Raw genomic sequence first — 55,790 nt, 5'->3', positions numbered from 1 at the left:
CGGGGCTCGCCGCCCCGGGCATGCTCCCGCGACTGCGGACGCTCCCGCTGCCGGAAGCCGAGGGGCCGTCGGTAAGGGAGGTGTCCGGATCGCTCTGAGGGAGGGAAGGGCGCGGCGCCCGCGCCGCCGGCGGCGCACTGACCCAGGTGCCGCCGAACGCCGCGTCGGCCCAAGGGCGTCGGGTCGGCGCGCGTCGCCGTCAGGGCGGTGCGACCGGGCGTCGGCGGCACGGGACCTCTGTCGTCCGGGCCATGCGGAGGTGGTTCAGGCCGTGCGCGGCCCGGGCCGCACGTCACGAGGTGGGCAGTCGCACGTCAGGAGGCGAGGAGCTGAGCCACGTGGACATCCCCGACGCTTCGCCCGAGTTCCTCGACGAGCCAGGTGATGCGTTCTTCGTCGCGCCGGTAGTGGGTCCACTTGCCGACACGCGTGGAGCGGACGAGACCCGCGCGTTCGAGTACGGCCATGTAGGCGGAGACCGTGGACTGGGCGAGTCCGGTCTTGGCCTGGATGTGGCTGACGCAGACGCCGACCGCGCGCGGGTCGGTGACGGCCGGGTTGACCGGGAAGTGGTCTTCCGGTTCGCGCAGCCACTGGAGCACTTGGAGTCGCACAGGGTTGGCGAGTGCCTTGAGCGGTTCGAGCAGGGGCGCGAGCTCCCCTGCCGCGGGCGTGTCGTGTGTCGTCATGAGCCTTCCGGGGCGGACGCGGGGCCGACTGTGATGCATCGATGATAGGCGATACGTTACGGATTCGTAAGCTGCCGGCCGCCCGGTGAGGTGTCGCCCGGACCACCTTGACACAACGCATCGACTTTCTGCGATACTTCGATGCGTCAGCGTTCCGCAACGGCACGCCCCGTACCGCATGCCACTGCAACGGAGGGTTTTTCTCATGCCTATCGGGCTCATCGCCCTGGCGCTGGGGGGCTTCGGCATCGGCCTCACAGAGTTCGGGATCGTAGGCCTGCTGCCGGAGGTAGCAGGCGACTTCGATGTCTCGGAATCGGTCGCCGGGTACCTGGTCTCCGGTTACGCGCTCAGTGTCGCGATCGGCGCCCTCGCGCTGACCGCGGCCATTTCCCGCTTCGACCGCAAGAAGGTCCTGGTCGGCCTGATGGTGCTGTTCATCGCGGGCAACCTGATCTCCGCGATCGCTCCCACCTACGCGCTGCTGATGGTCGGCCGGGTCGTGGCGGCCCTGTGTCATGGAGCGTTCTTCAGTGTCGGCGCGGTCGTCGCCTCGGACATGGTCGCCGAGAACAAGAAGGCCAGCGCGATCGCGCTCATGTTCGGCGGACTGACCGCCGCGAACGTGCTCGGTGTGCCGCTGGGCACCTTCCTCGGCCAGCAGCTCGGCTGGCGCTCCACCTTCTGGGCCATCACGGTCATCGGCGTGGTCACACTGGTCGGCATCCAGGTCCTGGTCCCGCAGACGACGGCGGCGACGCAGGCCAACCTGCGCAGCGAACTCGCCGTCTTCCGCCGCGGTCAGGTGTGGGTGTCCATCGCGCTCAGCATCCTCGCCTTCGGCGGTGTCATCGGCGGCTACACCTACATCGCCTTCACGCTCACCAAGGTCAGCGGGTTCTCCAACAGCACCGTTCCCTGGCTGCTGGTTCTGTTCGGTGTGGGCACCTTCATCGGCAACTTCATCGGCGGCAAGGCCGCCGACAAGTCCCTCAACGCCGCTCTGATCGGCAACATGGCCGTCCTCGCGGTGGTCATGGCCGTCTTCGCCCTCACGGCGGAGAACAAGGTGGCCACGGTTGTCTCACTGCTGCTGATGGGCACCATCGGCCTCGCGACGGCGCCCGGCCTTCAGGTGCGGACCATGAAGTACGCCGCCGACGCGCCCACCATGGCCTCCGGCGCCAACATCGCGGCCTTCAACGTCGGCAACGCGATCGGCGCCTGGCTCGGCGGGCTGGCCCTCGCCGCCGGGTACGGGTACGTCTCCCCGCTGTGGGTCGGAGCCGGGCTCGCCCTCGCCGGACTCGTCGTGGTGGCGGGAGGATCCCTGGGTGGCACCCCCGCGGCCTCCAGGACCGCGCCGGCGGCCGCCGCCCGCCGGACGGACCAAGTCGAAGCCGGCGTGCAATAGGAGCGCCGCCGAGCGCCGCCCGCTACGAGGGTGAAACGTCTCGAACAAAGGTCTCGAAAAACGGATCCGAGGAACCTTCAGTTCCTCGGATCCGTTTTTCGTTTTTCTCATTCCGTGGGTATGGAGAGTTGTCGTCGTCGGATGGCGGGAATCCGTCCGGCGAGCGTTCCGATGCGGCTGTGATGCGGCTGTGATGCGGCTCTGACAAGCACTTTTGAGATTCCTCTGACGTTTGCGTGAGGATTCTTGATATCTGTCTTGCATGGCGTGAAGAGGTCTGACAAACCCTGTATCGGTGTCTGTTGAAACGGGTCGGGCGGGTCGAAAGAATTTCCATGGGAGCCCGATGCGATGCGTCGGTCGAAATTCCCGAAGCGCGTTCCTCGGGAACGCGAACCCGCCGCGCCCGAAGACGAGCGCGTGACGCACCTCGACGGAGCGAAGGTGCCTTCCGTTTCCGCCCCGAACACCCGAGAGGGGATGCCTGTGTCCCGCTCTCTTTCCCAAGCCGATCCGACGCCGGACACCCTTGGACGGCCCGCGCTCGTGGAGGACGTCCTCAGTACCAGGGACCGCATCCGCGTGGCCGGGTTCTTCCCCGGTCTCGGCAGCCGGGCCTTCTACCAGAGTCTCGGCCGGTCCCTCTTCGACTCCGGGATCCCGGAGATCACCGACATCTACCGGGAGGCCGCCCGCGCCCTCGGTTTCGCCGCCCGGCCCGACCTCCTCCTCATGGCCCCCGAGAACCTTCCCGAGTGCACGATGGAGCGGCAGGGCTTCATCGGGGCAGCCCTGCTGGTGCACAGCCTGGCCCTGGACGCCTTTCTGCGGCACCGGATCGCCGAAGCCGGAACCCCCGCCGGTTTCATCGCCTACACCGGCGAGAGTTTCGGCATCCTGACGGCCGCGGTGGCGAGCGGCTCCCTCTCGGTCTCCGACGGTGCGAGGATCGCCCAGGCCTTCACGCCGCTGATGCTCCTGGCCGCCGGCGCCCGGAGCACCGACGAGGCGTTCGCCCGGAACATCGCCTCCTACCTGGACGACTCCGTCCGGCAGTCACCCCTGGTTCCCGAGCCCTTCCACGTGGTCGCCGTGAAGGCGCGGACCCCGGAGGGCCTCGCGGACGTTCTCCGGCGGCATCCTGATGGACGCCTTCGCCAAGCTGGGCCTGGACCGGGCCCTGCTGGTCAACGCGGAGACGGATTTCCCGGCGGAGATCCTCGCCGTCGCCGACACCATCGAGCCGGACCGGATCAAGGACGAGAACGCCGGTCGGCACGGCCACTACGAGAAGCTGTCCGCCTACTCCGCCGTCTTCCTCGCGTTCGGCCAACTGGGTCTGAGGGACAGGCTGGTGGTCGGGCGGCGCAACCACGTCCGCGAGGCGCTGGGCCTGCTGGAGAGGATCCCCGCACCGTTCTTCCGCGGTCGCGGCGGCTCCATGCTCCTGTCGGTGATCTCGCTGCTCGGCTACGAGCGGTTCATCTCCGGCGAGGGCCGGGACTACAGGAAGGAAGTCCTCTCCTACCTCGACCGCGCGGACGAGCTGAGCCTGTCCCCCGCTTTCCCGCAGCCCATGTCGGAGAGCTTTCCGAAGATCTATCCGCTCCTGACCATGCTGAACGCCATCGCCATGAGTGACCGGCCCGAGGAGTACCTGACCCACGGCCGGGACCGGCTGGCCGAGGCCGGGGAACTGATGGGCCGCATCACCCCGGTCGAACGCACCCACATGGGCCTCTACTACATCATCGCCCTGCACAACCTCGGCCGGCTGCACGAACAGGTGCCGGACCTGGACGCCCTCGTCGAGGACATCGTCGGCCAGTGGGTGCACATCGATCCCGGAGCGAACTACTTCCTCCACGGCATCTCCTACCCCTACATCGTCCAGACCGCCCTGCTCACCGGTCGGCTGGACCTGATCAACGGCAAGACGCTGGACCGGATGGTGGACGGGTTCCCGGACTTGGACCGCACCGACGACGACCGGATCAACCGCCCCTATCCGTTCGCGTACGCGCTGAACGTCCTCGGTGAGGTGGGCTGCTCGCACCTCCTGTTCGAACCCAGGGACGCCTACGGCGGCGCCACGCCCATCGCCTGGGTCATCGACCGGCTCTCCGAGGGGGGCCGCGAGGAGCACCGCCTCTACATGCTGAACCACGCCCTCGTCAGCTACGCCCTGCGTCTGCGGGGGCCGAGGTGGGCGGAGACCCCCCTGTTCAAGAACTTCCGCTTTCCCCGCCCGGGCGACAGGGGAGTGGACCGGCACACCCGGTGAACCCGCGGCGGCGGTTCACAGCGCCTTCGCGAAGCACAGGCTCTCTTCGTGGAAGCGGTAGTAGCCGAACTTCGCGCACGGCTCGTAGCCGCTGGAGGTGTACAGGGCCACCGCCTCCGGCTGCTTGGTGCCCGTCTCCAGGACCATGCGGGTGCGGCCGGCCGCGCGGGCGTCCTCCTCCAGGGCGGCGAGGATGCGGCGCGCCAGGCCCCGGCCGCGCATCTCCTCTATGACGAACATCCGCTTGAGTTCGGCGTCCCCGTCCTCGTACCCCTCGTGGTTCTTCTCCTGTGAGCGCCAGCCGCCCGTGGCCACGGGACGGTCCTGCTCGTCGTACGCGATCAGGTAGAGACCGGCCGGCGGTACGAACATCGCCGGGTCCAGGTACGTGGCGTCGCCACCGTCGCCGTAGCGAACGTGGTACTCGGCCTGGACGAGGTCGTTGAGCTTGACGGCGTCGGGGTGGTCGAAGGAGGCACGGCGAATATTCACGCCGGAAAGCGTACATCTATGCGAATACCGCCTGTGAGACTGTGTCCGCCTGCCGGTATCGTTCCCGGGTGCTCACTGTGACCAGCGTGAACGTCAACGGGATCCGTGCCGCCGCGAAGAAGGGCTTCGTGGAGTGGCTCGACGGTACCTCCGCCGATGTGCTGTGCCTGCAGGAGGTGCGCGCCGAACCCGGGCAGATCCCCGAGGGCGTCCGGGCGCCCGACGGCTGGCACGTCGTGCACGCCCCGGCCGCCGCCAAGGGCCGCGCGGGGGTGGCGCTCTACACGCGGCGCGAGCCCGACCGGGTGCGGATCGGGTTCGGGTCGGCCGAGTTCGACGGCAGCGGGCGGTACGTCGAGGCCGATCTGCCCGGTGTGACCGTCGCCAGCCTGTACCTGCCCTCGGGTGAGGTCGGGACCGAACGGCAGGACGAGAAGGTCCGGTTCATGGCCGAGTTCCTCGGCTACCTCAAGGAGTTGCGGGAGCGGTCCGCCGCCGAGGGGCGGGAGGTCGTCGTCTGCGGCGACTGGAACATCGCCCACCGCGAGGCCGACCTGAAGAACTGGCGCGGCAACCGGAAGAACTCCGGGTTCCTGCCGGAGGAACGCGAGTGGCTGGGGCGGGTCTTCGAACCCGAGGACGGCGGGTACGTCGACGTGGTCCGGGCGCTGCACCCGGACACCGAGGGGCCGTACACCTGGTGGTCCTACCGCGGGCGTGCTTTCGACAATGACACGGGATGGCGCATCGACTACCAGGTCACCACGCCGGGTCTCGCCGCCAAGGCGGTCAAGGCGTACGTGGAGCGCGCGGCGACGCACACCGCGCGCTGGTCGGACCACGCCCCGGTGACGGTGGTCTACGACCTCTGATCCCTCAGCAGGCGCCGGTCCAGGGCCAGTGACAGTTCCGCCTCCACCACGCTCTTCGCCAGTGGGCGCAGGCGTTTGATGTCCTCCGGGGAGCGGTCCCCCGTGGCCACCAGGTCGTTGAACACCTCCGCCAGGGCCTCCGCGTGTTCGCGGACGCGGCGGGCGGCGGCCAGGACGTCCGCCAGTGGGATGCCCTCACGGACGAGGGCCGCCGAGACGTCCAGCAGCCGGCGGCTGACGTGCACGATCTCGCCGCCGTCCGTGCCGAGGTAGCCCAGTTCGAGTGCGGCGGAGAGGTTCTCCGGTGTGGCCTGGTCGCCGAAGACGTCGGCCAGCGCCTCGGGGGTGAGCCGGACCGGGGTCTCCTCGCTGGGTGCGCCGAGGCCGAGCAACTCGCCGACGTTGCGGCCGTGGTCGAAGGCCTCGGCGAGTTCCGCGATGCCGCTGAGGGTGTGGCCGCGTTCCAGGAGCGCGGAGATCGTACGCAGCCGGGCCAGGTGCGTGTCGTCGTACCAGGCGATACGGCCCTCGCGGCGCGGCGGGTGGATCAGCTTGCGCTCGCGGTAGAAGCGCAGGGTGCGCACCGTGATGCCGGCCTTCCTCGCCAGTTCCTCCATGCGGTACTCGCGCTGCTCCCCGTTGCCTGCCACGCCCGAACCCTACGTCGTACCGCCGGTAACTTTCCTTGTCCCACCCCTACCCATCGGTACGGCCGCTGCCCTACCCTCCCGATTGCGCCAGTGTTCACTGGCAGAGTCTGGCGGACCGGGAGGCTGCGGGATGGCCGAGCACGAGCATGTACGGGTGGCGGTGATCGGGACGGGGTTCGGCGGGCTCGGTGCCGCCGTGCGACTGCGCCGGGAGGGGATCACCGACTTCGTGGTCCTGGAACGGGCGGACGCAGTCGGCGGCACCTGGCGCGACAACACCTACCCGGGCTGCGCCTGCGACGTCCCCTCCCACCTCTACTCCTTCTCGTTCGCGCCCCACCCCGACTGGCCGCGCACCTTCTCCGGTCAGGAGCACATCCGCGCGTACCTGGAGCATGTGGCGGACGTCTTCGGGCTGCGGCCGCACATCCGCTTCCGCAGCGAGGTGAAGCTGATGACCTGGGATGCCGCGAGGCTGCGCTGGGAGATCGAGACCAGCAGCGGATCGCTCACCGCGGACGTCGTCGTCTCCGCAACCGGCCCGCTCTCCGACCCGAAGATCCCGGACATCCCCGGCCTCGACTCCTTCCCGGGCGCGGTCTTCCACTCCGCCCGCTGGGACCACGACCAGGACCTGCGCGGCAAGCGGGTCGCCATGGTCGGCACCGGGGCCTCCGCGATCCAGATCGTGCCGGCCATCCAGCCCGACGTCGCGAAACTGGTCCTCTTCCAGCGCACCCCGCCGTGGGTGCTGCCCCGCGTCGACCGCGCGATCAGCGGCCCGGAGCGGGCACTGCACCGCGCGCTGCCCGCCACCGCGCGGCTGCGACGCGGACTGCTGTGGGGGATACGGGAGTTGCAGATCCAGGCGTTCACCAGGCACCCGAACGAGCTGGGCCTCGTCGAGCGGCTGGCCAAGGCCAACATGGCCCGCGCCGTCAAGGACCCGGCCCTGCGCGCCAGGCTGACCCCCGACTACCGCATCGGCTGCAAGCGGATCCTGCTCTCCAGCGACTACTACCCGGCCCTCGCGCAGCCGAATGTGGACGTCGTCGCGAGCGGGCTCGCCGAGGTCCGCGGCCGGACGGTCGTCGCCGCGGACGGCACCGAGGCCGAGGTCGACGCGATCGTCTTCGGCACCGGGTTCCATGTGACGGACATGCCGATCGCCGAGCGGGTCGTCGGCGTCGACGGCAGGACGCTCGCGGAGACCTGGAAGGGCGGGATGCAGGCCCTGCGTGGGGCATCGGCCGCCGGGTTCCCCAACTGGATGACGATCATCGGGCCCAACACCGGGCTCGGGAACTCCTCGATGATCCTGGTGATCGAGGCCCAGCTGAACTACATGACCGACTTCCTGCGGCAGTTGGGGGTTCTGGGCGGCCGGGTCGCGCTCGACGCCCGCCCGAGCGCCGTCGCGGCCTGGAACCACAAGGTGCAGGAACGTATGAAACGCACCGTGTGGAACACCGGCGGCTGCACCAGTTGGTACCTCGACGCGGACGGCCGCAACACCACCATCTGGCCCGGTACGACGACGGAGTTCCGTGCGGCGACGCGGCGCGTGAACCTCGCGGAGTACGACGTGCTGAGGGCCCCCGCCCAGCGGAGCGCGCAGGCCGGGGAGCGCGTGGAGGCCGGCGCATGAGGCGCCCGACGCCGGTGGCCACGGGCCCCTACGCGCCCCCGGCCGCGGACCGTGAGCTGACGGTCCTCTCCGCCGACGGCGCCCGGTTGCATGTCGAGGTGCACGGACCCGAGGGCGCGCCCCCGGTGGTCCTCGTCCACGGCTGGACCTGCTCGACCGCCTTCTGGGCGGCCCAGATCCGGGACCTCGCCGCCGACCACCGGGTGATCGCCTACGACCAGCGGGGGCACGGGCGCAGCCCCACGAGCCCCATCTGCTCCACCGAGGCGCTCGCCGACGATCTGGAAGCGGTGCTCGCCGCCACACTCGCGCCGGGCGAGAGGGCCGTGGTGGTGGGGCACTCCATGGGCGGGATGACGGTGCTGGCCGCCGCCGCGCGCCCCCGCTTCCGGGCGCACGCGGCGGCCGTCCTGTTGTGCAGTACGGGCAGCGGGCGCCTGGTGGCCGAGTCGCTGGTGCTGCCGATGCGCGCCGGGCGCCTGCGCACGTGGCTCACCGCACGCGTCCTCGGCTCGCGCGCCCCGCTCGGGCCGGTCACACCGGTGGCGCGGCGCATCCTCAAGTACGCCACCATGGGCGCGGCTTCGACGCCGGCCATGGTGGAGGCGTGCGCGCGGGTGGTGCACGCCTGTCCGCGCGAGGTGCGCCACGCCTGGTCTCGCGTGCTCGAACGGCTCGATCTCGAGGACGCCGTACGGGAGTTGACCGCACCGACGGCCGTCGTGGTCGGCACCGCCGACCGGCTGACCCCGCCGGCGCACGCGCGGGCGCTGGTCGCCGCGCTGCCGCATTGCGTGGGCGGCACGGAGCTGCCGGGGCTCGGCCATATGACACCCGTGGAGGCACCGGAGCTGGTCACCGGGAAGATCCGCGAACTCGTCACCGCGTACGCGGCGGACACACCGAACGAGCCGGTCAAGGAGGGCGCATGAGCAGGGTGAGCCTCGAGGGGCAGGTCGCGGTCGTCACCGGCGCCGCGCGGGGCGTCGGCGAACTGCTGGCCCGCAAGCTGTCGGCGCGCGGGGCCACGGTCGCGCTGGTCGGCCTGGAGGCGGACGCCCTCAAGCGGGTCGCGGAGCAGCTGTACGGGGACGGCGGGCACTGGTACGCCGACGTCACCGACCAGGAGGCGATGACGCGCGTCGCGCGGGAGGTCGAGCAGCGGTTCGGGAAGGTCGACATCGTGGTCGCCAACGCCGGTGTGGCCAACGGTGGGCCGTTCACCGAGTCCGACGCCGAGGCGTGGCGGCGGGTGATCGAGGTCAATCTGATCGGCTCGGCGGTGACGGCCCGCGCCTTCCTGCCGGCGCTGATCGCGAGCCGGGGCTATCTCCTCCAGATCGCCTCGCTCGCGGCGATCACGCCGGCGCCGATGATGACGGCGTACTGCGCGTCCAAGTCGGGCGTGGAGGCGTACGCGCACAGTCTGCGCGCCGAGGTCGCGCACCGGGGCGTACGTGTCGGGGTCGGGTATCTGTCCTGGACCGACACGGACATGGTGCGGGGCGCCGACCAGGACGAGGTGATGCGGGAGCTGCGGCAGCGGCTGCCGTGGCCGTCCAGCAAGACGTATCCGCTCGGGCCCGCGGTGGACCGGCTGGTGGCCGGGATCGAGCGGCGGTCGAGCCATGTGTACGGGCAGGGGTGGCTGCGCGGGATGCAGGCGGTGCGGGGGTATCTGCCGGGGATCATCGCGACCGTGGGGCAGCGGGAGATGCGGCGGTTCGAGCCGCGGCTCAAGGAGGTGCGCACGGGGCTCGTCGGGGCCGGTGGCCAGGCCGATGAGCAGCGGCGGAGTACGCTGAGTAACTGATCGAAATGCGTGCTTTGTTCCTGCGTGTCAGTCTGGTCGAGCCCGATCCCCTCACGTACTTCGGGAGTGAACCCACATGGGCATGAAGGACAAGTCCGAGCAGATCAAGCAGCAGGCCAAGCAGAAGATGGAGCAGGCCAAGCAGCAGGCGCAGCAGCGCGGCCAGCAGGCTCAGCAGCGGGGTCAGCAGCGGGGCCAGCAGACGCGGGAAGACGAGCAGCGGATGCAGGAGGAAGCGGAGGACCGCTTCGACCAGGACCGCGAGCGGTAACCTGCGGCCGGTTTCAGCAGCGATGAGTGGGGCGCCCTTTGCTTTGAGGGCGCCCCACTTTTGCGTGCCGTCGGGGCTCCCCCATCGCCTTGCGGAACGACTGCCCGCAGCGGTGGCGGAACGGCTGCCCGCAGCGGTAGCGGCAATGCGGCAGCGGGATCAGCCCGTTGGCCTCGGGGGGAGTTTCGGGCGGGTTCTGTTCGGGACCTGGCTGTAGTCCGGTGGGGTCGCCGCCGGCTGGGTGTCCAGGAGGTTCAGGGCCACTTCGACCGCGTCCGCCAGTTGCCTGTGGCGGCCCTCCGCCCAGTCCACGGGGGTGCGTTCGATCTCCAAGTCCGGGGTGACACCGCGGTTCTCCACCGACCACCCGTACGCGTCGAACCACGCCGCGTTCATCGGCACCGTGATCACCGTGCCGTCGCCCAGGCGATGACGGCCCGTCATGCCGACCACGCCGCCCCAGGTGCGCAGGCCCACCACCGGGCCGAGCTTCAGCAGTTTGAACGCGGCCGTGATCATGTCACCGTCGGAGGACGTCGCCTCGTCGGCGAGGGCCACGACCGGTCCGCGCGGGGCGTTCGAGGTGTACGACACCGGCTGGGCGTTGCGTGTCAGGTCCCAGCCCAGGATGGTGCGCGTCAGCTTCTCGATGACGAGTTCGCTGATGTGACCGCCCGCGTTGCCCCGTACGTCCACGATGAGCGCCGGCCGCGAGACCTCCTTCCTGAGGTCCCGGTTGAACTGCGCCCAGCCGGAGCCGCCCATGTCCGGGATGTGCAGGTACCCGCAGCGGCCGCCGCTCAGCTCCCGTACGACCGCGCGGCGCTTGGCGACCCAGTCCTGGTAGCGCAGCGGCCGCTCGTCGATCAGCGGCACCACGGCCACACGACGGGGTCCGCCCTCCCCGTCGGCGGGCAGGAACGTCAGCTCCACCGTCGTACCGCCCGCCCCGGCCAGCAGCGGATACGGTCCCGCCACCGGGTCCACCGGCCGCCCGTCCACATGGGTCAGCACGGTGCCCTCGCGGATGCCGGTGCCCGCGAGGGGAGAGCGCGCCTTGGAGTCCGAGGACTCGCCCGGCAGGATCCGCCTCACCACCCAGCGCCCGTCGCGGCGCACGAAGTTGGCGCCCAGCAGGCCCTGGTAGCGCTGGTAGTGCGGCGGGCCCTCGTTGCGCCGGGCCGCCGCCACGTACGCGTGCGAGGTGCCCAGCTCGCCCAGCACCTCACGCAGCAGATCCGCGAACTCGTCCGGGGAGGCGACCCGTTCGACCAGCGGGCGGTACTGCTCCAGGATCGCGTCCCAGTCGATCCCGCACATGTCCGGTTCCCAGAAGTAGGCCCGGATGAGCCGGCCCGCCTCGGCGTACGCCTGCCGCCACTCCGCGCCCGGGTCCACCTCGTGCATGATCCGGCGTGCGTCGATCCACACCGTCGTGTCGGAGTCGCCTGCCTCGGTCGACGGCACTGCCCGCAGGTCGCCCTCGTCGACGACCACCAGCCGCGTTCCGTCCCCGCTCACCGCGAACCAGTCCAGATGGCCGACCAGTTCGGACTTCTTCGCCTTGCTGAGGTTGAAGTGCTCCAGGGTGGGGCGGCCGGAGACGTCGTCCGGGTTGACGAAGGTCTCGCCGAGTGCGCCCGAGATCGGCCAGCGCAGCCACACCAGGCCGCCGCCCGCGACGGGACGCAGCTCCGAGTACTTCGAGGCCGTGACCGGGAACGGCGTCACCCGGTTCTCCAGCCCCTCGACCTCGACGGTCACCACGCCGCCGCCCTCCTCCTCGTCCTCCGCCGGGTCGAGACCGCCGGCCGCGGGCCGTCCCTCCGGGTTCAGGGCGAAGGGGGAGGGGGTCGCGGAGGACAGCGGGACCAGGTACGGGCGGCAGCCGAGGGGGAAGGACAGGTCGCCGGTGTGCACGTCGTACACGGGGTCGAAGCCGCGCCAGGACAGGAACGCCAGGTAGCGGCCGTCCCGAGTGAACACCGGGTTCTCGTCCTCGAAGCGGCCGTTGGTGACGTCGACGATCAGCCGGTCCTTTGTGCGGGCCATCCTGATCTGCCTCAGCGACCGGCCGATCCCCGGATGCGACCACGTCAGCCACGCGCCGTCCGGGGAGAACGCCAGGTCCCGTACCGGCCCGTTGTCCGAGCGGACCAACTCCGTGACCGCGCCCTCCGGCTCTTCGCCGCCGGGCTTCTCGCCGCCGGACTCCGCGCCTTGCGGCTTCTCGCCGCCGGGCTCCTGGCTGCCGGACTCCGCGCCCTGCGGCTCCTCGCCGCCGGACTCCTCGTCGGCCACGGTGACGAGCAGCAGCCGTCCGTCGTTCGAGGCGATCGCGAGCCGTTCGCCCTGGGGATCCGCCACCATCTCCAGGACGCGTCCCAGTCGACCGGAGGCCAGCCGGCGCGGCCCGCGGTCGCCGGAGGCCCGCGGCAGGTACGCGATCTCGATGGCGTCCTCGCCCTCGGCGTCCGTGACGTACGCGATCTGCCCGCCGGCGCCCAGCATCTCCGGCAGCCGGATGCGCACCCCGGGAGTGTCCGTGATCGTGCGCGCGGGGCCGTCCCGGTGCGTGAGCCAGTACAGGCTGCCGCGGACGACCACGGCGCTCGCCCGCCCGGTCTCGTCCACCGAGATCCCGTCCACATGCTGCGCCGCCGGCACCTGGTACTTGCGGCGCCCGGCCCGCGGCCCGCCCAGGCGCACGTCCAGGCGGCGCGGGATCGAGTCGGGGGACAGGTCGTCGACGATCCACAGGTCGCCCGCGCACTGGTACACCACCCGCGTGCCGTCGCTCGCGGCGTGGCGGGCGTAGAAGCTGTCGTGGTCGGTGTGACGGCGCAGGTCGGAGCCGTCGTACGCGCACGAGTACAGGTTGCCGATGCCCTCGTGGTCGGAGAGGAACGCGATCCGCCCGCCGACGAACATCGGCGAGTCGAGGTGGCCCTCGAGGTCGGCGAGCAGCCGCTGCCCGTGCAGCCACAGCCGGCCCATGGCGCCGCCGCGGTAGCGCTTCCAGGAGGCCGGTTCGTGCGGGGGTGTGCCGGTGAGCAGCAGCGTTCTGCGTTCGCCGTCGATGTCGGCCACCGCTATGTCGGAGACCGGGCCCCAGGGCAGTTTGCCGCCGGGGTCGCCGTCGGTCGGGACCTTGTAGGCGAAGGTGTAGTGGGAGAAGGGCTCGCCGTGCGAGGCGACGGCGAGGAGGTCGCCCTCCGGAGTCCAGCCGCACACCCGGGTGTCGACGCTGCCCCAGTAGGTCAGCCGCCGGCCGGGGCCGCCGTCCACCGGTGTCAGATGGATCTCCGGGAACAGGCTGCGCCAGCTCGTGTACGCGATGAACCGGCCGTCCGGCGAGAAGCGGGGATGCCCGATCTTCGTACGGTCCACGGTGAGCCGCCAGGCACGGCCGGACCCGTCCAGCGGAGCCGTCCACAGGTCGTCCTCTGCGGCGAAGCACAGGCGGTCGCCGTGCAGGTGAGGGAAGCGGAGGTAGCCGGGTGCCTTCTCGTTCTCGTACTCGTCGCGCGCTTCATTCACCTACCCATGCTTTGTCCGGCGACGGGGCGCGGCAACTCGTAGGGAGGGCGTGTCGGCGAGGGCGTCGACAGCCGCGTGACCCAGAACACGTACGAAACCGTTTCGTTTCGCTTGGCTGCCGGGGTATCGTCATGGCGTACGAAACAGTCTCGTTCGGAGCCCTGCCGCTCCGGGCGGGAGGCGGGAAGCACCGAGCAGGAGAGGTGAGTCGCATGACCGATGTCGCGACAGGACGTCGTAGTCGGATCACCCCCGAGCGCGAGGCCGAGTTGTACGAGGCCGTGCTCGACCTGCTCCGTGAAGTCGGCTACGACGCCCTGACGATGGACGCCGTGGCAGCCCGCACCCGGTCCAGCAAGGCGACCCTCTACCGCCAGTGGGGCAGCAAGGCCGAGCTGGTGGCGCGAGCGATCCGGCACGGCAAGCCGAGCCGCTTCGACGACGTCGACACCGGGTCCCTGCGGGGCGACTTCCACGCCCTCACGGCACACCAGGACGACTGCACCATGGAGCAGAACCACGCCCTGATGCGGGGTCTGGCCATGGCGACGCACACCAACCCCGACCTTCAGCGGGCGTTCCGGGAGCACCTCATCGAACCGGAGAGGGAAGAGTTCCGGCGCGTGCTGCAGCGGGCCGTCGACCGCGGGGAGATCCGTGCCGACAACCCGGCTCTGCAGTTCGTGGTGCACATGTTGATCGGCGCCTTCGCCACGCGCGCCCTCATCGACAACCAGCCGCCCACCCAGGCGTTCCTGCGCTCGTACATCGACGCCGTGGTCCTCCCCGCCCTCGGCGCGCCCACCACCTGACCCGTCCCCGAGCTAGGCCCCCACCTGACGTCACCGCTCACGTCGTCGGGCTGATCACCCCTGCCCTGAAAACCCCACGACTGACCGGGAGTACGCCCTCGTGGCCACTTTTCTCTACAAACTCGGCCGTCTCGCCTTCCGGCGACGGCACTTCGTCGCCCTGATCTGGGTGGCGCTGCTGACGCTCGCGGGCGTCGGCGCCGCCGGCGCCCCGGCGGCGGGCTCCTCCTCCTTCTCCATCCCGGGCACCGAGGCCCAGAAGGCCTTCGACCTGCTCGAACAGCGCTTCCCGGGGATGAGCGCCGACGGGGCGACCGCCCGTGTCGTCTTCAAGGCTCCCGGCGGGCAGAAGGTGACGGCCAAGGACAACAAGGCGGCCGTCGAGAAGACCGTCAGGGAGCTGCGCTCCGGCTCCGAAGTGGTCTCCGTCGCCGACCCGTTCACCGCGCACGCCGTCAGCAAGAACGGCACGATCGCGTACGCGCAGGTGAAGTACAAGGTCTCCGGGATGGAGCTGAAGGACTCCTCCAAGGACGCCCTGAAGCAGGCCGCGCAGGGCGCGCGGGACGCCGGGCTCACCGTCGAGGTCGGCGGTGACGCGCTCCAGGCCGCGCCGGAGACGGGCTCGACCGAGGTCATCGGCATCGCGGTCGCCGCGGTCGTCCTCGTCATCACCTTCGGTTCGCTGGTGGCGGCCGGGCTGCCGCTGCTCACGGCCCTGATCGGCGTCGGCATCGGCGTCTCCACGATCACGGCGCTGGCGAACGCGCTGGACCTCGGCACCACGACCTCCACGCTGGCGATGATGATCGGCCTCGCGGTCGGCATCGACTACGCGCTGTTCATCGTCTCCCGCTACCGCGCCGAGCTGGCCGAGGGCCGTGAGCGCGAGGAGGCGGCGGGCCGGGCGGTCGGCACGGCGGGCTCGGCGGTGGTCTTCGCGGGCCTGACCGTGGTGATCGCGCTGGTGGGCCTGTCGGTCGTGAACATCCCGATGCTGACGAAGATGGGTGTCGCGGCGGCCGGCACCGTGGCCGTCGCGGTCCTGATCGCGCTGACGATGATCCCGGCGCTGCTCGGCTACGCGGGCCGCAGGGTCAGGCCGGCGGGAGAGAAGAGCAGGCTGCTGGGCGGCGGCCGGGCCGCCGCCGGCAAGAAGGACAAGCCGAACATGGGCACGCGCTGGGCGAGCTTCGTCGTGCGCCGCCCGGTCGCCGTCCTGCTGCTGGGTGTGATCGGCCTCGGTGCCGCGGCCGTTCCGGCGTCCCAGCTGGAACTCGGCCTGCCGGACGACGGTTCCCAGCCGACGTCCACGACCCAGCGCCGGGCGTACGACCTGCTGTCGGAGGGCTTCGGGCCCGGCTTCAACGGGCCGCTGATGGTGGTGGTCGACGCCAAGGCGAGCGACGACCCGAAGGCGGCGGTCGCGACGGTGACCGACGACATCAAGGGCCTCAACGACGTCACGACGGTCACGCCGGCGACGTACAACAAGGCGGGCGACACGGCGATGATCACGGTCGTCCCCGGCTCCAAGCCGTCCTCGACGACCACCGAGGACCTGGTGCACGGCATCCGGGACACCGGCGCCGGGCTGGAGGCGAAGACGGACGCCAAGCTGCTGGTCACCGGCACGACGGCGATGAACATCGACTTCTCGCAGAAGCTCAACGACGCGCTGATCCCCTACCTGGCGCTGGTGGTCGGCCTCGCCTTCCTCCTCCTGATCGTGGTCTTCCGCTCGATCCTGGTCCCGCTGAAGGCGGCGCTCGGCTTCCTGCTCTCGGTGACTGCGGCGCTCGGCGCGGTGGTCGCGGTGTTCCAGTGGGGCTGGCTGTCCGGTCTGCTGGGCGTCCAGCAGACGGGCCCGATCATGTCGATGATGCCGATCTTCATGGTGGGCGTGGTGTTCGGCCTGGCGATGGACTACGAGGTCTTCCTCGTCACCCGTATGCGTGAGGCGTACGTCCACGGGGAGACCCCCGGCCAGGCGATCGTGACCGGCTTCCGGCACGGTGCGCGGGTGGTGACGGCGGCGGCCGTCATCATGATCGCGGTGTTCTCCGGCTTCATCGGCTCCAGCGAGTCGATGATCAAGATGATCGGCTTCGGCCTCGCGATCGCGGTGTTCTTCGACGCGTTCGTGGTCCGGATGGCGCTGGTTCCGGCGGTCCTGGCGCTGCTGGGCCGCCGGGCGTGGTGGCTGCCGAAGTGGCTGGACCGGGCACTGCCGAACGTGGACGTCGAGGGTGAGGGCCTGCGGGCGGCGGCCGACGCGGCCGATCGCCGGGACCCGGACGCGGATCCGGACCAGGACAGGGAGCTGGTACGGGTCTGAGCGACGGTTCCCGAACGCGAACGGGGCGCCTCACCGGTGGGTGGGGCGCCCTGCCCGTAAGTCGCTCGCACGCGGCGGACACCCGCCGCTAGCGTGACGTTCATGACGACGACGCCCGGCGGAGAGTCCGGAGCCCATCCCCGTTTCGCCGCCGCCCTCGAGGAGCTGGGGCTCGGTGAACTGAGCACGCGAATCCGCCGCTTCCCGGACGCCACCCGCACCGCCGCCGAGGCGGCCGCCGCGATCGGGTGCGAACTCGCGCAGATCTGCAAGTCGTTGGTCTTCGCGGCATGGGGGTCCCCCCTGCTCGAGCGGAGCCGAGAGCTTGGGGGAGGCGTCCCGGTGCTCGTCCTCATGGACGGGGCGTCGCGGGTGGACGTGGAGCGCGTCCGCGAGGAGCTCGGCGCGGAGAAGGTCACCCGGGCCAAGCCCGATGTCGTACGTGAGGCCACCGGGTACGCGATCGGCGGTGTGCCGCCCTTCGGACATCGCGTGAAGACCCGTGTCCTCGCCGACCGTGCGCTGCTCGACCACGACATCGTGTGGGCCGCCGCCGGCACCCCCCACACGGTGTTCCCGATGGACCCGAAGTCACTGATCGCCCACGCGGGCGGCATCCTGGTGGACGTGCGCGAGCAGACCTCGTGACGCCCGCCGTCACCGTGGCGGTGCTGCTCGCCGCCGTCACGCACGCCAGCTGGAACGCCATCGCCCACCGCATCACCGACAAGCTGGTCGGCTTCACGCTGATCTCGGGCGGCGGCGTGCTCATCGGGCTGTTGATGGCTCCGGCCACGGCGTTTCCGGCGGCGCGTGCATGGCCGTACCTCTTCATCTCCGCCGCCATCCACATCGCCTACTACGCGCTGCTCATGCGCTCCTTCCGGCTCGGCGACTTCGGGCAGGCCTACCCGATCGCCCGCGGCACCGCGCCCCTCGTCGTCACCGTGCTGGCGGCGGTGTTCGCCCACGAGGTGCCGGACGGCTGGGCGGCGGCGGGTGTCGCCGTCTCGTGCGCGGGGCTGACCGGGGTCGCGCTGTGGGGGCTGCGCGGGCGCCGGCCGAACTGGGCGGCCATCGTCGCGGCCCTCGCGACGGGTCTGACGATCGCGGCGTACACCGTGGTGGACGGGCTGGGCGTGCGGGCGTCGGGGTCGTCGTTCGGGTACATCGCCTGGCTGATGGCCGTGCAGGGGGTGGTGATCCCCGCGTACGCCGCGTACCGGTGGCGCGGTGAACTCCACGGCAGACTGCGACCCTTCGCCGCCCTCGGACTGCTGGGGTCCGCCCTGTCCGTGGGGGCGTACGCCCTGGTCCTGTGGGCCCAGACCCGGGCGGAGCTGGCTCCCATCGCGGCGCTGCGCGAGTCCTCGATCATCGTCGGCGCGGCGATCGGTGCGGTCTTCTTCAAGGAACGGTTCGGCGTTCCGCGGATCGCGGCGGCCGGGCTGGTGGTGCTCGGGATCGGGCTGATGCTGCACGTGGGCTAGGCGACGACGGAACGCTCGTTGGCTGGGGGAGCATGGGAAGCGCATCAGTCACCGTGGGATCAGGAAGTTGACGTCATGACAGACAAGCTCACCGTGAGCGTCCTCGGTACCGGCATCATGGGCGCCGCGATGGCCCGCAACATCGCCCGCGCCGGGCACACCGTCCGCGCCTGGAACCGCACCCGTGACAAGGCCGAGCCGCTCGCCTCCGACGGCGCCCAGGTCGCCGGCACCCCCGCCGAGGCGGTGCGGGACGCCGACGTGGTCCTGACCATGCTCTACGACGGCGCCACCGTCCTGCGGGTCATGGGGGAGGCCGCCGACGCCCTGCGCCCCGGCACCGCCTGGGTGCAGTCGACCACCGCCGGGATCGAGGCCACGGGCGAGCTGGCCGCCTTCGCCCGGGAGCACGGCCTGGCCTTCTACGACGCCCCCGTGCTCGGCACCCGTCAGCCCGCGGAGGCCGGGCAGCTGACCGTCCTCGCCGCCGGGCCCGCCGAGGGGCGGGAGACGGTGACGCCTGTCTTCGACGCCGTCGGCGCCCGCACGCTGTGGACCGGTCAGGACGGTGCGGCGGGCAGCGCCAGCCGTCTGAAGCTGGTGGCCAACAGCTGGGTCCTCGCCGCCACCGCCGCGACCGGCGAGGTACTGGCCCTGGCCAAGGCCCTGGACGTCGACCCGCAGAAGTTCTTCGACATCATCGCGGGCGGCCCGCTGGACATGGGCTACCTGCACGCCAAGGCCGACCTCCTCCTGAACGGCACGCTGACCCCGGCCAGTTTCGCCGTGGCGACGGCCGAGAAGGACGCCCGACTGATCGTCCGGGCGGGGGAGGAGCACGGCGTCCGCCTCGACGTGGCCGCCGCGACCGCCGAACGCCTCGCCCGCGCCGCCGCCCAGGGCCACGCCGACGAGGACATGGCCGCCGCGTACTTCGCCAGCTTCGACGAGAAGTCCGGTTCCTGAAGGTTCCGGAGGATTCCCGAGGTGCGCGCGCCGTGCATCGGGGGACGAGGAGGAGCACCCTGGAATCAGCGGTTCCGGAGGTGATCGTCATGGCTATGCACACCGCAGTCGGATGGCATGTGGAACTCGAGTTCGAGGAGGACGATCAGCGGACGCGGGCGGCGGCGCTCGTCCGGCTGCCCGACGGCAAGGAGGTCCGGGCACGCGGGTACGCCAGCCGCCACCGCTCGGACGCGAATCAGCCGCGCGTCGGTGAGGAGATCGCGGGGGCGCGTGCGCTGAACGAGCTGGCGATGCAGTTGCTCACCAAGGCGCACGACGAGATCGACGAGGCGTCGGGGAGGACGTCGCATCCGCTGACGTTCCACTGACACCCGCAGTGAGATCGAACAGCGAGAGCGAGGAGTGCCGATTGCGGTGGTGCCCGCACGTCGAGGCGTGCGGGCACCACCGTGTCGTGCCCGGCTACGCCAGCGACGTACGCACCGCCCGTACCAGCGCCTGTGCCCGCGGGTCCGCTGTCACGCTCTTGTGGAAGCCGTTCGTCACATACCCGAAGGCGATGCCCGACTCGGGGTCCGCGAAGCCCAGTGCGCCGCCGCGGCCCGGGTGGCCGAAGGAGCCGGGGGCGAGCAGCGGGGACGCGCTGCCGTGGAGCATGTAGCCGAGCCCGAAGCGGGTGGGGACCACCAGCACGCGGTCCGGGCCCGCCGAGGCTTCCCGGCGGGCCAGTTCCACCGTCACGGGGGAGAAGAGGCGTACGCCGTCCACCTCGCCGGTCAGCGCCGCGTAGAAACGGGCCAGCGCGTCGGCCGTCGCGATGCCGTTCGACGCGGGCAGCACCGCCGCCCGGTAGGCCGGGTCGTTCTCGTCGGGCTGCGGGGTGATCGCCGCGAAGGCACGGCGGGTCAGGCTCGCCGGGTCCGCGTACGCGTCGGCGACCGCGCGCTTGGGGCGGGTGCGCAGGGCGCCCTCCCGGGCCGGGGCCTCGATGCGGCCGACGCGGCCCACCCGGTGCGCCTCCGCCTCCGGCAGGCCCACCCACAGGTCCAGGCCCAGCGGCCCGGCGATCTCGGTGGCGATCCACTCGCCGATCGAACGGCCGGTGGCCCGCCGGAGCAGCTCACTCGTCAGCCAGCTGTACGTCTGCGCGTGGTAGCCGTGGTCCGTGCCGGGCTCCCAGACGGGGGCCTGCCCGGCCAGCACGGTGGCCGCCAGATCGGGGTCGGCGGCCTCGGCCGGGGTGAGCGGGCGGTCCAGGACCGGTACGCCCGCCCGGTGCGCCAGGACGTGCCGCACCGTCGTGTGTTCCTTGCCCTGCGCCTTGTACTCGGGCCAGAGGTCTCCGACCGGCGCGTCCAGGTCCAGCTCCCCGCGCTCGGCCAGCATCAGCAGCACGGCCGCCGCGAGGCCCTTGGTCGCCGAGCGCACGATCTGCGCCGTCTCCCGCTGCCAGGGCGCCGTGCCGTCGACGTCCTTCGTGCCGCCCCACAGGTCCACGACCTTGCGCCCGTGCCGGTAGACGGCGACCGCCGCCCCGCGCTCGCCGAGCGCCTCGAAGTTCCGTACGAACGCCTCCCTGACCGGCTCGAAGCCCTCGGCCACAGCGCCGTTCACGTCCACGTCCGCACTCCCGTCCCGATCGTCGATCGCCTGCGACTATGGGCGTAACGCGCCCCTCGAGCCTGCGATTCCTGGGTTCCTCAGCCCAGCACAATCGTTACATCGATGTTCCCGCGGGTGGCGTTCGAGTAGGGGCACACCTCGTGGGCCGCCTCCACGAGCCGGGCCGCGACCTCCTGGTCGAGGACGGGCAGCGAGACGCTCAGGGCGACCGCGAGGCCGTAGCCGCGCTGCTTGTTGGGGCCGATGCCGACCTTGGCGGCGACGGTGGAGCCGGTCAGGTCGTAGCCCTCCCGGTTGCCGACGAGGATGAGCGCGTTGTGGAAGCAGGCGCTGTAGCCGGCCGCGAACAGCTGCTCGGGGTTGGTGCCGCTGCCGTCGCCGCCCAGCTGCGGCGGCATCGCCACCCTCAGCGCGATGTGGCCGTCCTGGCTGGTCACGTACCCGTCCCTGCCGCCGTGCGCGGTGGCCTCGGCGACGTACATGATCTTCGTTGGACGGGTGTCGACAGCGGTGCCGTCAGACATGGTCGGCCTCCCCCGGAACAAGTGCGCACAAGTACATCGCGCACAAGGTACCGGCTGGTAGGTCGATTGCCGTTACCAGGGGGTGGCAACCACGGGTAAGGCCAGATCAGCGGGTACGCGCCGCCGCGGCCTCCGCCTTCTCCGCCAGGCGCCACAGCTCCTCGCGCAGCCGGGCGACCTCCGGGCCGCCGAGCCCCGTCGCCGTCAGCAGGGCGCCGGGCACGCGCGCCGCGCGCTCCCGCAGCTCCTGTCCGCGCGCGGTGACCGCGACGAGCACCGACCGCTCGTCCCGCGCCGACCGTTCGCGCCGGACCAGGCCCGCCGCCTGAAGGCGCTTCAGCAGTGGGGAGACGGTGCCGTAGTCGAGGCGCAGGGCGGCCGCCAGCTCCTTGACCGTCGTCTCGCCGCGCTCCCACAGGACCAGCAGGACCAGGTACTGCGGGTAGGTGAGACCGAGGTCCTCCAGGAGCGGGCGGTACACGGCCGTCACCGCGCGCTGGGCGGCGTACAGCGCGAAGCACAGCTGGTCGTCCAGGAGCAGCGAGCCGTCCATCTCCTCGTTCGTCACGCGCCCATTGTCACGGACCGCGGATCGAAGCCGAAGGGCAGTTCCAGGCGGTGAGCGCGCATCAGCTCGTCGTCGGCGAGCAGGTCGGCGGTCCTGCCGTCCGCCGCGATCACACCGTCGCTCAGGATCAGGGAGCGCGGGCACAACTCCAGGGCGTACGGCAGGTCGTGCGTGACCATGAGCACCGTCACGTCCAACGCCCTGAGGATGTCGGCGAGTTCGCGGCGCGAGGCCGGGTCGAGGTTGGAGGACGGCTCGTCCAGGACCAGGATCTCCGGCTCCATGGCGAGGACGGTCGCCACGGCCACCCGGCGGCGCTGACCGAAGGAGAGGTGGTGCGGCGGGCGGTCCTTGAACTCCGCCATGCCGACCCGCTCGAGGGCGCGGTCGACGCGCTCCTGGAGTTCCGCGCCCTTCAGCCCGGCCGCAGCCGGTCCGAACGCGACGTCCTCGCGGACCGTCGGCATGAACAACTGGTCGTCCGGGTCCTGGAAGACGATGCCGACCCGGCGGCGGATCTCCGCCATGTGCCGCTTGCCGACCGGCAGTCCGGCGACCTTCACCGTGCCCGTGCCGCCGGTCAGGATGCCGTTGAGGTGCAGCACGAGCGTGGTCTTCCCGGCGCCGTTCGGCCCGAGCAGCGCGACCCGTTCGCCGCGCTCGAGGCGGAAGTCGACACCGAACAGGGCCTGGTGGCCGTCCGGGTAGGCGAAGGCCAGCCCGGCCACTTCGAGTGAAGGTGTCACAGGGTCCATCCCAGCAGGCAGACGACGAGGGCGGCGAAGGGCAGGGCGAGTGCGTACGACCACTGCGTACGGGACGCGGTCACCTCGTCGATGACCGGCATGGAGCCGGAGTAGCCCCGGCTGACCATGGCCAGGTGCACGCGCTCGCCCCGTTCGTAGGAGCGGATGAACAGCGCGCCCGCCGACTTCGCGAGCACACCCCAGTGGCGGACGCCGCGCGCCTCGAAGCCGCGCGACTCCCGCGCGATCCGCATCCGCCGCATCTCGTCGGTGATGACGTCGCCGTAGCGGATCATGAAGGAGGCGATCTGCACGAGCAGGGGCGGCAGCTTCAGGCGCTGCAGACCGAGGAGCAGTTCGCGCAGCTCGGTGGTGGCGGCGAGCAGGACGGAGGCGGCGACGCCGAGGGTGCCCTTGGCGAGGACGTTCCACGCGCCCCACAGGCCGTTCACGCTCAGCGAGAGCCCGAGGACCTCGACGCGCTCGCCCTCGGCCACGAACGGCATGAGCACCGCGAACGCGACGAACGGCACCTCGATCAGCAGCCGCGTCAGCAGAAATCCGGCGGGCACGCGGGCCGCGTGCGCGACGAGGGCGAGGAGGCCGGCGTACAGCGCGAACGCCCACATGGCCTCGCGCGGGGTGGAGACCACGACGACCACGAAGGCGAACGTGGCGGCGAGCTTGGTGTGCGGCGGCAGGGCGTGCACGGGGGAGTGCCCGTGCCGGTACAACCGATGGGCGTGGCCGGCGCCCATGTCAGCTCGCCTGCGAGGGTTCGGCCGTCCGCCGCCTGCGGACGGCCCGGAAGACCGCGCCGCCCGCGACCGCGGTGACCCCGACGCCGATCACTCCCGCGAGGCCGCCGGAGAGGCGGGCGTCGGCGATGTCCTTGACCCCGTAGCCGGCGAGCGGGGAGTCGGCCGCCGCGTGCGGCTCGGTCTTCCGGTCGATGCCCTGGTCCTTGGCGACCTTCTCCAGGCCGTCCGGGCTGGCGGAGGCGTAGAAGCTGACGAAGCCGGCGAGGAACAGAGAGGTGACCAGGCCGATGACCCACAGCTTGCGGTGGTGGGGGTGCCTCCCTGCTCGAGCGGAGCCGAGAGCTCGGGGGAGGGCGGCGGCCACCGGGACGGCGGGCTCGGCGGCGGGCGCGTCGACCAGCTGACCGTTCACCCACAGCTTGAGCTTCTGCTCCAGGCCCCGCGCCCCGTACACCAGGTCTGGCCGTACGGCGATGACGGCGCCGACCGTGAGGGCGGTGATCGTGGCCTCGCCGATGCCGATGAGGAGATGGACGCCGATCATCGCGGTGGCGACTTTGGAGAGGGCCACGTCGGTCGTACCGCCCACGGCGTAGATCAGCGTGAAGGCGACCGCGGCGGCCGGCACCGAGACCAGCGCGGCGACGAAGGAGGCGACGGTGATCGAGCGCCGCCTGCGCGGCAGCACCTTCACCAGGCCGCGGAAGACGGCGTACGACACGACGGTCGTCACGACCGCCATGTCGGTGATGTTCACGCCGAGCGCGGTCAGGCCGCCGTCCGCGAAGAGGATGCCCTGCATGAGCAGGACGACCGAGACGCACAGGACCCCGGTGCAGGGCCCGACGAGTATCGCGGCCAGCGCGCCGCCCAGCAGATGTCCGCTGGTGCCCGCGGCCACGGGGAAGTTCAGCATCTGGACCGCGAAGATGAACGCGGCCACCAGGCCGGCCAGCGGGGCGGTGCGCTCGTCGAGCTCACGCCGGGCGCCTTTCAGGCTGACGGCCAGGGCGCCGGCGGCGAGGACACCGGTCGCGGCTGAGGTGGGGGCGTCGATGAATCCGTCCGGGACATGCACCGTTCGAGGATAGCGGCTTATTGCGACCTCTTTGCAAGAGCTTGAGCGTTGTGGAAAGCGCACGGGGCGCGCACTGTGGCAAGCGACACTCGCATCGGAGGCCGGTGGCGCCCATATGTGCGACATTGGATGGGTAGCGGATTCACAGCTTCTGCTCGGGTGACGCAGCGTGAGGAGTGGTCCGATGTCCGTGGTGGAACAGTACGCGCGAGCCCATGTGGTGACCGACTCCCCGGAAACTCCTGACGCCGTCCCCGTAGTCCTGCGCTACGACCCGGACGCCGACCCCCGCTCGGTGCGCATCGGCCTGCCCGGCCCGCACGAGTGGGCCTTCTCCCGGGACCTCCTGGAGCAGGGCCTGAACGCTCCGGCGGGTACGGGCGAGGTCCGCATCTGGCCGTGCGGCCGGGTCCAGGCCGTGATGGAGTTCCACTCGCCGCAGGGCGTGGAAGTGGTGCAGTTCGAGTCGAAGGCCCTGATGCGGTTCCTGCGCCGGACGTACACGGTGGGGGCGGGGCCGGGGCGGTAGGGCGTCACCGGCATCGCCTTCGGCGGCACACCGGCATCCCTTCGGCTCCGAGCGCGCGAGGGATCGGCTTCCCGTCCAGAGGAGGGGAGAGCTTCCTGTTCGGGGACGGCTCCCGCCCAGGGGCTCAGCCCGCGCGCAGGGGCGCCGCCACGATGGGGTCTCAGCTTCCCGCGCGCAGGAGCGCCGCCACGATCGGGCCCGCCGTGTCGCCGCCGTGGCCGCCTGCCTGGACCACGCCCGCGGCGGCCAGGTCGCCCTTGTAGGCCGTGAACCAGCCGTTCGGCTTCTTCTGGCCGTCGACCTCCGCCGAACCCGTCTTCGCGCCGTAGTCCGGGCCCAGCCCCGCCATGGCCTTGGCGGCCGTGCCGTACGCCGCCGTGTACTGCATGACCTCCTTCAGCTCGGACTGGGTCTTGGCGGACATGGTGCGCGAGGCCTTGGCGAGGGTCCGGTCGTCCACCGTCGGGGAGACCAGGTACGGCTGGTGGAAGACGCCGGTCTTCACCGTCGAGGCCACCGACGCCATGTTCAGCGGGTTCATGCGCACCCCGCCCTGCCCGATCAGCGAGGCGCCCATCTGCGCGCCGCTCTGCACGGGGATCGAGCCGTCGAAGGTGGGGACGCCGATGGACCAGTTGTCCAGGCCCAGGCCATAGACCTGCTGGGCCTCCTCGGTCAGGTCGCTGTTGGACAGCTTCGGCGCGAAGTTGATGAAGGCGTTGTTGCAGGAGGCCGCGAAGCTCAGCTTGAACGAGCCCTGCTTGATCTCGGAGTCGTCGTCGTTGTGGAACGTCCAGCCGGCCAGCTTGTACGTCTTGGGGCAGGGGTGCGACGCCTCGGGGGTGACGAGCCCCTTCTCGAACAGCATCGTCGACGTGATGATCTTCATCGTGGAGCCGGGGGCCAGCGAGCCCTGGAAGGCGACGTTGAAGCCGTGGCTGGTGTTGGCGACGGCGAGGATCTCGCCGGTCGACGGGCGCATGACGACGACCGAGGCGTTCGCCTGCTTGGCGACCTGCTGCTCGGCAGCCGCCTGGAGCGTCGGGCTCAGCGTTGTCTTCAGCGTGCCCGGCGTGCCCTCGCTCAGCGTCACCAGCGTCTTGTCGGGCGTCTTCTCCTTGCCCTTCGCCGCAGCCTTGCGCACGATCCGCAGCTCGATGCCCGCCTTGCCGCCGGCCTTCTTGCCGTACTTCTCGCGCAGGCCGTCCAGCACCGTGCCCAGCGACGGGTACTTGGCCGCGGTGATCTCGCCGCCATCGCGATCCAGCGTCTTGACCGGGGGTGTGCCCGCCTCACCGGTCACCAGGCGGTCGCCGGCCGTCAGGTCCGGGTGCAGCACCGACGGCTGCCACCGCACCAGCGGCACGCCGTCGTCCGCCCGCCGCACGACGGTCAGCTTCGAGTCGTACGTGAACGGCTTGCTCACGCCCTTGTACGACACCGTGGCCTTGACGGAGAACGGGACCGTCGCCCCGGTGGGGGTGCCGGGGGTCAGCGTGACGCCCGTGATGTGCGCGTCCTTGCGGTAGCCGGTCAGCGCCGCGGTCGCGGCGGCCGAGTCGTCCGTGGCACCCGCCGCCTTCGCCGCGTCGCCCTGCTGCCAGGCCGTGAGGAACGCGGTGGCCGTCGTACGGACCTCGGAGGCGGACGGCGGCCCGATCCTCACCAGCTTCCGGTGGCCCGGGGCCGCGTTGCGGTCGTCGGCCGCCGCGCCGCCGCCGAGCAGGCTATAGGCGCCGACGGCGCCGCCCAGCCCGACGACGGCGATCAGCCCGCCGATCACCAGCGGCCGGCTGTTGTTGCGCCCGGCGACGCGCCTTCTCTTGCCCACAGCTCCCGGTCCTCCGCAGTCCCCAGGTCCCCCAGTACCCTCACAGTCCTCAACGAGAACAACACACTAGAGTCCCGCGGTGACACGGGTGACTTCAGCTGCCCGTTCGTAGCACAGCTGCGACAATAGGACCGGCCGCGTCGCCGCCGTGCCCGCCCTCCTCGGTCATGGCCGCCGCCGCGATGTCGCCCCGGTAGCCGGTGAACCAGCTGTTGGACTTCGTCTTCCCGTCGACCTCCGCGGACCCGGTCTTGGCGCCGATGTCACCGCTGAGCCCCGCCATCACCTGCGCGGCGGTGCCCTGGGTCGCCGTCAGCCGCATCATCGCCCGCAGCTGCGCGACCGTGCTCGCGGACAGCCCCTTGGCGGTGGCCAGTTCGCGGTGGTCGAGGCCGGGGGAGACCAGGTACGGCTGCCGGAACGTGCCCGTGATCGCGGTCGCCGTGACCGACGCCATGTTCAGCGGGCTCATCTGGACCTGACCCTGGCCGATGGCGTTGGCGGCGCGGTCCGGGCCGGTGGAGGCGGGAACGCTGCCGTCGAAGGAGACGATGCCCGTCTTCCAGTTGTCCTGCCCGAGCCCGAACCGCTCCTCGGCCTCGTCGGTCAACGACTCGTCCGTAATGGGCTTCTCGTCGATCAGCTTGACGAACGCCGTGTTGCACGACCGCATGAAGCTGTTCGCCAGTGTGGCCCTCTCGTTGGGGACCATGCCCTGAAGGTTGTGGAAGGTCTGGCTCTGCCAGGTGGCCGTCGGCGGGCAGGGCGCGGGGTCGTTCATCGTGGTGACGCCGTTGTCGATGAGCATCGCCGACGTGATGATCTTCATCGTGGATCCGGGGGCGAGCCGCCCCTCGAACGCCGCGTTGAACTCGTCCCGGCGGTGGTTGGCGACCGCCAGCACCTCCCCGGTGCTCGGCTTGACCGCCACCACCGACGACTCCGCGTAGTTCCGCACCGCCCGCTCGGCCGCGGCCTGCGCGGTGGCGCTGAGCGTGGTGTGCAGCTTGCCGGGCTTGCCCTCGACAAGCGTCAGCAGGGTCTTGCCGGGCGTGTTGGCGTCGGCGCGCTGGACGGACAGCTCGATGCCGGGGCTGCCCCCGGCCGCGTCGCCGTACTTCTCACGCAGGGCGTCCAGGATCGGACCGAGGGAGGGGAACTTGTCCTTCGTCAGCACCGCCCCGTTGCGGTCCACCGCCTCGATCGGCGGGGCCTTGGCCTCCCCGGTGACGAGCGTGTCGCCCTTCTGCAGGGCCGGATGGACGACGGACGGCTGCCAGTCGACCAGCGCCCGCCCGGTGGTCACGCCGCGCACGACGGTCAGCCTGCCGGCGTAGGCGAGCGGCTTGGACTTCCCCTCGTAGGACACGGTCGCCTTCACGGAGAACGGCACGGTGTCCCCGCTGGGCGCGCCCGGCGTGATGTGCACGCCGGTGATGTGCGCACTGGATGCGTAGGCGCCGAGCAGCTGCCCCGCGGCGTCGGCGTTGTTCGTGTACGAGGCCGCGGTGGCCGCGTCACCCTTCTCCCAGGCGGCGAAGAACTTGCCGGTCGCCTCCTTGACCTCACCGGCCGACGGCGGTCCGGTCTTCACCTGCGCGGCCCCTTGGGAGCCGCCCCCGGAACTCTCGTTCAGCGCGCTCAGCACGTTGTAGGCGCCGTATCCGGCCCCTGAGACCATCACCGCGAACACCCCGCTCACGATGACGACCTTGACCCCCTTGCGCATGGCACACAGCCCCCTCCCCGTAGGCCTCGCACTGTAGGCAGCCCGAGGGGCGGTTGGGGGCGATGTGGTCGGTCGTTGTCGAAGAGTGATCAGAAATATGACCTGAACCCGCGTATCCAGCCACGTACGTGAATGCCAGTACGTGGGCGGGGCGGTCCCACCGCCCGGCGACGACGACGAGGGCGCGGCCGGCCGCCGCGCCCTCGTCGTCTGTCCGCCCAGCTAGACCCAGGTGTCCAGCCACATCCGCGCCCGCCAGGAGTCGATCGGGATAGCCGTTCCCGTGTAGATGGGCCAGAAGTAGATGAAACTCCTATTGATGGCCTCTTGGCGATGCTGACCAGCGGCTTTACTCCTCTGGGTGATCGTCCAGAGCCATGTGGGCCGTCGTGGGGCCGTCCAACGCCGGGCGTCTAGAACTGCAGCGCTTGAATCGCCGCCTCGACGAAGCTGGACCTAGCTGTTTTAAGGGCCTGGGAGGCTGTTTCATACTCCTCCGAGAGGCTAGAGATGTCGCCGGTCCGTCCCTCGACGATTGCTGCAGACCATCCCACAAGCGCGGCGAACATGGTTCCTGCTGCGGAGCGCAAAGCCTGTGCTTGGACCACCACGTCTCTTGGCCCCCAAAGGTCAGCGCGTGCTGCGACCTGGGAAAGATCAATGAACTGGTCTCTGAGGCGTAGCTGCTCCTCGTCGGACAGGGCATGATCCGAACCCAGCCGGACTGAGCCATTGATTGCCATCGACAGGAATGAGCCGTGCGATGCCAAGACGTCTGAGCACGCCTGCCTGCGGTGGTCACGTATCCAGTGCAGGTGCTCAGCCTCCGATTGACGCGCGACCTGCATGTGGGTGGCCTCGATGGTCTTCTGCGCGCCAACGCGCGCCCCGTAGGCCGTAGCAAGGCCTCCAACGCCAGCACCTACGAGCCCGGCGATACCCGCAATTACTCCTGCGATCCCCTGATCCACCGGACCATTGTCTTGGGTCGCCGGGTCGTAGGCAGGGGTTTCGCGCAGTGCTGGCTGCCGGCGCCCGCCGACAGCCAGTCACAGGGTTGCTAAGGCTGTTTACATATCTAGCGGTGTAATGGCCGTAGGTGCCCTCAAGAGGACCGTGTCCACGGCAGTCCGTGTCCGGCCTTCACTGCTTGGCATCAAGTGTGTGTAGGTCCGGAGAGTGAACCCGGGGTCGCTATGCCCCAGGTACGCGCTAAGGGCCCGGATGCTCTCGCCTGCGTCCAGCAGGACGGAGGCGTAGAAGTGCCTGAGCGCATGCATGCCGTGCTCCGGGGCGGACGCGTACCGCTCGCCCGCCTTCCGCGTTGGGATGATGCCCACGGCGGCCAGAGCGGGTTTCCAGTGGTGGTCATTGAAGTTGCTCACGCGGACGTGGTTGCCCTCCGGACCGCTGAACAGGAGCCGCTTCGTCACTAGCGGGCCATCCGGCGTTCGCCACGGAAGGGTCACGTCGATCGGCTTGAACTCCTTCGAGTGCTCCCGGAGTGCGGTGGCCACGGCCTCCGGAAGCGGCACGTCCCGGACCTTGCCACCCTTCGGCAGAGCGAAGACGTACTTGCCCCGGATCCGCTTGAGCTGATGCCCGACGGTCAGCCAACCGCCCTCGTAATCGAGTTCGTCTATGGCCAGACCGAAGATCTCGCCCTGTCGCAGTCCGCAGCCTGCCCCGGCGTCCACCGCGGCCTGATAGCGCCGGGGTAGGGCGGCGCGTACGCCGAATACCTGGTCTGCCGTCCAGGGGACGACGCGAGGCTTTCCGGGTTTCGGGAGCTGCACCGTGCGGGCGCGGCAGGGGTTCTTGCCGAGTAGGCCGTCGTCGACCGCCGCACTGAGGGCGGCCGACACAGTGCCGACGATGATGCGGCGGTGCGACTCCGCCGGCACGGTGGCTTCCAGGGCAGCGATCCAGGCGCGGATGTGCTCAGGCTTGAACGAGCCGAGCGGCCGAGACCCGATGTGAGGGTAGGCGTGGAGTCGGAGTCGGCGTTCCGCAGCCTCACGGCTGTTGATCTCTCCCGTGTGCGTCTTGACCCAGCGTTCCGCGTACTGCCGGAACGTGGTCCGGGTGGTGCGCGGGTCGACGTACTGACCGCGCGACATGTCCGCTTCGATGTGGGCGAGCCACTGTTTGGCGAGCCGCAGTTCCTTGTCACGGAATGACTTGCTCTTCTCGGTGCCGTCCGGGCCGACGTACCGGGCGCGGTATCGGAGCCCCGTTCCGTGGCGGTCGGTCTTGATCTTGACGGGCTTGCCGTCTGGGCCGGTGACGGTCTTGAACCATCGGTCTTGGATGTGGCCTGCCATGAAAGGCGTGGTCCCTTCTGGGCATGGGACGGGGAGGGCCACGGCATGGCCCTCCCCAGGGAGTTGGTTGGTGCGGTGCCTGGCCGCGTCAGGCAGCGTCGGCGGCGGCGTCCTTGCGGCTGGTGACATAGGCGCGCACGTCGGCGGGGTCGTAGCGAAGGTGTTTGCCGATGCGGAAGCCGGGCGGGCCGATGCGCTTCTTGCGCCACTGGTAGACGGTCTCTTTCGGCACCTCGAACATCTCCGCGATGTCGTCGGGGGTGAGGTACCGATCCGGAAGGCCACCCCGGAGGGTGGCGCGGGGGTCGTTGTGGACGGGGGCGGGCGCGCTCACTGTCTCCTCCGCGAGTTGGAAATACATTGCGCTGAGTCGCGACTCATCGGCACTCAGCGGTGCTCAGAGGGGCTTTGAGACGCGATGAGTCGCGACTCAGGCAAATGTGGTTCGGACACGTTCAGGGTGATCCCGTTGTAGGTGACTACCTGCCGGCCATAGGCGTCGCGGGGGCGGGTGCGGTTGAGCTGGGGGACCACGGAGAGCAGGTTGCGGCCGAACATCTGCTTCGTGCCGGGCTTGACGCCGTTGTCCTCCGCCCACTCCCGCCAGACCGCCCACAGCGTGTCCACGGGGATGCTGCACGTGGGGCCGGTGGCGCAGCGCTCGCGAATGAACGCGCTGGTGGGGGAAGAGGTGTCCTGCATGGTGGCCACCGCTTCGCGACTGGATGCCGGTTCGGTGATCCGGCCTTTGGCCTCCAGTCGGGCAAGCCCGTCCAGGGCCCAGTTCAGGATGCCGGGCATCTCGGCGACGAGCCGATCGAACAGGGTTGAGTCTTCCCTGCCCAGCCACGACACCGTCATGTTCAGCACCACGAACCGCCGGGCGATGACTCCGGAGGAGTCGCCGAAGTGCGGCAGCTCATTGGACAGGATCATCAGCCGGGTGGGGAGCTTGCCGGTCCAGACTTCGCGGTACTTGCGGTCGATGTCGATCGTGTCCTCACCGGAGATCGTCAGCAGTCGCTCCACGACCTGGCTGTTGTCGTTGCCGGACAGCCGGGCGTCGGAGATGACCGCGAGTGGTTTGCCGATGAGCGTCGACAGTCCGAAGTTCGTGCCGAGTCCGGCGAGGGTGGGCCCGGCCAGGTTCTCCTTGCCGACCAGCTCTTTTAGCACGCGGGCGATGGTGCCCTTCCCGGAACGGGACGGGCCGACCATGAGCAGGATCTTTTGCTGGTCGGTGCGGCCGGACAGGACGTAGCCGAACCACTCCTGAACGGCCCGGATGGCGTCCGGGTCGTCGGGCCAGATCTGCCCCAGGAACCATTGCCACGTCGGCGCAGTCGCGTCCGGGTCGTAGGCGAAGGGGACGGAGACCAGGTTGAAGAATCCCGGACTGTGCGGCAGCAGCGCGCGGTCCCGGATCCTCAACAATCCGTTCTCACAGGCCACGATCGGCCCGTCGTTCGGCCGGTCCGTCCCGTCGACCCAGGTGGGGGCGTCCACGTCGGTGGGCAGGAGCGTGATGGCGCCCAGCGCGTCCAGAAGGTTGCTGATCTTCTGCTTCGTGGGTGCCCAGTCCCGTTCCTCGCTCTGGCCGTCCTTGCCGGGAGCCTGGTAGACGGCGTGTTCAAGGCGCGTGTACATGTGGGCGCGCATCTGGGCTTCGTCCAACTCGCGCCAGCAGGTGCCGGTCCAGCGCATCCACGAGCCGCGCCAGCGCCGGCACATCAGGTCTCCGTCAAGGGTCTGCCAGGCCGGCAGGAGCCGCCGGGCGACGGCCATGGGGTTGGAGGGTGCGGGCAGTTCTTCCGTGCCGGTCATGCGGCGGTCCTCCCCTCGGAAAGCGTGACGGGCACCCCAGTGCAGGCGGACTTGTGGGCCTCGTACTCGACAGAGAGAGCGGCGACGGCTCGGGGACCGGTGGCCGTGCCTGTCTGTCCGCAGGTGCACGCGTAGGCGGCGGTCGGGGTGTCGCCGTGGCGCTTGGTCCAGCGGGCCCCGTCCCAGTGGGAGCGGTAGACCGGTGGGGCGTAGATGCGGATACCGGGCTGGTCCGGTGTCGGGTCTTGTGTGCCGTGGCGTGCCTCGTCGGAGCGGAACCGCTCAGAACGAAGAGCAGAAAGAACGCCCTTGCGGGCGGCGCCTTTCGGCTCGCCCACGGCCGCCGGGGGCGTGCCCGGTCCTGCGGCGTCCGGGGGCGTCGTGGCGGTGGCGCTCTTCAGAGGGGGATGGGGGCGGGGGCTCATGCCGCCTCCCGCTTGACCTGATTGTGGGTGATGGACCAGTTCAGTGCACTGCGGAGGGTGGAGCGGCACTCGGACGCGGACAGTCCGGCCGCCTCGCCTGCCTCCTGAAGAGCCTGTTCAACCACGTGTCGGGGGAGGTCGCCCCACGCGACGAACCGCCCGAGGGCGCGCGCTGCGCGGAACAACTTCGCTTCCCGCTCGCCGAGTTGGGCCGTGACCACGTTCCGCGTCTCGTTGGCGAGTGCTACATCCGCATATCGGCTAGATTGCCCAGTTACGGCCACTGAGGGCGCCTCAGGCGCCTTGGGGGCTGGTTGCAGGATGGTTTGGAGCCAGGAGGGCAGAGGGGCCGCCTCAGAGCCGCACAGGGCCTCGTACGGTCCGGTGGGGGTGGTGCTGCCCGCGGCGACGACGTAGCCGCCCCATGCTCGGCTGTCGACCAACTCCCCGATGGTTCCCGCCGTGTTCGACAGGCGCACCCCGGCCGGGGCGGTGAAGTACAGGTGCTCTCCGCCGCTCGCGGTCCGGGTCCGGTAGGTGATGGGGACGGCGTGCCCGGCGCGCTCGCAGAGCGCCTTGAAGGTCGTCGCGCCGCAAGGCGCGTCCGAACTGCCTTTGTCCTTGGGCATGTCGAGGTCGACGACGACCAGCCCGGAGGGGCCGGTGGCGATGCCGACGTTGTATGGGGCCCGGGACCAGGTGGCGCGGATGCGGTCCGGGTCGGTGGTGGCGCGCTGCTCCCACTTCCGGTGCCCATGCTCGCACGGTCCGGTGCGGGGGCAGGCGGCTTCCCCGTGGAGGGCAGGCCGCTTGCTGCCGGGGCGGAGCGGGAAGACGCGCCAACCGCGCTCCGCAGCGTCCAGGGCTGCGCGCAGCAGCGCGGAACGGGGGTCATGCGTCATGCTGGAGACCTCCAACAGGTCTGTTGCGGACTGGTTGGCCGGGGCGACCGCGCATCTTTGGCGAGAGCGGGCGGTCGCCCCGGGCGCAGCTAGAAGGGCGAGTTGCTGTAGCAGCCGCAGGTGCACGAGCGGGCGCCGCAGGCGGGGCAGATCCAGCGCTTGCGCGCCCAGCGCGGCATGTTGGGCAGCCAGACGTACGCCAGAGGCAGGAACGGGGCGCAGTCGCAAGCGTCAACGTCCGGCTCTTCGGCCCCGGGCCAGCCGTGTTGCACCTCACCGGTGCCGCCGCACTCCGCGCAGTTCGGGTTTGGGGTGCGGTGCAGGGCGAGGATGGGCCGGGGGCCGATCGCGCGGCCGTTGCGGTGGGTGGCCACCCAGCCGTCCCAGTACTGGACGGTCAGACGATGCCGGGCCAGGAGACGACGGATCATGGGGCGCTGCTTCCTTTCAGCCGTGGAAGTGGTTGCGCTTGAAGACGGCTTTGCGGATGTTGACCGTGGTCCCGCCGCTGTGACCGCTCGCGCTGAAGACCTGCGCGGCGATCCAGCCGCCGAAGATGACGGCGGCGAGGATGACCAGCTGGTGGACGAACGCGGCGAGCGCGGCAATGAACGTCGTCAGCAGCAGCAGTCCGCCGCACACCGCGAGGAACCCCACGCCCCCGAGGGCGATGTTCACCGCCGCGCGGGACACGGCCGGTTTGACGGCGACGGGTTCGGGCTTGGCGGGCTCGATGGTGTAGCCGGTGACCACTCGGCCGTCGGGCAGGACCACGCTCGCGACCGTCGGCAGGGTGCCTAGCTGGACGGGAACAAGCGGCGCCGCGACCGGAACCGCGGGCTGTATCGGGGTGGGCTGGTGGACTTCCACGGCCCGTTCGACGGGCCCACGGCCAGTGCTGTCGGGGTACATGCGGAATCCCTTCCGGTGGTGGGGCAGGGAGGCAAAGACACCCCCTGCGAGGAGGCGTCTGGAGGGGGTCTCAGGGGTGCTGACCTGCGGGCCTCCCTGCCTCCCTGAGTGATCATTTATGCAGGTCAGAGCCAGGGAGGCGGGTCAGGGAGGCATTCAGGGAGATCTCCCTGCCTCCCTGACCCGCGAGGGGTGCGGCTCCGTCTAATCGGACGCGGAAGCGGAACCGTCTTCGGGGCGGTTGGCGAGCGCGTGGTGGACGCGGTCACGGCCGACAACCATGCGGCCGTCGGACTTGTACGGCTCCGCCCCGGCGTCGTCCAGGACGCGCTTGAGGTCGATGAACGACCAGCCGCTGTAGGCGTCCGGGTTCAGCGCGGCCAGGCGCGTGATGACTTCCTGGGTGCGGACGCGGGCATCGCTGCCGAGCACGGTTGCGATGTCGGCGAGTGGGTCTCGCTTCTCGCGGCGCTCGATGGCGTGCAGGGTGGCGACGGCGTTGCCGCGCAGAGCCTTGGCGCGGTCGGTGATGGCCTTGGCCTGGTCGTCGTCGATGTAGTGCGTGCGGACCGTGATGGACGTCTGGCCGGCCGGGATCTCGATGCCGTCCGAGGCGACGACCAGGGTTCCCTTGTCCAGCCCTTGCCGCAGCAGGTGCGGGGCGGCCCCACCGTCGACGGCCTTGTCCCCGAGCGCCATGCGGGCCTGGGATTCGGTGCCCAGGGCGAGCGAGGCGCGTGTGTGGGCGCCCTCGCGCACGAGCTTGGGGAGGTTCTGGTCGGTGGGGTCCTGGGTGCCTTCCCACAGGATCACGTCGACGGCGCGGCCCTGGTTGTGGACCTTGCGCACGGCCATGAAGTAGCGGGAGGTGGCCTTGGAGCCGCCGTAGGGGCGTCCGTCCTCGTCCTTGACCGGGCACATGAACGCGACCTGCGCTTCGTCCACGATGCCGATCAGCGGCGGGAAGACGGCTTTCGGATCGTGCCGGCGGGCGTCGATGCGGCGGTTCATCTCGTCGACCAGGCCCTCGACCATCTCGGTCGCCTCGATCACGTTCTCATCCGCCGGACCCTGAATGAGGACGGTGGCGAGCCCATCGAACATGGCCCAGTCGCCCACGCCCTTGAGGTCGGCGATGCGGAACTCCACCGTGCGATCCAGGGACGCCCACAGGGCCAGCGCCCGCAGGGAGGCGGTCTTGCCCTGGTTGGACAGACCCGTGATGAGCAGGTGCCGCTGATACAGGCTAAGCGCGGCGGCGTCCCCTCGAAGGTCCTGCCCCCACGGCGCCTTGCCCGTCTTGTAGTTCGCGGTCAGGGTCTCGTCGGTGACCAGGGGAGAGGGGCCGATCGGCTCGTCCAGCGTGCCCGAGTCGGCGATCCAGAGCCGGACCGTGCGGGCGGCCTGCGGGATCGTGATGAACACCTCGTGCTCGTGGCGGGTGAGGTTCTCAGCGAGCTTGCGGCGCCGCTGCTGTATCTCGTTCGTCGACACCCCGGACGGCAACGTCACGTCGACCTCGACCCCGCATCCGGCGATGGTGATCGGGGACAGCATCGAGGCGCCGGCGTCGCCCATCTCCTTGATGGCGTTGCGCAGCGCCGGGATGCCCAGGTCGCGCAGGGCCTTGACCACGATCGACGGCGTGATGGGCTCGCCCTCTCCGTTGCGGATGTTGGCGGGCAGTGCCCAGTTCGGGGCGGCTTTCTGGTGGGCGCCGACGGACCACAGGGCGAGCAGGGCGAGGAACGGGCCGATCGAGATGAGCGGTCCCCACACCACCTGCACGATGGTGATCATGAGGTTGATGAACTTGATGACCGCCATCAGTGGGGTGACGACTTCGGTGGCGTCCTTGGTGGCGATCGCCATCGCGATCCCGAGCAGGACCAGGCCGCCTATGCCCATACCGGCACTGACGGCGGCGCCCTTGGCGGCGTCGAGCGGGGAGTGGAGCAGCTCCATGCGGCGGCGGTGGCGGGCTTCGCGGTAGCGCTGCCCGCGCTCCTCCCACTCCGCCGCGACCTCGTAATTCCCGGCCGCCTCAGCCGCCCGGAGCATCCGCTCATACCGGGCGGCGGTGCGGCCGTCCCAGGTACGGCGGCCCACGATTCGCGCCCCACCGGCCACGTAGAGGCTGTGGCGGGCGACCGCGCGGGCGGCGGTCTTGGTGTTCTCGTGCGTCACGGCCGTCCGTATGGCGCGTCCGGAGCGCACCCACAGCGGCAAGGGCGCGGCCGGTGCCGGGTCGGGGACCACGGTCAGCGTGGTCACGGTGGCCGCATCGGCAGACGACTCGGGGTCCTTGTGCAGGTGAACGACGTTGTCGCCCATGATTGAAAGGTCTCCTGACTGCCCCGACAGGGGCGTGAAGTTGAGGGAGTGCCGGGGTGGCCGGGTCCGTGGCAAGGTGCGGCCACCCCGGGTTGCGCCGTGCAGGTCAGTGGCCGTGCCGGGCGCGGTTCTCCACGTGGCTGAGCTGGGACGGCTCGCTGCGCGGGCCGTCGAGCCAGCAGAACGGGCGGATCCCGTCGGCGGCCTTGAAGACGCGGATTGCGGCACCCTCCGCCGCGTCGGGCAGGGGGTAGACGCGGCCCCGGTGCAGGGAGGCCAGCAGGCGGGCGGCGTGGTGCTCGCACCCGTCAGCCCCGGCGCCCCCGGCGTCCAGCACGGTCACGGCGACCGGGCCGACACACGGCGTGGGGTCGTCCGGGTGAGCGGCGGGGCAACGGCGGTCCACGGTCACCACCAGCCGGAGGACTTCTTGGCGGCCTTGGCGGCGGCGGCCTCGTTCACGACCCGCTGCCGCTCGGTGTGCAGGCCGGTGATCTCCGCGATGAGCCGGGTCTCGGCCGCCATCCACGCGCTCTCCAGCCGCCGGTCAGCGCGGTCGGTGCTGCGGCCCCGGGCGATCCGGTAGGTGCCCCCAGCCAGCGCGGCGAGGATCGCGCGCCGTTCGGAGCCGTTTAGCGGCCACATCTCGCGCTCGCGGACCGCTTCCAGCTTGCGGTTGGCCTGCCGGATCTCCCGATCCAGGCGACGGGTGTCGGGCTTGCCCATGGTCAGCTACTCCTCGGGGAGTCGGAGTGGTCGGGGTAGGCGCAGGGGACACAGGTGCCGAGCGTGGGCGGGATGACGTATCCGGCATCGCGGCGGCACTGCGGGCAGGTGCGGCGAGCTTGGTTGGCCTTGGCCAGCGCGGCCCATTTCGCATCCGTCATGTGCCGGACGGGCTTGGCCAGGTCTATGCGGTACAGGTAGGCGACCAGCGGCCCACGGCGGCGGCGCGGACGTTCGAGCTGAGCGGCCACGTCCTGACCGCCGGGGCTCAGACCGCACGCCCGAAGCTGTCGACGGGTGGCGTATCCGTCCGGGGCCAGGCGCCACCGGAAGACCAGCAGCGCTCCCATCACGCCACCACGCGCTTCCACGCGGCCCGCAGGCGGACTTCGGAGGCGGAGTGGCCGGCCGCGCGGAAGCGGCTCGCCATCTCCCGGTAGGACAGGGCCGGAACTTCGCTGTGACGGATCTTGTCCACCAGTCGGTCAAGCGCTTCGTCGGTGAGCGCGGGGCCCGCGTCCAGCGCGGGAACGGGCTCGGTGGGACCCCACACGGGCAGTTCCCATCGGGGCGTGACGCCGGGCGTGACGCGGTTCGTCACGCTGGTAAGCGCCCTTCCGGTGTCCTCCCCGGACCGGGCCGTTTCCAGCGTCGACCACGCCCGCGAGAGCGTCTGGGCGGTCTTGGCCTGTACGCGTGCGACGCGGGCCCCGGCCTGCGTCACGGCCGTCAGCCGGGTCTCCTCGGTGATGGCCTCGGCTCGGAGCCGGGCGCGGGCCACGGCCGCTTCGTCGCGGGCTTCCTGCTGGATGCCGCGGATGGCGTCCAGCGCAGCCGGGGTGAGCGCCGTGCGCTCCCACAGCCCGTGCACCAGCCATAGTGCCTTCGCCGCGACCGGGAGCCAGGCGACAGCCAGCCACGAGGCGCGGGCAGAACTCTCAGCGGTCAGGGCGTGGGCGACCAGGACGCCGGCCGCGACCAGACCGAACAACCAGCCCACACCAGTGACGGCGTTGCTGTGGTCGCCTTGAGCGGCGAGGCGGCGTTCGTAGGCGAGGGTCGCGAGCCATCCCCCGTCGATCCCGAGACCGACGACCAGGGCGACGGGCCACGGCACCGCCGTGCCCAGCCACATCACGACCACGGCCAGCGTGAGGACCATGGACACGGCCGTCATCGCGACGGCGGGCAGCACGGTCTTGGCGTTCACGCGGCACCCCCCTCAAACAGCGGGTTGACCAGGCCGGTGAGGCCGGCGATCTCGTCACCGGTGAGCACGCTGTGCTCGTTCATGGCGTGCGCCACGGTGCGGATCTCACGCCACAGGTAGCCGACCTTGCGGCGGGCCATCCCGCGCACCATGCCCCAGGACTTGCCACCCTCGGGAACGTGGTCGCGGCCGAGCCGGTAGCCGAACTGGGCAAGCAGGTCGATGGCCTGCTCACAGTCGTGGGCGGCGGTGCAGGCGTACGCCCGCTGCGGAGTCCACAGCCCGTAGGACATCAGGTAGTTGACCTGGGCGATCTCACCAGCCGCGGCCATCGCGGCGAACTGCCAGGGCGGTGTGCCCGACGACTCATGAGCGGTATTGCCGGTCAACGCCCAACCACCCTGCTCGGGCTCCCAGGCGATGACCTCGCTGGTGATCACGCGCATGCCGTAGGCCATGCCGAGCACCGCGTGTCCGGCCTCGTGGAAGGCCATACTCAGCCGCGCCGCCTCGTAGGTGAGCGGCATGTCGAACCGGGCCTTGGGGTTGCCACGGTGATCGTTCAGGAACTCGGGCGCGGGAGCCGTGGCCATCATGCGGCACCGCCCGGGAGGCTCGCGCCGACGGTGCGGTTGGCCAGGTCCCGGCGGGTGGCGAGCAGGCGGCGCCGGGCGCGGCGGATGCGCTGGGCGTCCAGCTCGGTCAGAGTGCGGTCCAACGTGATGATCTGCGCGTCGATCAGGTCGACGTCCGCGAGGATGACGGGCATCTCCCGCTCGATCGCATTCAGCTCCGCGTCCGTCGGCTCCACCCAGTCGGCGAACGCGGTAACAGCGTCCTGAACAGTGACGATGTGGCTCATTGGGTCGTGGTTCCTCTCACAGGTGGAACGGCCCGAACAGCACCCCCGGAGTTGCCGCTCCGGGGGTGCGCGCCGTTGAAGGGAAGGGATGCGCTGCACCAGGGGGTGCAGCGCCGGAAGCGGCCATGAGCGAGGGGCCGCGGTGCCCCGGACCGGACTCGAACCGGTCGGGCTGCCGTACGGGGCACGCCGGTCTTCTCCGCCTTGTTTCCGACCCCTTCGGGCAGGCGGACCACGGGTTACCGGCAGTTCCCTGTGTGAAGTTCTCAAGGCACTTGCGCTTCCTTCGAGCCCCTTCCGGAGCCCTCCGGGCGTCGTCCGCGCACCGCACTCCGGAGCCAGTCCGGAGAACTGGTGCGCACCAGAAGTGTGTATCTGGTGCGCACCAGAGTCAAGGTGGTTCGCCGGATTGAGTGGTGGCCACCCCTCGCGGTGCACATCCAGAAGACCGCTTGAAGGGGGCGTAACGGCAGCCAACTAGCCTTCATGAAGGGCTGGTTAGGGTTGGTGTTAACCCCTTTTGACCTGCGGCGATGTAAGGCACCATGGGTTAGCGGTATTCCGACCCACGCTGAACGGGGGTGCCTTGTGAGCGCAGGATCAGGATTGCGAAACGCGCGGACAGCGCGCGGCTGGTCTCAAGAGCGGCTCATTCGCGAAATCGAGCAGTACGCCCGGCGGAACGTCACAGACGTTGCCTCAACCGCGAGTCTGCGGGTGTACGTGTCCGAGTGGGAGAACGGACGGCGCCCGATCTCAGACCGCTACGCGGCGCTCCTGCGCAACCTCCTCGGCGTCACCGACGCGGAACTGAGGGGTGTCACCCAGAAGTCTGCGCCCCCAATGGCCGATGGCTACGACGACTTGCTGAGCAGGATCGACTCCGCCAGCAGCGTCAGCGCCTCCATGGTGAAGGCGTTCAACGACCAGACCGAACTACTCCGCACCATGGACCGACAGATGGGTGCTGCGGGCCTCGTCGATCAGATGACCGGGCACCTTGCCGCCCTTGAGGACGCGCTCAACTTCGCAGTGTTACCCGCCGCACGCCGTCCCGTGGCGCTTGCGCTCGCCGGCGCGTCCACCCTTGCTGCCTGGCAGGCGATCGACTCTGGGGCGGTCGAACGGGCCTGGCGACACTACGAGTTGGCGAAGCGCGCGGCGCGCGATGCCGAAGCGCCGATGTACCTCGCCCACGCCATGGCCGAGCAGGCGTATGTGCTCTGCGACGCCGGACGGCCGGCGCTTGGAGTCGACCTCGTCCGCGACGCTCAGCGCACACTTGGCCAGGCTGGCTCACCCCGACTCCGGGCATGGCTGTACGCGGCCGAAGGGGAGCTGTGCGCGCATGCGGGGATGGTGGACGACTGCAAGCGCGCGCTGGACGCGGCCACGGACACGATCCCGCCAGGCTCCGAAGACAGGGATCCGGACATGCTCAGCATCTTCCTGAACGGCGCGCACCTAGCCCGGTGGCGCGGCAACGTTCTCGGCCTGCTGGGTTATGGCGACGCCGTGACCGACCTCTACGGCGCGCTTGAGGTGATGGACCCGACTTTCGTACGGGCAAGGGCCGGACTCCACACCGATCTCGCCCAAGCGCACCTTGCCCGTGCCGAGTACGACGAAGCGAACACCCACCTACGGCAGGCGCGACTGTTGGCGAGCCGCACCGGCTCGGTGCGGCAGCGCCGTCGCGTCGACCGGCTCAGTGAGCGGCTGTGACATTCTGCTTGCTCCTCGTTGCCAGGATGTGAAGCAGCGCGACCAGGGTTCCGGAGCCCAGTAGCTCGCCACGGGCCATGAGCCCGGGAATGTCAGCGAGGGGCACCCACTCGACGTGTCCTGCCTCCTCCAGGTCGGTCGGCTCGCCCACCTTTTCCGCTCCGTGAGCTACGAAGATCTCATGGGTGGAGTCGACCATGCCCACCATGGGCTGGTAGCTCACTACGTGCTCAAGATTCTTCGGGCGCCACCCCGTCTCCTCGACGACTTCCCGCAGAGCGGTGTCCGCCGGCTCCTCGCCCTCGTCAACGATGCCGCCGGGGAGCTCCCAGCCGAAGCGCTGCGGCACGAACCGGTAGCGCCACATCATGAGCACGCGGTCCCGATCGTCAACTACGGCGGTAACGGCGACGTGGTGAAGCTTGACCACGTGGTGTTCGAACCTCTCCACACCGGGCGGTTCCACGTCCCACAGTTGCAGCTTGACCCAATGGTTGTCGTACAGGTCGCGCTCACCGTGGATACGCCACGGCTCCACCCCTTCCGGCGGCCGCACGCTCACCGCGCCCGGGACCCTGTAGGAACTCCGGCCCCGCACTTCCAAGGCACCCTCCGCCACGAGACGGGCGAGAACCTGTCGGAGCGCCGTCCGCCCGATAGCCAGTTCCTCGGTCAGCGTGCGTTCAGAGGGGATCTTCTCGCCGGGGTCGCCGTACTCGCCGTCGGCAAGCCGCTGTCGAAGCGTCTCGTAGACCTTGGTCGTCTTCGGTCCCATCCGCGGAGCACTCTCCGTTCTGAGGTGGTGCGTACCAGCTTACCGAGGACAGTCTTCACGCACCCGGTTCGGTAGGCCATCGCATCCGCCAACTCCGCTCCTCCCAGTGGTCCTTTGGGGCATCATGATTGCCACCAGGATGCGCCAGGGGGGCACATGCAGATTTTCATCAGCTGGTCGGGCGACATGGCGAAGCAGTGCGCGGAAGCACTGCGGGATTGGTTGCCTTACATGAACCAGGCAATATCCCCATTCGTCTCATCACAGGACATTTCGAAGGGGGAGCGGGGGCTCGCTAAGATCGCAGACCAGCTGCAGGAGTGCTCGTTCGGCATTGTCTGCGTGACCCGCGCGAATCAATCTGCCCCGTGGATCAATTTTGAGTCAGGGGCGCTATCTCGGGAACTGGGGGAGAGTTCGCTCATCCCCTTCCTTATCGATATGCAGGTCAAAGACCTTTCTTCCGGCCCCCTTACTCAATTTCAGGCCACTGATGGTTCAAGTCAGGACGATGTTTGGGCGATGGTCAAAGCCATCAACGCCAAGTGTGAGACGTCAGTTGAGCCGGAAAGATTGCGTACGACATTCGACAGGTTCTGGGAAGATCTGGAAGCCCAGCTCATTTCCATCCGTGAGGCGCATCCAACCGCTGACGCTCCACAACGCGCTGTACCGGAAATTCTCGATGAACTGGTGAAGCTGGTGCGAGACCAGCACACGCGAATTGGCGCTCTTGAGAGAACGGTTGGCAATGTAGGAACAACTCACTACACGATCAACGAGCCTAGAGAGGTACGCATCGGCGGTCAATCGGACGATCCGTTGAAAAATCTTCCGCCGAAAGAGCGAGCCCTACGCGTGGGGCGAATGGCTCGAGAAATGATCGGTCCCCCATACGTGGAAAAGATCATCCGAAAAGGCGCTATGATCGAGCTGCATTGCCATGACGAGGGGGTCATAAGAGCTCGTAAGGTAAACGGTGAACTAGAGTCGATGGCAATAAACTATAGCATCCCTATCGACATCTTCGGTCCCGGTGGCGAGCTAGTGACCGCGTACCCTGGTTTCTAGCCGCTGCGCTTTCGAGGCAGGGATGTCCATGAGCCGCGTAATGGCCGTGTTCCGCTCGCGACGGGGGTGGGCGCACCTTTCCGCAAATTTCTCATTCGCCTTTGCCGCTTTGGCGGGGATCGTGCAGCTGATATTGGCGGTTCGGCCAATTGCTGCACTTCAGGGGACGAGAACGATCGTAGGCCTGACCGCACTCTCGTGTTTCTGGGCGGTCGTGCGATCGCTCCCGCGCGACTCGGTAAGTCGTCGCTTCAACCATCCTAATTTTTCTGTGGCCGTCAAGGTGGGGGATCTTTTCGCTGAGCGATCGGACTTAATAATCGGCTTCACGGATGTTTTCGACACCTCAATCGAGGGCGGCGACATCATTTCCCCAGGCAGCGTACAGGGCCAGCTGCTTGAGAAGGTATTCCACGGAGACGTGTCATCTCTCGATGCGGCCCTAGCGACATCGCTGCGCGATTCTCCTGTTGAGGGATCAGAAAGCGCGGTGGACAAGCCGAGAGGTAAGCGTGACCGATATCGGATAGGCACAGTTGCTGTTATCCCTCACGGGGGAAGCAGGTATTACTGCGTCGCTTACTCGCGCATGAGTAATGACCTCATCGCTCAATCGAGCGTTGATTATCTGTGGCGAAGCCTTAGCAATGTCTGGTCGACTATCGCTTCACATGGTCATCTGGATCCTGTGGCGATCCCTATTTTCGGCTCAGACCTTGCGAGAGTGGGAAATCTGGGACGCGAGAGCCTGCTCAAGATGATCATCTTATCGTTCGTGGCTGCGTCGCGAGTGACCCTAGTCTCTCGTCGGCTGACAGTGGTCATCTACCCAAGCGACGCGGACGAGGTGAACTTGCATGAGGTGCAGGCGTTCCTCAGCTCGCTCTGATACCGGAGCTTGGGTAGTCCGTTGATCACTTAGGTGAGGCGGCCACCGCGGGGTATTCATGGGCAGGGCCTTCTGTTGGCCGACCGGGCCCCAGTCAGAGTCAATCTCCCGCGCGACCTGTATTCGGCGCCGCCGATGTACAGCCGGTACGTCAGCGATAGCGCAGCACCATGGTCGATCGAGAATGACGAAACCTTGGGGCCCATCTGGACCTACTCACGTGAGTAGGTCCAGATGGGCCCGTCGCCTCAGTGCTGGAGTTGACAGCAGGGCGCTTCGGACCAGGAGAGACCCGTGTTCGGGGAGGATCTGCCGCTGGCACCCACGCCGGCATGGCTACGCAAGCAGGGCCCTCGGTGGTGGGAGCGGCGGGTCGGCCTGAGTGAGTAGGTACGCTCCCAGGGCAGCGATGATGTTGACGAAGTACGGGGCGAGATTGAGCGGCACCGCTTCGTCAATGGCAGCAAGCACGCCGCTCACCAGCAGCAACGTGACGAGCGCTTCGAGCACGTCACCAGGGTCGTAGTTGTCCGGCAGCGGTACGTTGAGGTTCACTGGCATAAGCATCCCTTCGGGGTTGCGTGGGATGGGGCCGCCGACTGTTGGCGCAGGGCGCGGCCCCATCTGCTTTGTTCATGCTTGATCGCATGAACCTGGCACTGTGTTCTGCGCCTCGCGCGCCGGTCTTCAGGCGGTGTCGAACCCCTCTCCGTCAGGCCAGATGACCTCAATGTCCACAGCGCGACACAGATCGATCAGGTCTGCGCGTGGACGGGAGGGCACCAGAATCGCGAGAGATGGTCGCGGATCAATGAAGCGTTGGTAGTCCATGAGCTGGCCGATCGCCATCCGGATTGCTTCACGAGTGATGGTGCCCTTAGCCTCCACCAGGACGTTCCGCGTGCTGTCGATCAGATCTGTCAACAGCGGCTTGGACTCGCCGGGTGGCAGAATCTGGTGTCTGCCGACCTCGTGCCCTTGCCTCAGGAGCCAGTCCTGGTACGCGAGGACGAGACCCGCTTCACGGCGCTCTGCTTCGTGAGGTTCTTGGGAGGGGTTCACGAGGGATCGCTCGGTGATCTGCTGCTCGACCGGAATGATCTTGGTGGTCGTGGTCGTGGCCGGCGTGAACGGGACAGTGAATCCCTGCCTGGGAGCAGTGTCTATCGGTCGTAGACGAAACACGATGACACTACGCAGGCGGCCATCGTCGGTTGCGGGCGCGTCAGTGAGGTAGTACGGCTGCTCCTTATCCAGCTCGAACTCCCCGACGTACTGGACTTCACTCCGCGTGTCCGTTGCCTGGAAGAGTCGCAGTGCTCGACCGTCTGACTGGTGATTCAGGACCGTGAGGTTGCCCTGCGTCATCTTCTGATCGCCGGACTGCCCCTCGCCGCAGTAGTGGTAGCGGTCATCCTGCCCCCAGCCGTCGTAGTAGCCGTGCTTGCGGCCCTGCGGAGGGTTGGTGAAGAGGAAGACGTTGTTGCTCACCCGCGAAGGGCCGATGCCTCCCTGCCTGCGCCCCCCATAGCGTTCGTGCAGGTCGGAGCGCCGGATGACATCACCGGGGCGCATGTCCCAGTCCATCGGACTCCTTTTTAGGTCTCTTTCAACGGGTAAAAATCTAGGGTATATGTGCGAGGTTCTGCAACTCGGTCTGTGATCAGGCGGGCCCCGTCGGGTTCTTGCGGGGGCGACCACGCCGGGCCGCTGCTCGCAGGCCAAGGTGGCGAAGGGTGGACGGCGAGGTGAGGCCGGCGAAGGAGCTGTCCATGTGGCTCAGCAGGCCCAGTAGTCGCTCCGTCGCGGCCTCGTAGTTCGTGCGGGCTCCGCCGGTGGTCGTCGGAGCCCATTCGCTGGTGCCGTCGTCGCGCTGGACTTCTTCGAAGCGCACCAGGGTTCCGTCGAAGACGGGATGAACCGCCTTCCCGTCTTTGTCTAGCTCGTGCGCTGCGCGCTGCCATTCCAGCGTCGCGAGGGCGTCGACGACCTTGGGCAGGGGTACTCCGCAGAACCGTGCCGCGCCGAGGACTCCCCCGATGACGTATAGGCCTGCGGGTGCTCCGTGAAGATAGGTGGCACGGAACTCCTTGGGTGTCAGCTCGCCACGCTGGAGCTCTCTCCAGCCCGGCACGCGGCCATACGCATAGTCCAGCACCTCGACAATCTCATTGACGACGACGTCCAGTTCTTTGTCGAGGCTGCCCCCGCCGTCACAACGCTCCTCAAGCACCTTGCGGAAGTTCGCCTCTCGGGCGTCGGGCGTTCGGTCCTTGAAGCCGATGTAGATCGCTGCGGAGAACCCTCGTACATGCGCAGTTGAGTACAGAGCGCCCTGGCTGGCGGAGCTGCTCAGGTAGACGAGTCGTTCAGAGTCGTCGGTAAAGATCCGCGCGCTGCGGCCAACTTGCACGCCAAGACGGTTAGCGTATGAAGATTGATCAAGTGCAGCGATCAGGGCCGGAGAGATCGGCTTGGTCTGGCCAGCGATCACAAAGATCCGGTTGACCTCGTTCCGGTCGCTTTGTACCAAGACTTGGATCGGGACGGAGCTCCGAACGAGCACTTCCTTGGCTTCGACGGCATCGCCATCCATGACGCTTTCGAGCGCCGCGAGGGTGTGCTGCCCGTTTTGGATATGGGCAGTTACATCCTGATACATCCTGAATTGCCCCAATTCAACAGGGCCACTCGTGCGCGCCCTCGCGCGCGTCCACTTGTGCGTGGGGGCCCCATTGAGCTCGCCGGGGATGGCAAGGGTGATCATTTGAATCGGGGTGTCCGGTCGCTCCGTCAGGCCGGCGGCGATCCTGGCCACGTGCTTCTTGTCGAGGGGGCGGTTGCCGTAGCCGTCACTGTCGAGGCTGAAGTTGTTCCGCACGACCAGTCCCAGTTCCTTCACGAGCCGCAGTAGGTCGGGCACGGCCAGCGTGAAGGTGAAGGTCGGCATTTCGCCGACCTCCGTTTTGAATGCCAGTGTCTCAAATGAAAATGAGCGCAAGTCGAAAGTGTCGATGTCGTCGAGGCTGGTTGAGTCGCTCACAGACCCCTCAAAAAAATCGCCTGGCTAATTTCTTCGGGACCGCCTGGCCCTGCTGTGTGATGGACAGTAGCGCAGGGTGATCGATGCTGGCAAACGGTTGCCTGATTTGCGGCGAAAGTGAGCTATGGCTGCGCGGGTGCTGCGGCAGCATTGGGGATTCGCTGTCGTGTAGACCCTGTCGCGTGCCGATGGTGTCGGCCCCGGTCCGGGCCGTCTCCGGGCCGTCTCCGGGCCGTCCAAAGGCGGCCATCGGCGACCGGTAACGACCACCAACGACCACGAGGGCGCAGCCGGTAGCCGCGCCCTCGTGGTGTGTCTTTCCAGCTAGACCCAGGTGTCCAGCCACATCCGCGCCCGCCAGGAGTCGATCGGGATCGCCGTTCCCGTGTACAGGGGCCAGAAGTAGATGAAGTTCCACGCGATCAGCAGGACCAGGACGCCCGCGCCCGCCGCTCCCGCGATCCGGCGGCGTTCGTCCGCGCCGGGTGGGCCGAGGAGGGCGCCGATCATCATCGCGACCGCCAGGCACAGGAACGGCACGAAGACGACCGCGTAGAAGTAGAAGATCGTGCGCTCCTGGTACAGGAACCAGGGCAGGTAGCCGGCCGCGACACCGCACGCGATGGCGCCCGCGCGCCAGTCGCGGCGGAACGCCCAGCGCCACAGCACGTACAGGAGCGCGAAGCAGGCCGCCCACCACAGCAGCGGGGTGCCGAGTGCGAGGACCTCGCGCGCGCATTTGCCGCCCGCGTCCGTGGGGCAGCCCGCCTCACCGGGGTTCGGGGACTCGTAGAAGTACGAGACCGGGCGGCCCACCACGATCCAGCTCCACGGGTTGGACTGGTACGTGTGCGGGGACGTCAGGCCGACGTGGAACAGGTAGACCTCGTGCTCGTAGTGCCACAGGCTGCGCAGCCAGTCGGGCAGGAAGGTCCAGTTGCCGCCCTTGCCGTCGGTGGCCGCCCAGTTGCGGAAGTAGCCGCCGGAGCCGTTGGCCGGGGACAGGATCCAGCCGGTCCAGGAGGCCAGGTACACCGCGAGAGCGACCGGGACCGTCGCCAGGAAGGTCAGGCCCGTGTCCCGCTTGAGGACCGTGGCGTAAGGACGGCGGGCGCCCGCGACCCGGCGCGCGCCCACGTCCCACAGCAGGGCCATCACACAGAACGCGGCCAAGAAGTACAGGCCGTTCCACTTCGTGCCGATCGCGAGGCCGAGCATCAGGCCCGCCAGCCAGCGCCACGGACGCCACCCGAAGCGGGCGGTCTCGGCGGTGTGCGCGTCCGGGCGCACCCGGCCGTCCGCGTCCACCGGCAGGGCCGCCGCCAGCTTGGCACGCGCTCTGTCCCGGTCGACGAGCAGGCAGCCGAAGGCCGCGAGCACGAAGAACCCCAGCACGCCGTCGAGCAGCGAGGTGCGGCTCATCACGAACTGCAGCCCGTCCACCGCCAGCAGCCCGCCCGCCAAACAGCCGAGGAAAGTGGACCGGAACAGACGGCGGCCGATACGGCACAGCAGCAGCACCGCGAGCGTGCCGAGCAGGGCCGTCATGAAGCGCCAGCCGAACGGGTTGAAGCCGAAGATCAGCTCGCCCAGGCCGATGACGTACTTGCCGACCGGCGGATGCACGACGTACGCGGCGTCCGTCGGGACCGGCACATGGCCGCCCCGCTGAAGGATGAGGTCGTTGGCGTCCTTGGCCCAGTTCGCCTCGTACCCGTTGTGGACGAGCGCCCACGCGTCCTTCGCGTAGTACGTCTCGTCGAATATCACCGCCCTGGGGCTGCCCAGGTTCCAGAACCGCATCAGCCCCGCGATCAGCGTCACGAGCAGCGGGCCGCCCCACGCCGACCAGCGCGTGATCCGGTCGGCGGCGTCCGACCGCAGGCCGATCGTCGCCCAGATGCGCGGGCTGGGCCGGTTGTACGGCGGCACGAGCCGGTCGCGGACGTCGCTTCTCGGGCGCGCCGCGTAACCGAAACGGCGCAGCCGCTGCTGCCACGACGGCCGCGGCTCTTCGGCGGCCTGGCCCTGCCGGGTGTCCGTGGAGGACGCGGTACTGGTCACCGCGCCATCGTAGGGAACACGTCTGTGTGAGTCCCGCGTACGGCGCCTGCGAGGATGGAAACGTGACAGTTGCACCTGGGACTACGACCGGAACCCTGGTCCTCGCCGGAACCCCCATCGGGGACATCGCGGACGCGCCTCCGCGGCTCGCCGAGGAGCTGGCCACCGCCGATGTGATCGCCGCCGAGGACACGCGCCGGCTGCGCCGGCTCACCCAGGCGCTCGACGTCCAGCCGACGGGGCGTGTCGTGTCGTACTTCGAGGGCAACGAGTCCGCCCGGACACCGGAGCTGGTCGAGGCCCTGGCGGGCGGGGCGCGGGTGCTGCTCGTCACCGACGCGGGGATGCCGTCCGTGTCGGACCCCGGGTACCGGCTGGTGGCCGCCGCCGTGGAGAAGGACATCCGGGTGACCGCCGTGCCGGGGCCGTCCGCCGTGCTCACCGCGCTTGCGCTGTCCGGGCTGCCGGTGGACCGGTTCTGCTTCGAGGGGTTCCTGCCGCGCAAGGCGGGCGAGCGGCTGTCGCGGCTGCGCGAGGTCGCCGAGGAGCGGCGCACGCTGGTGTACTTCGAGGCCCCGCACCGGCTCGACGACACGCTCGCCGCGATGGCGGAGGTGTTCGGGGGCGAGCGGCGGGCCGCGGTGTGCCGCGAGCTGACCAAGACGTACGAGGAGGTCAGGCGCGGCTCGCTGGGGGAGCTGGCGGCGTGGGCCGCCGAGGGCGTACGCGGCGAGATCACGGTCGTGGTGGAGGGCGCCGGCGAGAAGGGCCCCGAGGAGCTGGACGCGGCCGAGCTGGTGCGCCGGGTACGCGTGCGCGAGGAGGCCGGGGAGCGCCGCAAGGAGGCCATCGCGGCGGTCGCGGCGGAGGCGGGCCTGCCGAAGCGCGAGGTCTTCGACGCGGTGGTGGCGGCGAAGAACGCGAACGCGGCGGGCTGAGCCCCCCGGGGCTCCCGCTCCCGGCCTGCTCCCGGCCGACGGGTGGTTCCGGATGCTCGGTGCGGCGTCCTGGCGACGTGCCGCCGTGATCGCCGGATGCCCGTGTGAGGGGGCTCATACCCGCTCTGAGCAGGGCGCATCTCTCCTGAGCGTGCGCCCCATAGGGCGGCAAAGGGCTGTCGTCGAAGGCAAAGCCGAAGCGGGGCGATCGGGTGAGTTTGGCAAGCGAAGTCCAAATCGCCCCCAACACTCGACAGGTCCGCTCCCGCTCCCGCTCGTGAAGGCGTCCACTGGGGGACAGGGACGCACCCGTCCCTCGCCACCGTGGGACCGCGCGGGGTTCCGGGGGGAAGCCCGCACCGCGGGGGCGCTTGTCCAGCGGACAAGAGGAGCTGGAATGAGTGAGATATCAGGGCGGACCGGCCAGGCCACAGCGGCCGGCCAGGTCACAGGGCAGCCCGACCGCAGCGCGGCGACCGCCGTCGTCCACGAGTCCTATTCCTTCGCGTGCATGCGCTGCGGGCACGGCTGGGAGCAGTCGTACGAGATAGAGCACCACCTCGACGCGGACGGCAACGAGTTCGTGATGTACGTGGCGAACGGCCGCGTCGTCCCCTCGCCGCTCAGCCGCCCGGCCTGCCACAACTGCGACAGCCACGTGGTGCGCATCATGCGCCCGGGTCAGGTGTCCTCCGTGCAGAACTCCCTGCACCGGCACCACGCCCCGGCCCAGGAGGCCGACGGCGAGGACCGTGGGGCGCCGCGCACGCAGCCGGAGGCCGCCGACGGCCACCACCACTGGCACCTGTCGGACCTGCTCCACCCGTTCCAGAACCACCGCAAGGCGGGCTGACGGGCCTGCCGTAAGACAGGCCCCGGGCGGCCTGCCGCAAGGCAGGCCCAAGGCGTGGCATGCCCCTTTCGTAGGATCGGGGCATGCCTTCCCGAGCGTCCGACACGTCAGGCAAGTCCGACAAGAACACGCCGCCGCCGCTTCCCGCGCCCCTCGGCGTGCCCGTCGCCGACTCGCACACCCACCTCGACATGCAGTCCGGCACGGTGGAGGAGGGCCTCGCCAAGGCCGCGTCGGTCGGCGTGACGACGGTCGTGCAGGTCGGCTGCGATGTGCGGGGCTCGCGCTGGGCCGCCGAGACGGCCGCGGCCCACGACTCCGTGCACGCGGCGGTGGCCCTGCACCCGAACGAGGCCCCGCGCATCGTGCACGGCGACCCCGACGGATGGTCCCGGCAGGGTGCCCGGGAGCCGGGCGGGGACGCGGCGCTGGACGAGGCGCTCGCCGAGATCGACCGTCTCGCGGCCCTGCCGCAGGTCAAGGGCGTGGGCGAGACCGGGCTCGACTACTTCCGCACCGGGCCCGAGGGCAAGGCCGCCCAGGAGCGCTCCTTCCGCGCCCACATCGAGATCGCCAAACGGCACGGCAAGGCGCTGGTGATCCACGACCGCGAGGCCCACGCCGACGTGCTGCGCGTCCTCAAGGAGGAGGGCGCGCCGGAGCGGACCGTCTTCCACTGCTACTCGGGTGACGCCGAGATGGCCGAGGTCTGTGCGCGGAACGGGTACTTCATGTCGTTCGCCGGCAACGTGACCTTCAAGAACGCCCAGCCGCTGCGCGACGCCCTCGCCGTGGCGCCGCTCGACCTCGTCCTGGTGGAGACCGACGCGCCGTTCCTGACGCCCGCGCCGTACCGCGGACGGCCGAACGCGCCCTATCTCATTCCGGTCACGGTCCGCGCCATGGCCGCGGTGAAGGGCGTCGAGGAGGACGCGCTGGCGGCGGCCGTCGCGCGCAACACGGCCCGCGCGTTCGCGTACTGACCGGCCCGCCCGGCCGGGGTGTCCACGGGGTCCCGTGTCGCGACACCGAGTAACGGCGTTGCTTTGGAGAGTGACGACCAGCCGCTAGGTTCTGGTCGCCGTGTCGGAACCTCTCTGGAGCGTGTCGTCGTGAGCAACCGGCAGTACTCGCCGTACGGGGCGTACAAGGACCGTGAGGCCCCCGGTCGCGCCCACCCGGACACGTACCGGCCCGCGTACGAGGAGCGCGCCCGCGCGGCCGCGCGCGCCACGGAGATAACGGCCCGTCCGCCCCGCCGGCAGCCGGAGGCCGCCCCGCGCCCCTCAGGGCGCGCCCAGGCCCGGCACGCGGCGCGCGGCAGAAAGGGCGGCGCACGCCCCGACTCCATGCGCCGTCTGATCCCGCAGGCGCTCGTCGTCGCGTTCCTCGCCGGCGGCACCACCGCCTTCGTCGCGAGCGACAAGGCCGTCGAGCTGACCGTGGACGGCCGCACCCGCACGCTGCACACCTTCGCCTCCGACGTCGGTGAACTGCTCGCCCAGCAGGGCGTGAAGGTCGGCGATCACGACCTCGTCGCCCCGGCGCCCGGGACACCGCTCGCGAGCGGCGACGAGGTCGCGGTGCGCTACGGCCGCCCCCTGCGGCTCACCATCGACGGCATCCAGCGCGAGGTGTGGACGACGGCGCCCACGGTGGAGGCCGCGCTCCGGCAGCTCGGGGTGCGCGCGGAGGGCGCCTACGTATCGACCTCGCGCTCCCAGAGGGTCGGCCGCGACGGGCTCGAGCTGGACGTCCGCACCGAGCGCACCGTGACGGTCCTCGCGGACGGGCAGGCCCGCACCATCCGGACCAACGCGGCGACCGTCCGCGAGGCCGTCGCCCAGGCCGGGGTCGTGCTCTACCGGCAGGACACGACGTCCGTGGCACCGGACAGCTTCCCGCGCGACGGGCAGACGGTGACCGTGCTGCGGGTGATGGGCTCCCAGGAGGTCCGCGAGGAGCCGATCCCGTTCGACGTACGGCGCACCAAGGACCCGGACCTGCTCAAGGGCACGGAGGTGGTCGCGCGCCCCGGTCAGGCGGGCGCGCGCCGGGTCACGTACGCCCTGCGCACCGTCAACGGCGTGAAGGAGAGACCGCGGCGGGTCGGTGACGAGGTGGTGCGGCAGCCACAGACCCAGCTCGTCCGGATCGGCACCAAGCCGCACCCGGACCTGGTGGAGGGCGCGGAGCACCTGAACTGGAAGGGGCTCGCGGCCTGCGAGTCCGGCGGCCGCTCGCACGCGGTGGACCCGTCCGGCACGTACGGCGGCCTCTACCAGTTCGACCGGCGCACCTGGCGCAGCCTCGGCGGCTCGGGCCGGCCCCAGGACGCCCCCGCGGAGGAGCAGACGTACCGGGCGAAGAAGCTGTTCACACGCCAGGGGACCAGCCCGTGGCCGCACTGCGGGTCACGGCTGTACCGGTGACGGTGCCACCGGCCGGTGGCCCGCGCGCCGCCCCGTAGGCTTGCCCCGTGAGCAGCCCCACCCCCGACGCCCTGCTGGGCCCCGCCGACGTCCGTGAGCTGGCGGCGGCCCTCGGCGTACGCCCCACCAAACAGCGCGGCCAGAACTTCGTCATCGACGCCAACACCGTGCGGCGCATCGTCCGCACCGCCGAGGTCCGGCCCGACGACGTCGTCGTGGAGGTGGGACCCGGGCTCGGCTCGCTGACGCTGGCCCTCCTCGAGGTCGCCGAGCGCGTCACCGCCGTCGAGATCGACGACGTGCTGGCGGCGGCGCTGCCCGCCACCATCACTGCGCGCATGCCGGAGCGCGCCGAGCGGTTCGCGCTGGTGCACTCCGACGCGCTGCACGTCCGTGAGCTGCCGGGCCCCGCCCCGACCGCGCTGGTCGCGAACCTGCCCTACAACGTCGCCGTCCCCGTCCTGCTCCACATGCTCGACACCTTCCCGAGCATCGAGCGGACGCTGGTGATGGTGCAGTCCGAGGTCGCCGACCGGCTCGCCGCCGCGCCCGGGTCGAAGGTGTACGGGGTGCCGTCCGTGAAGGCCAACTGGTACGCGGAGGTCAAGCGCGCCGGGGCCATCGGGCGCAACGTCTTCTGGCCCGCGCCCAACGTCGACAGCGGGCTGGTCTCGCTGGTGCGGCGCGCCGAGCCGATCAAGACCTCCGCGTCGAAGGGCGAGGTGTTCGCGGTCGTGGACGCGGCGTTCGCCCAGCGGCGCAAGACGCTGCGGGCCGCGCTCGCCGGATGGGCGGGGTCGGCCGCGGCCGCCGAGGCCGCGCTCGTGGCCGCCGGTGTCTCACCGCAGGCCAGGGGCGAGTCGCTGACGGTGGAGGAGTTCGCGCGTATCGCCGAGCACAGGGAGGCCGAGTAAGTGAGTGTCAGGGTTCGCGTCCCGGCCAAGGTGAACGTGCAGCTCGCGGTGGGTGGCGCCCGCCCCGACGGCTTCCACGACCTGGCGAACGTCTTCCTGGCCGTCGGCATGTACGACGAGATCACGGTGACCCCGGCCGACGAGCTGCGCGTCACCTGCTCCGGGCCGTACGCGGAGCAGGTACCGCTCGACCGTACGAACCTGGCGGCGCGGGCGGCGCTGACGCTCGCGCAACGCCGCGGCCTTGATCCGGCCGTGCACATCCACATCGCCAAGGACATCCCGGTCGCCGGGGGCATGGCGGGTGGCAGCGCGGACGGGGCGGGCGCTCTGCTGGCGTGCGACGCGCTGTGGGGTGCGGGAGCCTCGCGCGAGGAACTGCTGGAGATCTGCGCCGAGCTGGGCAGTGATGTGCCGTTCAGTCTGGTGGGCGGGGCGGCGCTGGGAGTCGGGCGGGGCGAGAGGCTCACGGCGCTGGAGGTCGGGGGCACCTTCTACTGGGTGTTCGCGATGGCCGAGGGGGGGCTGTCGACACCGGCGGTCTTCCGGGAGTTCGACCGAATGGCGCAGGGGCGGGAGGTTCCGGAGCCGGTGGCTTCAGCGGAGCTGTTGGAGGCGCTGGCCAAGGGCGACGCGGACGCGCTGGCCGCCGCCGTCTCCAACGACCTTCAGCCGGCGGCGCTGTCCCTGTTTCCGGAACTGGCGGAGACGCTGGAGGCGGGGCGGGAGGCCGGTGCGCTGGCCGCTCTGGTCTCCGGATCCGGGCCTACCACGGCGTTCCTCGCGCGCGACGCCGAGGCGGCGGAGAAGGTGGCCGAGGCCCTGCGGGAGTCGCGGACGTGCAGAGCGGTGCGGGTGGCGGCGGGGCCGGTGGCGGGGGCGACAGTGCTCTGACG

General features: G+C 69.9%; 57 protein-coding genes (1 of these 57 cut by a window edge). 24 read left to right on the top strand and 33 right to left on the bottom strand.

From position 1 onward, the window contains the following. On the top strand, positions 1-98 hold the final stretch of the coding sequence (locus ACIRC0_RS31350; RefSeq protein WP_403622778.1) for a hypothetical protein. It extends 250 nt beyond the left edge of the window; only the last 98 of its 348 coding nucleotides appear in the window; the start codon falls outside the window, past its left edge; it ends in the stop codon at positions 96-98. A 216-nt stretch (positions 99-314) separates the two neighbouring features. Here ACIRC0_RS31350 and ACIRC0_RS31345 read toward each other — a convergent pair whose 3' ends face one another. Beyond that, positions 315-689, bottom strand: coding sequence for an ArsR/SmtB family transcription factor (locus ACIRC0_RS31345; protein WP_403622775.1), 375 nt, complete (start codon positions 687-689; stop codon positions 315-317). Positions 690-894: 205 nt separating this feature from the next. Here ACIRC0_RS31345 and ACIRC0_RS31340 point away from each other — a divergent pair, with 205 nt between their 5' ends. Then, positions 895-2,103: an MFS transporter gene (locus ACIRC0_RS31340; RefSeq protein WP_403622772.1), complete on the top strand. Its 1,209-nt coding sequence runs from the start codon at positions 895-897 to the stop codon at positions 2,101-2,103. Between the two features lie 872 nt (positions 2,104-2,975). On the opposite strand, the gene ACIRC0_RS31335 is transcribed toward ACIRC0_RS31340, so the two are convergent. Then, a complete protein-coding gene (locus ACIRC0_RS31335; protein WP_403622770.1) occupies positions 2,976-3,128 on the bottom strand; it encodes a hypothetical protein in 153 nt (50 codons plus the stop codon). Positions 3,129-3,247: 119 nt separating this feature from the next. Here ACIRC0_RS31335 and ACIRC0_RS31330 point away from each other — a divergent pair, with 119 nt between their 5' ends. Then, positions 3,248-4,387, top strand: a complete 1,140-nt coding sequence (locus ACIRC0_RS31330; protein ID WP_403622767.1) for a hypothetical protein — start codon at positions 3,248-3,250, stop codon at positions 4,385-4,387. A 15-nt stretch (positions 4,388-4,402) separates the two neighbouring features. Here the strand turns inward: ACIRC0_RS31330 and ACIRC0_RS31325 are convergent, their stop codons facing one another. Beyond that, complete coding sequence (locus ACIRC0_RS31325) at positions 4,403-4,879, bottom strand: GNAT family N-acetyltransferase (protein WP_403622764.1); 477 nt, start codon at positions 4,877-4,879, stop codon at positions 4,403-4,405. 77 nt (positions 4,880-4,956) lie between these two features. On the opposite strand from ACIRC0_RS31325, the gene ACIRC0_RS31320 reads away from it, so the two are divergent. Beyond that, a complete protein-coding gene (locus ACIRC0_RS31320; protein ID WP_403623026.1) occupies positions 4,957-5,751 on the top strand; it encodes an exodeoxyribonuclease III in 795 nt (264 codons plus the stop codon). On the opposite strand, the gene ACIRC0_RS31315 is transcribed toward ACIRC0_RS31320, so the two are convergent. Continuing rightward, entirely contained in the window at positions 5,739-6,401 is a 663-nt protein-coding gene (locus ACIRC0_RS31315; protein WP_403622761.1) for a MerR family transcriptional regulator, read from the bottom strand. The two genes, ACIRC0_RS31320 and ACIRC0_RS31315, sit on opposite strands and share 13 nt — an antisense overlap. A gap of 130 nt (positions 6,402-6,531) precedes the next feature. On the opposite strand from ACIRC0_RS31315, the gene ACIRC0_RS31310 reads away from it, so the two are divergent. The 4 genes from ACIRC0_RS31310 to ACIRC0_RS31295 all read left to right on the top strand — a co-directional run bounded on the left by ACIRC0_RS31310 (position 6,532) and on the right by ACIRC0_RS31295 (position 10,133). Beyond that, positions 6,532-8,049: a flavin-containing monooxygenase gene (locus tag ACIRC0_RS31310; protein WP_403622758.1), complete on the top strand. Its 1,518-nt coding sequence runs from the start codon at positions 6,532-6,534 to the stop codon at positions 8,047-8,049. Continuing rightward, positions 8,046-8,981, top strand: coding sequence for an alpha/beta fold hydrolase (locus ACIRC0_RS31305; RefSeq protein ID WP_403622755.1), 936 nt, complete (start codon positions 8,046-8,048; stop codon positions 8,979-8,981). The genes ACIRC0_RS31310 and ACIRC0_RS31305 overlap by 4 nt, the downstream gene beginning before the upstream one ends. Beyond that, positions 8,978-9,862 (top strand): SDR family oxidoreductase, encoded by an 885-nt coding sequence (locus ACIRC0_RS31300; RefSeq protein WP_403622752.1) that lies wholly within the window; start codon positions 8,978-8,980, stop codon positions 9,860-9,862. Before ACIRC0_RS31305 ends, ACIRC0_RS31300 begins: the two co-directional genes overlap by 4 nt. A gap of 76 nt (positions 9,863-9,938) precedes the next feature. After that, positions 9,939-10,133 carry a hypothetical protein gene (locus ACIRC0_RS31295; RefSeq protein WP_403622749.1) on the top strand — a complete coding sequence of 65 codons (195 nt, stop codon included), beginning with the start codon at positions 9,939-9,941 and terminating at the stop codon, positions 10,131-10,133. Positions 10,134-10,292: 159 nt separating this feature from the next. Here the strand turns inward: ACIRC0_RS31295 and ACIRC0_RS31290 are convergent, their stop codons facing one another. Next, positions 10,293-13,673, bottom strand: a complete 3,381-nt coding sequence (locus ACIRC0_RS31290) for a S41 family peptidase (RefSeq protein ID WP_403622746.1) — start codon at positions 13,671-13,673, stop codon at positions 10,293-10,295. Positions 13,674-13,885: 212 nt separating this feature from the next. Here ACIRC0_RS31290 and ACIRC0_RS31285 point away from each other — a divergent pair, with 212 nt between their 5' ends. The 6 genes from ACIRC0_RS31285 (at position 13,886) to ACIRC0_RS31260 (ending at position 19,650) form a co-directional block, all read left to right on the top strand. After that, positions 13,886-14,485, top strand: coding sequence for a TetR/AcrR family transcriptional regulator (locus ACIRC0_RS31285; RefSeq protein ID WP_403622743.1), 600 nt, complete (start codon positions 13,886-13,888; stop codon positions 14,483-14,485). Between the two features lie 100 nt (positions 14,486-14,585). Then, positions 14,586-16,823 carry an MMPL family transporter gene (locus ACIRC0_RS31280; protein WP_403622740.1) on the top strand — a complete coding sequence of 746 codons (2,238 nt, stop codon included), beginning with the start codon at positions 14,586-14,588 and terminating at the stop codon, positions 16,821-16,823. Positions 16,824-16,925: 102 nt separating this feature from the next. Next, positions 16,926-17,471: a YbaK/EbsC family protein gene (locus tag ACIRC0_RS31275; protein ID WP_403622737.1), complete on the top strand. Its 546-nt coding sequence runs from the start codon at positions 16,926-16,928 to the stop codon at positions 17,469-17,471. Next, on the top strand, positions 17,468-18,313 hold the full coding sequence (locus tag ACIRC0_RS31270) for an EamA family transporter (protein ID WP_403622734.1): 846 nt from the start codon (positions 17,468-17,470) through the stop codon (positions 18,311-18,313). Before ACIRC0_RS31275 ends, ACIRC0_RS31270 begins: the two co-directional genes overlap by 4 nt. Positions 18,314-18,331: 18 nt before the next feature. Continuing rightward, entirely contained in the window at positions 18,332-19,279 is a 948-nt protein-coding gene (locus ACIRC0_RS31265) for an NAD(P)-dependent oxidoreductase (protein WP_403622731.1), read from the top strand. Positions 19,280-19,368: 89 nt separating this feature from the next. Further along, on the top strand, positions 19,369-19,650 hold the full coding sequence (locus ACIRC0_RS31260; RefSeq protein ID WP_103842944.1) for a DUF1876 domain-containing protein: 282 nt from the start codon (positions 19,369-19,371) through the stop codon (positions 19,648-19,650). 94 nt (positions 19,651-19,744) lie between these two features. On the opposite strand, the gene ACIRC0_RS31255 is transcribed toward ACIRC0_RS31260, so the two are convergent. From ACIRC0_RS31255 to ACIRC0_RS31230, 6 genes are all read right to left on the bottom strand, one after another. Next, positions 19,745-20,902 (bottom strand): serine hydrolase domain-containing protein, encoded by a 1,158-nt coding sequence (locus ACIRC0_RS31255; RefSeq protein ID WP_403622728.1) that lies wholly within the window; start codon positions 20,900-20,902, stop codon positions 19,745-19,747. An 80-nt stretch (positions 20,903-20,982) separates the two neighbouring features. After that, positions 20,983-21,429, bottom strand: coding sequence for an organic hydroperoxide resistance protein (locus ACIRC0_RS31250; RefSeq protein ID WP_403622725.1), 447 nt, complete (start codon positions 21,427-21,429; stop codon positions 20,983-20,985). Between the two features lie 106 nt (positions 21,430-21,535). Then, a complete protein-coding gene (locus ACIRC0_RS31245) occupies positions 21,536-21,997 on the bottom strand; it encodes a MarR family winged helix-turn-helix transcriptional regulator (protein WP_403622722.1) in 462 nt (153 codons plus the stop codon). Further along, positions 21,994-22,752, bottom strand: coding sequence for an energy-coupling factor ABC transporter ATP-binding protein (locus ACIRC0_RS31240; RefSeq protein ID WP_403622719.1), 759 nt, complete (start codon positions 22,750-22,752; stop codon positions 21,994-21,996). The genes ACIRC0_RS31245 and ACIRC0_RS31240 overlap by 4 nt, the downstream gene beginning before the upstream one ends. Beyond that, entirely contained in the window at positions 22,740-23,501 is a 762-nt protein-coding gene (cbiQ, locus tag ACIRC0_RS31235) for a cobalt ECF transporter T component CbiQ (RefSeq protein WP_403622716.1), read from the bottom strand. The genes ACIRC0_RS31240 and cbiQ overlap by 13 nt, the downstream gene beginning before the upstream one ends. A gap of 1 nt (position 23,502) precedes the next feature. Further along, positions 23,503-24,582 carry an energy-coupling factor ABC transporter permease gene (locus ACIRC0_RS31230; RefSeq protein ID WP_403622713.1) on the bottom strand — a complete coding sequence of 360 codons (1,080 nt, stop codon included), beginning with the start codon at positions 24,580-24,582 and terminating at the stop codon, positions 23,503-23,505. 184 nt (positions 24,583-24,766) lie between these two features. Between ACIRC0_RS31230 and ACIRC0_RS31225 the strand changes: the two genes are divergently transcribed. Next, complete coding sequence (locus ACIRC0_RS31225) at positions 24,767-25,111, top strand: SsgA family sporulation/cell division regulator (protein ID WP_263230398.1); 345 nt, start codon at positions 24,767-24,769, stop codon at positions 25,109-25,111. 160 nt (positions 25,112-25,271) lie between these two features. Here the strand turns inward: ACIRC0_RS31225 and ACIRC0_RS31220 are convergent, their stop codons facing one another. The 17 genes from ACIRC0_RS31220 to ACIRC0_RS31140 form a co-directional block, all read right to left on the bottom strand. Continuing rightward, positions 25,272-26,942: a penicillin-binding transpeptidase domain-containing protein gene (locus ACIRC0_RS31220; protein WP_403622710.1), complete on the bottom strand. Its 1,671-nt coding sequence runs from the start codon at positions 26,940-26,942 to the stop codon at positions 25,272-25,274. Between the two features lie 94 nt (positions 26,943-27,036). Continuing rightward, positions 27,037-28,671, bottom strand: a complete 1,635-nt coding sequence (locus ACIRC0_RS31215) for a penicillin-binding transpeptidase domain-containing protein (protein WP_403622706.1) — start codon at positions 28,669-28,671, stop codon at positions 27,037-27,039. Positions 28,672-29,084: 413 nt separating this feature from the next. After that, entirely contained in the window at positions 29,085-29,642 is a 558-nt protein-coding gene (locus ACIRC0_RS31210; RefSeq protein WP_403622703.1) for a hypothetical protein, read from the bottom strand. Positions 29,643-29,741: 99 nt separating this feature from the next. After that, a complete protein-coding gene (locus ACIRC0_RS31205; RefSeq protein ID WP_403622700.1) occupies positions 29,742-30,995 on the bottom strand; it encodes a tyrosine-type recombinase/integrase in 1,254 nt (417 codons plus the stop codon). 88 nt (positions 30,996-31,083) lie between these two features. After that, on the bottom strand, positions 31,084-31,356 hold the full coding sequence (locus ACIRC0_RS31200; RefSeq protein WP_403622697.1) for a helix-turn-helix domain-containing protein: 273 nt from the start codon (positions 31,354-31,356) through the stop codon (positions 31,084-31,086). Positions 31,357-31,382: 26 nt separating this feature from the next. After that, positions 31,383-32,819, bottom strand: a complete 1,437-nt coding sequence (locus ACIRC0_RS31195; protein WP_403622694.1) for a phage/plasmid primase, P4 family — start codon at positions 32,817-32,819, stop codon at positions 31,383-31,385. Beyond that, positions 32,816-33,244, bottom strand: coding sequence for a hypothetical protein (locus tag ACIRC0_RS31190; RefSeq protein WP_403622691.1), 429 nt, complete (start codon positions 33,242-33,244; stop codon positions 32,816-32,818). Before ACIRC0_RS31190 ends, ACIRC0_RS31195 begins: the two co-directional genes overlap by 4 nt. Next, entirely contained in the window at positions 33,241-34,146 is a 906-nt protein-coding gene (locus tag ACIRC0_RS31185; protein ID WP_403622688.1) for a bifunctional DNA primase/polymerase, read from the bottom strand. The genes ACIRC0_RS31190 and ACIRC0_RS31185 overlap by 4 nt, the downstream gene beginning before the upstream one ends. Positions 34,147-34,235: 89 nt before the next feature. Then, positions 34,236-34,577, bottom strand: coding sequence for a hypothetical protein (locus tag ACIRC0_RS31180; protein ID WP_403622685.1), 342 nt, complete (start codon positions 34,575-34,577; stop codon positions 34,236-34,238). Between the two features lie 16 nt (positions 34,578-34,593). Beyond that, positions 34,594-35,058 (bottom strand): hypothetical protein, encoded by a 465-nt coding sequence (locus ACIRC0_RS31175; protein ID WP_403622682.1) that lies wholly within the window; start codon positions 35,056-35,058, stop codon positions 34,594-34,596. Between the two features lie 204 nt (positions 35,059-35,262). Beyond that, complete coding sequence (locus ACIRC0_RS31170; protein WP_403622679.1) at positions 35,263-37,392, bottom strand: ATP-binding protein; 2,130 nt, start codon at positions 37,390-37,392, stop codon at positions 35,263-35,265. 106 nt (positions 37,393-37,498) lie between these two features. Then, positions 37,499-37,807 (bottom strand): hypothetical protein, encoded by a 309-nt coding sequence (locus tag ACIRC0_RS31165; RefSeq protein WP_403622676.1) that lies wholly within the window; start codon positions 37,805-37,807, stop codon positions 37,499-37,501. Continuing rightward, positions 37,801-38,118, bottom strand: a complete 318-nt coding sequence (locus ACIRC0_RS31160) for a hypothetical protein (RefSeq protein WP_403622674.1) — start codon at positions 38,116-38,118, stop codon at positions 37,801-37,803. The genes ACIRC0_RS31165 and ACIRC0_RS31160 overlap by 7 nt, the downstream gene beginning before the upstream one ends. Before the next feature lie 2 nt (positions 38,119-38,120). After that, positions 38,121-38,468, bottom strand: a complete 348-nt coding sequence (locus ACIRC0_RS31155) for an RRQRL motif-containing zinc-binding protein (RefSeq protein WP_403622671.1) — start codon at positions 38,466-38,468, stop codon at positions 38,121-38,123. After that, entirely contained in the window at positions 38,468-39,328 is an 861-nt protein-coding gene (locus tag ACIRC0_RS31150; RefSeq protein ID WP_403622668.1) for a protein spdB, read from the bottom strand. The genes ACIRC0_RS31155 and ACIRC0_RS31150 overlap by 1 nt, the downstream gene beginning before the upstream one ends. Next, entirely contained in the window at positions 39,325-39,924 is a 600-nt protein-coding gene (locus ACIRC0_RS31145; RefSeq protein WP_403622665.1) for a hypothetical protein, read from the bottom strand. The genes ACIRC0_RS31150 and ACIRC0_RS31145 overlap by 4 nt, the downstream gene beginning before the upstream one ends. Then, on the bottom strand, positions 39,921-40,190 hold the full coding sequence (locus ACIRC0_RS31140) for a DUF6284 family protein (protein ID WP_403622662.1): 270 nt from the start codon (positions 40,188-40,190) through the stop codon (positions 39,921-39,923). Before ACIRC0_RS31140 ends, ACIRC0_RS31145 begins: the two co-directional genes overlap by 4 nt. 717 nt (positions 40,191-40,907) lie before the next feature. Here ACIRC0_RS31140 and ACIRC0_RS31135 point away from each other — a divergent pair. Next, a complete protein-coding gene (locus ACIRC0_RS31135; protein ID WP_403622659.1) occupies positions 40,908-41,915 on the top strand; it encodes an XRE family transcriptional regulator in 1,008 nt (335 codons plus the stop codon). Here the strand turns inward: ACIRC0_RS31135 and ACIRC0_RS31130 are convergent. Next, positions 41,899-42,690, bottom strand: a complete 792-nt coding sequence (locus tag ACIRC0_RS31130) for an NUDIX domain-containing protein (protein ID WP_403622656.1) — start codon at positions 42,688-42,690, stop codon at positions 41,899-41,901. The two genes, ACIRC0_RS31135 and ACIRC0_RS31130, sit on opposite strands and share 17 nt — an antisense overlap. Before the next feature lie 156 nt (positions 42,691-42,846). Here ACIRC0_RS31130 and ACIRC0_RS31125 point away from each other — a divergent pair, with 156 nt between their 5' ends. Then, on the top strand, positions 42,847-43,761 hold the full coding sequence (locus ACIRC0_RS31125; protein WP_403622653.1) for a toll/interleukin-1 receptor domain-containing protein: 915 nt from the start codon (positions 42,847-42,849) through the stop codon (positions 43,759-43,761). Positions 43,762-43,801: 40 nt separating this feature from the next. Beyond that, the gene (locus ACIRC0_RS31120) at positions 43,802-44,650 is read left to right on the top strand and encodes a macro domain-containing protein (RefSeq protein ID WP_403622650.1); all 849 of its coding nucleotides are present in this window, start codon (positions 43,802-43,804) and stop codon (positions 44,648-44,650) included. A gap of 336 nt (positions 44,651-44,986) precedes the next feature. Here the strand turns inward: ACIRC0_RS31120 and ACIRC0_RS31115 are convergent, their stop codons facing one another. From ACIRC0_RS31115 to ACIRC0_RS31100, 4 genes are all read right to left on the bottom strand, one after another. After that, entirely contained in the window at positions 44,987-45,205 is a 219-nt protein-coding gene (locus ACIRC0_RS31115) for a hypothetical protein (RefSeq protein ID WP_403622648.1), read from the bottom strand. A gap of 132 nt (positions 45,206-45,337) precedes the next feature. Beyond that, on the bottom strand, positions 45,338-46,237 hold the full coding sequence (locus ACIRC0_RS31110; protein WP_403622645.1) for a restriction endonuclease: 900 nt from the start codon (positions 46,235-46,237) through the stop codon (positions 45,338-45,340). Between the two features lie 76 nt (positions 46,238-46,313). Then, positions 46,314-47,693: a DNA sulfur modification protein DndB gene (locus ACIRC0_RS31105; protein ID WP_403622642.1), complete on the bottom strand. Its 1,380-nt coding sequence runs from the start codon at positions 47,691-47,693 to the stop codon at positions 46,314-46,316. A gap of 324 nt (positions 47,694-48,017) precedes the next feature. Continuing rightward, entirely contained in the window at positions 48,018-49,757 is a 1,740-nt protein-coding gene (locus ACIRC0_RS31100) for a dolichyl-phosphate-mannose--protein mannosyltransferase (protein ID WP_403622639.1), read from the bottom strand. Between the two features lie 62 nt (positions 49,758-49,819). Here ACIRC0_RS31100 and rsmI point away from each other — a divergent pair, with 62 nt between their 5' ends. From rsmI to ACIRC0_RS31070, 6 genes are all read left to right on the top strand, one after another. Further along, positions 49,820-50,695, top strand: coding sequence for a 16S rRNA (cytidine(1402)-2'-O)-methyltransferase (rsmI, locus tag ACIRC0_RS31095; RefSeq protein ID WP_403622636.1), 876 nt, complete (start codon positions 49,820-49,822; stop codon positions 50,693-50,695). 397 nt (positions 50,696-51,092) lie between these two features. Further along, a complete protein-coding gene (locus ACIRC0_RS31090; RefSeq protein WP_403622633.1) occupies positions 51,093-51,548 on the top strand; it encodes a hypothetical protein in 456 nt (151 codons plus the stop codon). Between the two features lie 83 nt (positions 51,549-51,631). Further along, positions 51,632-52,531 (top strand): TatD family hydrolase, encoded by a 900-nt coding sequence (locus ACIRC0_RS31085; RefSeq protein WP_403622630.1) that lies wholly within the window; start codon positions 51,632-51,634, stop codon positions 52,529-52,531. Between the two features lie 129 nt (positions 52,532-52,660). Next, entirely contained in the window at positions 52,661-53,980 is a 1,320-nt protein-coding gene (locus ACIRC0_RS31080) for a ubiquitin-like domain-containing protein (protein ID WP_403622627.1), read from the top strand. Positions 53,981-54,027: 47 nt separating this feature from the next. Continuing rightward, positions 54,028-54,894 (top strand): 16S rRNA (adenine(1518)-N(6)/adenine(1519)-N(6))-dimethyltransferase RsmA, encoded by an 867-nt coding sequence (gene rsmA / locus ACIRC0_RS31075; RefSeq protein WP_403622624.1) that lies wholly within the window; start codon positions 54,028-54,030, stop codon positions 54,892-54,894. Further along, the gene (locus ACIRC0_RS31070; protein ID WP_403622621.1) at positions 54,895-55,788 is read left to right on the top strand and encodes a 4-(cytidine 5'-diphospho)-2-C-methyl-D-erythritol kinase; all 894 of its coding nucleotides are present in this window, start codon (positions 54,895-54,897) and stop codon (positions 55,786-55,788) included. Positions 55,789-55,790: the final 2 nt, after the last annotated feature.

The sequence above is a fragment of the Streptomyces sp. NPDC093984 genome (assembly GCF_044764595.1).
GTDB classification, from domain to species: Bacteria; Actinomycetota; Actinomycetes; order Streptomycetales; family Streptomycetaceae; genus Streptomyces; species Streptomyces cynarae.
This window is presented reverse-complemented; position numbering and strand designations above follow the sequence as displayed.

Excerpts from the sequence above, each read along its gene's own strand:
- ACIRC0_RS31345 (WP_403622775.1), bottom strand. The coding sequence starts at position 689 with ATGACGACACACGACACGCCCGCGGCAGGGGAGCTCGCGCCCCTGCTC.
- ACIRC0_RS31340 (WP_403622772.1), top strand. The coding sequence starts at position 895 with ATGCCTATCGGGCTCATCGCCCTGGCGCTGGGGGGCTTCGGCATCGGC.
- ACIRC0_RS31335 (WP_403622770.1), bottom strand. The coding sequence starts at position 3,128 with ATGTTCCGGGCGAACGCCTCGTCGGTGCTCCGGGCGCCGGCGGCCAGG.
- ACIRC0_RS31330 (WP_403622767.1), top strand. The coding sequence starts at position 3,248 with ATGGACGCCTTCGCCAAGCTGGGCCTGGACCGGGCCCTGCTGGTCAAC.
- ACIRC0_RS31310 (WP_403622758.1), top strand. The coding sequence starts at position 6,532 with ATGGCCGAGCACGAGCATGTACGGGTGGCGGTGATCGGGACGGGGTTC.
- ACIRC0_RS31305 (WP_403622755.1), top strand. The coding sequence starts at position 8,046 with ATGAGGCGCCCGACGCCGGTGGCCACGGGCCCCTACGCGCCCCCGGCC.
- ACIRC0_RS31300 (WP_403622752.1), top strand. The coding sequence starts at position 8,978 with ATGAGCAGGGTGAGCCTCGAGGGGCAGGTCGCGGTCGTCACCGGCGCC.
- ACIRC0_RS31295 (WP_403622749.1), top strand. The coding sequence starts at position 9,939 with ATGGGCATGAAGGACAAGTCCGAGCAGATCAAGCAGCAGGCCAAGCAG.
- ACIRC0_RS31285 (WP_403622743.1), top strand. The coding sequence starts at position 13,886 with ATGACCGATGTCGCGACAGGACGTCGTAGTCGGATCACCCCCGAGCGC.
- ACIRC0_RS31275 (WP_403622737.1), top strand. The coding sequence starts at position 16,926 with ATGACGACGACGCCCGGCGGAGAGTCCGGAGCCCATCCCCGTTTCGCC.
- ACIRC0_RS31260 (WP_103842944.1), top strand. The coding sequence starts at position 19,369 with ATGGCTATGCACACCGCAGTCGGATGGCATGTGGAACTCGAGTTCGAG.
- ACIRC0_RS31250 (WP_403622725.1), bottom strand. The coding sequence starts at position 21,429 with ATGTCTGACGGCACCGCTGTCGACACCCGTCCAACGAAGATCATGTAC.
- ACIRC0_RS31240 (WP_403622719.1), bottom strand. The coding sequence starts at position 22,752 with ATGGACCCTGTGACACCTTCACTCGAAGTGGCCGGGCTGGCCTTCGCC.
- cbiQ (WP_403622716.1), bottom strand. The coding sequence starts at position 23,501 with ATGGGCGCCGGCCACGCCCATCGGTTGTACCGGCACGGGCACTCCCCC.
- ACIRC0_RS31225 (WP_263230398.1), top strand. The coding sequence starts at position 24,767 with ATGTCCGTGGTGGAACAGTACGCGCGAGCCCATGTGGTGACCGACTCC.
- ACIRC0_RS31215 (WP_403622706.1), bottom strand. The coding sequence starts at position 28,671 with ATGCGCAAGGGGGTCAAGGTCGTCATCGTGAGCGGGGTGTTCGCGGTG.
- ACIRC0_RS31205 (WP_403622700.1), bottom strand. The coding sequence starts at position 30,995 with ATGGCAGGCCACATCCAAGACCGATGGTTCAAGACCGTCACCGGCCCA.
- ACIRC0_RS31200 (WP_403622697.1), bottom strand. The coding sequence starts at position 31,356 with ATGTATTTCCAACTCGCGGAGGAGACAGTGAGCGCGCCCGCCCCCGTC.
- ACIRC0_RS31195 (WP_403622694.1), bottom strand. The coding sequence starts at position 32,819 with ATGACCGGCACGGAAGAACTGCCCGCACCCTCCAACCCCATGGCCGTC.
- ACIRC0_RS31190 (WP_403622691.1), bottom strand. The coding sequence starts at position 33,244 with ATGAGCCCCCGCCCCCATCCCCCTCTGAAGAGCGCCACCGCCACGACG.
- ACIRC0_RS31185 (WP_403622688.1), bottom strand. The coding sequence starts at position 34,146 with ATGACGCATGACCCCCGTTCCGCGCTGCTGCGCGCAGCCCTGGACGCT.
- ACIRC0_RS31180 (WP_403622685.1), bottom strand. The coding sequence starts at position 34,577 with ATGATCCGTCGTCTCCTGGCCCGGCATCGTCTGACCGTCCAGTACTGG.
- ACIRC0_RS31175 (WP_403622682.1), bottom strand. The coding sequence starts at position 35,058 with ATGTACCCCGACAGCACTGGCCGTGGGCCCGTCGAACGGGCCGTGGAA.
- ACIRC0_RS31170 (WP_403622679.1), bottom strand. The coding sequence starts at position 37,392 with ATGGGCGACAACGTCGTTCACCTGCACAAGGACCCCGAGTCGTCTGCC.
- ACIRC0_RS31160 (WP_403622674.1), bottom strand. The coding sequence starts at position 38,118 with ATGGGCAAGCCCGACACCCGTCGCCTGGATCGGGAGATCCGGCAGGCC.
- ACIRC0_RS31155 (WP_403622671.1), bottom strand. The coding sequence starts at position 38,468 with ATGGGAGCGCTGCTGGTCTTCCGGTGGCGCCTGGCCCCGGACGGATAC.
- ACIRC0_RS31145 (WP_403622665.1), bottom strand. The coding sequence starts at position 39,924 with ATGATGGCCACGGCTCCCGCGCCCGAGTTCCTGAACGATCACCGTGGC.
- ACIRC0_RS31140 (WP_403622662.1), bottom strand. The coding sequence starts at position 40,190 with ATGAGCCACATCGTCACTGTTCAGGACGCTGTTACCGCGTTCGCCGAC.
- ACIRC0_RS31130 (WP_403622656.1), bottom strand. The coding sequence starts at position 42,690 with ATGGGACCGAAGACGACCAAGGTCTACGAGACGCTTCGACAGCGGCTT.
- ACIRC0_RS31125 (WP_403622653.1), top strand. The coding sequence starts at position 42,847 with ATGCAGATTTTCATCAGCTGGTCGGGCGACATGGCGAAGCAGTGCGCG.
- ACIRC0_RS31120 (WP_403622650.1), top strand. The coding sequence starts at position 43,802 with ATGGCCGTGTTCCGCTCGCGACGGGGGTGGGCGCACCTTTCCGCAAAT.
- ACIRC0_RS31110 (WP_403622645.1), bottom strand. The coding sequence starts at position 46,237 with ATGGACTGGGACATGCGCCCCGGTGATGTCATCCGGCGCTCCGACCTG.
- ACIRC0_RS31090 (WP_403622633.1), top strand. The coding sequence starts at position 51,093 with ATGAGTGAGATATCAGGGCGGACCGGCCAGGCCACAGCGGCCGGCCAG.
- ACIRC0_RS31085 (WP_403622630.1), top strand. The coding sequence starts at position 51,632 with ATGCCTTCCCGAGCGTCCGACACGTCAGGCAAGTCCGACAAGAACACG.